Annotated in this window: 49 protein-coding genes (1 of these 49 only partly in view); 15 read left to right on the top strand and 34 right to left on the bottom strand. The window is 71.1% G+C overall.

Annotated elements, in window-relative coordinates:
* The 6 genes in view from priA to hisD are tightly spaced (at most 4 nt apart) and all read right to left on the bottom strand, a layout consistent with a single transcriptional unit that may run on beyond the window.
* Positions 1 to 239: the beginning of a bifunctional 1-(5-phosphoribosyl)-5-((5-phosphoribosylamino)methylideneamino)imidazole-4-carboxamide isomerase/phosphoribosylanthranilate isomerase PriA gene (gene priA, locus ACIRPU_RS32575; protein ID WP_384118699.1), read on the bottom strand. It extends 487 nt beyond the left edge of the window; only the first 239 of its 726 coding nucleotides appear in the window; the start codon lies at positions 237 to 239; its stop codon lies off the left edge, out of view.
* Positions 236 to 889 (bottom strand): imidazole glycerol phosphate synthase subunit HisH, encoded by a 654-nt coding sequence (gene hisH, locus ACIRPU_RS32570; RefSeq protein ID WP_403873790.1) that lies wholly within the window; start codon positions 887 to 889, stop codon positions 236 to 238. The genes priA and hisH overlap by 4 nt, the downstream gene beginning before the upstream one ends.
* Positions 886 to 1,050 (bottom strand): hypothetical protein, encoded by a 165-nt coding sequence (locus ACIRPU_RS32565; RefSeq protein WP_355707124.1) that lies wholly within the window; start codon positions 1,048 to 1,050, stop codon positions 886 to 888. Before ACIRPU_RS32565 ends, hisH begins: the two co-directional genes overlap by 4 nt.
* 4 nt (positions 1,051 to 1,054) lie before the next feature.
* Positions 1,055 to 1,657 carry an imidazoleglycerol-phosphate dehydratase HisB gene (hisB, locus tag ACIRPU_RS32560; RefSeq protein WP_355707123.1) on the bottom strand — a complete coding sequence of 201 codons (603 nt, stop codon included), beginning with the start codon at positions 1,655 to 1,657 and terminating at the stop codon, positions 1,055 to 1,057.
* Entirely contained in the window at positions 1,654 to 2,793 is a 1,140-nt protein-coding gene (locus tag ACIRPU_RS32555; protein ID WP_403873786.1) for a histidinol-phosphate transaminase, read from the bottom strand. The genes hisB and ACIRPU_RS32555 overlap by 4 nt, the downstream gene beginning before the upstream one ends.
* Positions 2,790 to 4,115 carry a histidinol dehydrogenase gene (gene hisD, locus ACIRPU_RS32550; RefSeq protein WP_355707121.1) on the bottom strand — a complete coding sequence of 442 codons (1,326 nt, stop codon included), beginning with the start codon at positions 4,113 to 4,115 and terminating at the stop codon, positions 2,790 to 2,792. Before hisD ends, ACIRPU_RS32555 begins: the two co-directional genes overlap by 4 nt.
* 167 nt (positions 4,116 to 4,282) lie before the next feature.
* Here hisD and ACIRPU_RS32545 point away from each other — a divergent pair, with 167 nt between their 5' ends.
* From ACIRPU_RS32545 to ybaK, 4 genes are all read left to right on the top strand, one after another.
* Positions 4,283 to 5,872: an oxidoreductase gene (locus tag ACIRPU_RS32545; protein ID WP_403873783.1), complete on the top strand. Its 1,590-nt coding sequence runs from the start codon at positions 4,283 to 4,285 to the stop codon at positions 5,870 to 5,872.
* 127 nt (positions 5,873 to 5,999) lie between these two features.
* A complete protein-coding gene (locus ACIRPU_RS32540) occupies positions 6,000 to 7,046 on the top strand; it encodes a hypothetical protein (RefSeq protein ID WP_403873780.1) in 1,047 nt (348 codons plus the stop codon).
* 11 nt (positions 7,047 to 7,057) lie between these two features.
* Positions 7,058 to 7,798, top strand: a complete 741-nt coding sequence (locus tag ACIRPU_RS32535; protein ID WP_403873777.1) for an LON peptidase substrate-binding domain-containing protein — start codon at positions 7,058 to 7,060, stop codon at positions 7,796 to 7,798.
* Between the two features lie 8 nt (positions 7,799 to 7,806).
* Positions 7,807 to 8,310, top strand: coding sequence for a Cys-tRNA(Pro) deacylase (gene ybaK, locus ACIRPU_RS32530; RefSeq protein ID WP_403873774.1), 504 nt, complete (start codon positions 7,807 to 7,809; stop codon positions 8,308 to 8,310).
* A 131-nt stretch (positions 8,311 to 8,441) separates the two neighbouring features.
* On the opposite strand, the gene ACIRPU_RS32525 is transcribed toward ybaK, so the two are convergent.
* The 4 genes from ACIRPU_RS32525 to ACIRPU_RS32510 all read right to left on the bottom strand — a co-directional run bounded on the left by ACIRPU_RS32525 (position 8,442) and on the right by ACIRPU_RS32510 (position 12,399).
* Positions 8,442 to 9,131, bottom strand: coding sequence for a DUF2567 domain-containing protein (locus ACIRPU_RS32525; RefSeq protein ID WP_403873771.1), 690 nt, complete (start codon positions 9,129 to 9,131; stop codon positions 8,442 to 8,444).
* A 34-nt stretch (positions 9,132 to 9,165) separates the two neighbouring features.
* Complete coding sequence (locus tag ACIRPU_RS32520) at positions 9,166 to 9,999, bottom strand: ABC transporter permease (RefSeq protein ID WP_403873768.1); 834 nt, start codon at positions 9,997 to 9,999, stop codon at positions 9,166 to 9,168.
* Between the two features lie 94 nt (positions 10,000 to 10,093).
* Entirely contained in the window at positions 10,094 to 11,068 is a 975-nt protein-coding gene (locus tag ACIRPU_RS32515) for an ABC transporter ATP-binding protein (RefSeq protein ID WP_403873765.1), read from the bottom strand.
* A 107-nt stretch (positions 11,069 to 11,175) separates the two neighbouring features.
* On the bottom strand, positions 11,176 to 12,399 hold the full coding sequence (locus tag ACIRPU_RS32510; protein ID WP_403873762.1) for an NYN domain-containing protein: 1,224 nt from the start codon (positions 12,397 to 12,399) through the stop codon (positions 11,176 to 11,178).
* Between the two features lie 223 nt (positions 12,400 to 12,622).
* On the opposite strand from ACIRPU_RS32510, the gene ACIRPU_RS32505 reads away from it, so the two are divergent.
* Positions 12,623 to 12,787, top strand: a complete 165-nt coding sequence (locus ACIRPU_RS32505; protein WP_020129908.1) for a hypothetical protein — start codon at positions 12,623 to 12,625, stop codon at positions 12,785 to 12,787.
* Between the two features lie 92 nt (positions 12,788 to 12,879).
* Here the strand turns inward: ACIRPU_RS32505 and dnaE are convergent, their stop codons facing one another.
* The gene (gene dnaE / locus ACIRPU_RS32500; protein ID WP_355707113.1) at positions 12,880 to 16,419 is read right to left on the bottom strand and encodes a DNA polymerase III subunit alpha; all 3,540 of its coding nucleotides are present in this window, start codon (positions 16,417 to 16,419) and stop codon (positions 12,880 to 12,882) included.
* A 214-nt stretch (positions 16,420 to 16,633) separates the two neighbouring features.
* Here dnaE and ACIRPU_RS32495 point away from each other — a divergent pair, with 214 nt between their 5' ends.
* The 4 genes from ACIRPU_RS32495 (at position 16,634) to ACIRPU_RS32480 (ending at position 21,414) form a co-directional block, all read left to right on the top strand.
* Positions 16,634 to 17,959 carry a DUF2252 domain-containing protein gene (locus ACIRPU_RS32495; protein ID WP_403873758.1) on the top strand — a complete coding sequence of 442 codons (1,326 nt, stop codon included), beginning with the start codon at positions 16,634 to 16,636 and terminating at the stop codon, positions 17,957 to 17,959.
* A 67-nt stretch (positions 17,960 to 18,026) separates the two neighbouring features.
* The gene (locus ACIRPU_RS32490) at positions 18,027 to 18,719 is read left to right on the top strand and encodes a hypothetical protein (protein WP_403873755.1); all 693 of its coding nucleotides are present in this window, start codon (positions 18,027 to 18,029) and stop codon (positions 18,717 to 18,719) included.
* Positions 18,720 to 18,829: 110 nt separating this feature from the next.
* Positions 18,830 to 19,642, top strand: a complete 813-nt coding sequence (locus ACIRPU_RS32485) for a thioredoxin domain-containing protein (RefSeq protein ID WP_403873752.1) — start codon at positions 18,830 to 18,832, stop codon at positions 19,640 to 19,642.
* Positions 19,643 to 19,734: 92 nt separating this feature from the next.
* Positions 19,735 to 21,414, top strand: coding sequence for an alkaline phosphatase D family protein (locus ACIRPU_RS32480; protein WP_355707109.1), 1,680 nt, complete (start codon positions 19,735 to 19,737; stop codon positions 21,412 to 21,414).
* A 241-nt stretch (positions 21,415 to 21,655) separates the two neighbouring features.
* On the opposite strand, the gene ACIRPU_RS32475 is transcribed toward ACIRPU_RS32480, so the two are convergent.
* Entirely contained in the window at positions 21,656 to 22,225 is a 570-nt protein-coding gene (locus ACIRPU_RS32475) for a dienelactone hydrolase family protein (RefSeq protein ID WP_355709702.1), read from the bottom strand.
* Positions 22,226 to 22,323: 98 nt separating this feature from the next.
* Here ACIRPU_RS32475 and ACIRPU_RS32470 point away from each other — a divergent pair, with 98 nt between their 5' ends.
* A complete protein-coding gene (locus ACIRPU_RS32470) occupies positions 22,324 to 23,436 on the top strand; it encodes a mechanosensitive ion channel family protein (protein ID WP_403873749.1) in 1,113 nt (370 codons plus the stop codon).
* 3 nt (positions 23,437 to 23,439) lie between these two features.
* On the opposite strand, the gene ACIRPU_RS32465 is transcribed toward ACIRPU_RS32470, so the two are convergent.
* The 6 genes from ACIRPU_RS32465 to ACIRPU_RS32440 form a co-directional block, all read right to left on the bottom strand.
* Positions 23,440 to 24,180 carry an SDR family NAD(P)-dependent oxidoreductase gene (locus ACIRPU_RS32465; protein ID WP_385554743.1) on the bottom strand — a complete coding sequence of 247 codons (741 nt, stop codon included), beginning with the start codon at positions 24,178 to 24,180 and terminating at the stop codon, positions 23,440 to 23,442.
* A gap of 92 nt (positions 24,181 to 24,272) precedes the next feature.
* A complete protein-coding gene (locus tag ACIRPU_RS32460) occupies positions 24,273 to 25,859 on the bottom strand; it encodes a Na+/H+ antiporter (protein WP_403873746.1) in 1,587 nt (528 codons plus the stop codon).
* 66 nt (positions 25,860 to 25,925) lie between these two features.
* On the bottom strand, positions 25,926 to 26,399 hold the full coding sequence (locus ACIRPU_RS32455) for a GNAT family N-acetyltransferase (protein WP_384118663.1): 474 nt from the start codon (positions 26,397 to 26,399) through the stop codon (positions 25,926 to 25,928).
* A complete protein-coding gene (locus ACIRPU_RS32450; RefSeq protein ID WP_355709691.1) occupies positions 26,396 to 27,340 on the bottom strand; it encodes an RluA family pseudouridine synthase in 945 nt (314 codons plus the stop codon). The genes ACIRPU_RS32455 and ACIRPU_RS32450 overlap by 4 nt, the downstream gene beginning before the upstream one ends.
* Before the next feature lie 62 nt (positions 27,341 to 27,402).
* On the bottom strand, positions 27,403 to 27,999 hold the full coding sequence (gene lspA, locus ACIRPU_RS32445; RefSeq protein ID WP_403873742.1) for a signal peptidase II: 597 nt from the start codon (positions 27,997 to 27,999) through the stop codon (positions 27,403 to 27,405).
* Between the two features lie 67 nt (positions 28,000 to 28,066).
* On the bottom strand, positions 28,067 to 29,305 hold the full coding sequence (locus ACIRPU_RS32440; RefSeq protein ID WP_403873739.1) for a TraR/DksA C4-type zinc finger protein: 1,239 nt from the start codon (positions 29,303 to 29,305) through the stop codon (positions 28,067 to 28,069).
* Positions 29,306 to 29,917: 612 nt separating this feature from the next.
* On the opposite strand from ACIRPU_RS32440, the gene ileS reads away from it, so the two are divergent.
* Entirely contained in the window at positions 29,918 to 33,064 is a 3,147-nt protein-coding gene (ileS, locus tag ACIRPU_RS32435; protein ID WP_403873736.1) for an isoleucine--tRNA ligase, read from the top strand.
* 242 nt (positions 33,065 to 33,306) lie between these two features.
* Here the strand turns inward: ileS and ACIRPU_RS32430 are convergent, their stop codons facing one another.
* The 16 genes from ACIRPU_RS32430 to rsmH all read right to left on the bottom strand — a co-directional run bounded on the left by ACIRPU_RS32430 (position 33,307) and on the right by rsmH (position 51,273).
* A complete protein-coding gene (locus tag ACIRPU_RS32430; RefSeq protein ID WP_403873733.1) occupies positions 33,307 to 34,611 on the bottom strand; it encodes a DivIVA domain-containing protein in 1,305 nt (434 codons plus the stop codon).
* Positions 34,612 to 34,663: 52 nt separating this feature from the next.
* A complete protein-coding gene (locus ACIRPU_RS32425; protein WP_020129925.1) occupies positions 34,664 to 34,948 on the bottom strand; it encodes a YggT family protein in 285 nt (94 codons plus the stop codon).
* A gap of 63 nt (positions 34,949 to 35,011) precedes the next feature.
* Positions 35,012 to 35,653, bottom strand: coding sequence for a cell division protein SepF (locus ACIRPU_RS32420; RefSeq protein ID WP_054242871.1), 642 nt, complete (start codon positions 35,651 to 35,653; stop codon positions 35,012 to 35,014).
* Between the two features lie 128 nt (positions 35,654 to 35,781).
* Positions 35,782 to 36,501 (bottom strand): YggS family pyridoxal phosphate-dependent enzyme, encoded by a 720-nt coding sequence (locus ACIRPU_RS32415; RefSeq protein ID WP_403873729.1) that lies wholly within the window; start codon positions 36,499 to 36,501, stop codon positions 35,782 to 35,784.
* A 6-nt stretch (positions 36,502 to 36,507) separates the two neighbouring features.
* Complete coding sequence (gene pgeF, locus ACIRPU_RS32410; RefSeq protein ID WP_384122304.1) at positions 36,508 to 37,236, bottom strand: peptidoglycan editing factor PgeF; 729 nt, start codon at positions 37,234 to 37,236, stop codon at positions 36,508 to 36,510.
* The gene (ftsZ, locus tag ACIRPU_RS32405) at positions 37,233 to 38,429 is read right to left on the bottom strand and encodes a cell division protein FtsZ (RefSeq protein ID WP_403873725.1); all 1,197 of its coding nucleotides are present in this window, start codon (positions 38,427 to 38,429) and stop codon (positions 37,233 to 37,235) included. The genes pgeF and ftsZ overlap by 4 nt, the downstream gene beginning before the upstream one ends.
* 277 nt (positions 38,430 to 38,706) lie before the next feature.
* Positions 38,707 to 39,501, bottom strand: a complete 795-nt coding sequence (locus ACIRPU_RS32400) for a cell division protein FtsQ/DivIB (protein WP_403873722.1) — start codon at positions 39,499 to 39,501, stop codon at positions 38,707 to 38,709.
* A gap of 27 nt (positions 39,502 to 39,528) precedes the next feature.
* Positions 39,529 to 40,626: an undecaprenyldiphospho-muramoylpentapeptide beta-N-acetylglucosaminyltransferase gene (murG, locus tag ACIRPU_RS32395; RefSeq protein WP_384122306.1), complete on the bottom strand. Its 1,098-nt coding sequence runs from the start codon at positions 40,624 to 40,626 to the stop codon at positions 39,529 to 39,531.
* Positions 40,627 to 40,632: 6 nt separating this feature from the next.
* Positions 40,633 to 41,997: a putative lipid II flippase FtsW gene (ftsW, locus tag ACIRPU_RS32390; protein ID WP_355709669.1), complete on the bottom strand. Its 1,365-nt coding sequence runs from the start codon at positions 41,995 to 41,997 to the stop codon at positions 40,633 to 40,635.
* A 108-nt stretch (positions 41,998 to 42,105) separates the two neighbouring features.
* On the bottom strand, positions 42,106 to 43,533 hold the full coding sequence (murD, locus tag ACIRPU_RS32385) for a UDP-N-acetylmuramoyl-L-alanine--D-glutamate ligase (RefSeq protein ID WP_403873717.1): 1,428 nt from the start codon (positions 43,531 to 43,533) through the stop codon (positions 42,106 to 42,108).
* Positions 43,515 to 44,588, bottom strand: a complete 1,074-nt coding sequence (gene mraY, locus ACIRPU_RS32380; protein ID WP_355709664.1) for a phospho-N-acetylmuramoyl-pentapeptide-transferase — start codon at positions 44,586 to 44,588, stop codon at positions 43,515 to 43,517. The genes murD and mraY overlap by 19 nt, the downstream gene beginning before the upstream one ends.
* Positions 44,585 to 46,000, bottom strand: a complete 1,416-nt coding sequence (murF, locus tag ACIRPU_RS32375) for a UDP-N-acetylmuramoyl-tripeptide--D-alanyl-D-alanine ligase (protein WP_403873714.1) — start codon at positions 45,998 to 46,000, stop codon at positions 44,585 to 44,587. Before murF ends, mraY begins: the two co-directional genes overlap by 4 nt.
* Positions 46,001 to 46,004: 4 nt before the next feature.
* Positions 46,005 to 47,681: a UDP-N-acetylmuramoyl-L-alanyl-D-glutamate--2,6-diaminopimelate ligase gene (locus tag ACIRPU_RS32370; protein ID WP_403873711.1), complete on the bottom strand. Its 1,677-nt coding sequence runs from the start codon at positions 47,679 to 47,681 to the stop codon at positions 46,005 to 46,007.
* Positions 47,682 to 47,752: 71 nt separating this feature from the next.
* Entirely contained in the window at positions 47,753 to 49,720 is a 1,968-nt protein-coding gene (locus ACIRPU_RS32365) for a peptidoglycan D,D-transpeptidase FtsI family protein (RefSeq protein ID WP_403873709.1), read from the bottom strand.
* A 5-nt stretch (positions 49,721 to 49,725) separates the two neighbouring features.
* Entirely contained in the window at positions 49,726 to 50,271 is a 546-nt protein-coding gene (locus ACIRPU_RS32360) for a septum formation initiator family protein (RefSeq protein ID WP_403873706.1), read from the bottom strand.
* 45 nt (positions 50,272 to 50,316) lie between these two features.
* Positions 50,317 to 51,273: a 16S rRNA (cytosine(1402)-N(4))-methyltransferase RsmH gene (gene rsmH, locus ACIRPU_RS32355; protein ID WP_403873703.1), complete on the bottom strand. Its 957-nt coding sequence runs from the start codon at positions 51,271 to 51,273 to the stop codon at positions 50,317 to 50,319.
* A gap of 263 nt (positions 51,274 to 51,536) precedes the next feature.
* Between rsmH and ACIRPU_RS32350 the strand changes: the two genes are divergently transcribed.
* The 4 genes from ACIRPU_RS32350 (at position 51,537) to ACIRPU_RS32335 (ending at position 57,351) form a co-directional block, all read left to right on the top strand.
* Entirely contained in the window at positions 51,537 to 52,145 is a 609-nt protein-coding gene (locus ACIRPU_RS32350; RefSeq protein WP_403873700.1) for a beta-class carbonic anhydrase, read from the top strand.
* A gap of 270 nt (positions 52,146 to 52,415) precedes the next feature.
* Positions 52,416 to 53,447, top strand: a complete 1,032-nt coding sequence (locus tag ACIRPU_RS32345) for a MoxR family ATPase (RefSeq protein ID WP_355709650.1) — start codon at positions 52,416 to 52,418, stop codon at positions 53,445 to 53,447.
* Complete coding sequence (locus ACIRPU_RS32340) at positions 53,447 to 54,844, top strand: DUF58 domain-containing protein (protein WP_403873696.1); 1,398 nt, start codon at positions 53,447 to 53,449, stop codon at positions 54,842 to 54,844. The genes ACIRPU_RS32345 and ACIRPU_RS32340 overlap by 1 nt, the downstream gene beginning before the upstream one ends.
* Positions 54,841 to 57,351, top strand: a complete 2,511-nt coding sequence (locus ACIRPU_RS32335; protein ID WP_403873693.1) for a transglutaminaseTgpA domain-containing protein — start codon at positions 54,841 to 54,843, stop codon at positions 57,349 to 57,351. Before ACIRPU_RS32340 ends, ACIRPU_RS32335 begins: the two co-directional genes overlap by 4 nt.
* Positions 57,352 to 57,671 lie beyond the last annotated feature (320 nt).

The raw sequence follows: 57,671 nt of genomic DNA, 5'->3' as shown, positions 1-57,671 counted from the left end.
AGCTCCACCTTGATGTCCATGGCCTTGGCCACCTCAGCGATCAGGGCCCGGTTGTCGCCGGTGCCGAACGCGGCGTCCAGGTCGACCAGGTGCAGCCACTCGGCGCCCGAGCGCTGCCAGGCGAGGGCGGCCTCGAGCGGGGAGCCGTAGGAGGTCTCGGTGCCCGACTCGCCGTGCACGAGGCGGACGGCCTGGCCGTCGCGGACGTCGACGGCGGGGAGGAGTTCGAGCTTGCTCACAGTGTTCCGATCCAGTTGGTGAGGAGCTGGGCTCCGGCGTCGCCGGACTTCTCGGGGTGGAACTGCGTGGCCCACAGGGCGCCGTTCTCCACGGCGGCCACGAACGGCTTGCCGTGCGTCGACCAGGTCACCTTCGGCGCCCGCAGCAGCGGGTTGCGCACGTCGAGGGACCAGTCCTGTACGGCGTAGGAGTGCACGAAGTAGAACCGCGCGTCCGCGTCCAGTCCGGCGAACAGCTCGGAGTCGGCCGGAGCGTCGACGGTGTTCCAGCCCATGTGGGGCACGATCTCGGCCTGGAGCGGCTCGACCGCGCCGGGCCACTCGTCGAGGCCCTCGGTCTCCACGCCGTGCTCGATGCCCCGCGCGAACAGGATCTGCATACCGACGCAGATGCCCATCACCGGGCGCCCGCCGGACAGCCTGCGGCCGATGATCCAGTCGCCGCGGGCCTCCTTCAGGCCTCGCATGCAGGCGGCGAAGGCGCCGACGCCCGGCACCAGCAGCCCGTCGGCGTTCATGGCCGTGTCGAAGTCACGTGTGATCTCGACGTCGGCCCCGGTGCGCGCGAGGGCCCGCTCGGCGGAACGGACGTTGCCGAAGCCGTAGTCGAAGACGACGACCTTCTTCGGGCTTCTCGGGGCGGCGCTCAATTCCACACCTCCAGCCGTACGACGCCGGCGACGAGGCACATCGCGGCGCCGATCGAGAGCAGCACGATCAGGCTCTTCGGCATCTGTTGCTTGACGAAGGAGTAGATGCCGCCGGCCAGGAAGAGGCCGACGACGATCAGGATGGTCGACAGTCCGCTCATGGCTCTACAGGGCGCCCTTCGTGGAGGGGAGGATGCCCACCGCGCGCGGGTCGCGCTCGGCGGCGTAGCGCAGGGCCCGGGCCAGCGCCTTGAACTGGCACTCCACGATGTGGTGCGCGTTGCGCCCGTAGGGCACGTGCACGTGCAGCGCGATCTGTGCCTGGGCGACGAAGGACTCCAGGATGTGGCGGGTCATCGTGGTGTCGTACTCGCCGATCATCGGCGCCATCTTCTCGGGCTCGGTGTGCACGAGGTAGGGCCGGCCGGAGAGGTCGACGGTGACCTGGGCGAGGGACTCGTCCAGCGGGACCGTGCAGTTGCCGAAGCGGTAGATGCCCACCTTGTCGCCGAGGGCCTGCTTGAAGGCGGCGCCGAGCGCGAGGGCGGTGTCCTCGATGGTGTGGTGGGAGTCGATGTGCAGGTCGCCGTCGGTCTTCACGGTCAGGTCGAACAGACCGTGCCGGCCGAGCTGGTCCAGCATGTGGTCGTAGAAGCCGACGCCGGTCGACACATCGACCTTGCCGGTGCCGTCGAGGTTGATCTCGACGAGGACCGACGTCTCCTTCGTCGTGCGCTCGATTCTTCCGATACGGCCTTCGCGAGTCATGCGCTCTGCTCCTTCGGGGGCGTGGGGGTGTCCCCCACCAAGCCCATCACTTCACGGACCGCGTCGAGGAACGCGTCGTTCTCTTCGGGGGTTCCGGCGGTGACGCGCAGCCAGCCGGGGACGCCGTTGTCCCGGACCAGGACGCCCCGGTCGAGGATCTGCCGCCAGACCTTGTGGGCGTCGGCGAACCGCCCGAACTGCACGAAGTTGGCGTCGGACGCCGTGACCTCGTAGCCGATCGCGAGCAGCTCGCTCACCAGCCGGTCCCGCTCCGACTTGAGCTGCTCGACGTACTTCAGCAGCGTGTCGGTGTGCTCCAGGGCGGCCAGCGCGGTCGCCTGGGTGACGGCCGACAGGTGGTAGGGCAGCCGGACTAGCTGGACGGCGTCCACGACCGCCGGGTGCGCGGCGAGGTAGCCGAGGCGCAGGCCGGCCGCGCCGAAGGCCTTCGACATGGTGCGCGAGACGACGAGATTCGGCCGACCTTCGAGCAGCGGCAGCAGGGAGTCGCCGTGGCTGAACTCGACGTACGCCTCGTCCACGACCACCATCGACGGCTTGGCGGCCTGCGCGGCCTCGTACAGCGCGAGGACCGTCTCGGCCGGGACCGCGGTGCCGGTGGGGTTGTTGGGGGTGGTGATGAAGACGACGTCGGGCCGGTGCGCGGTGACGGCCTGCTCGGCCGCCGCCAGGTCGATGGTGAAGTCCTCGCTCCGCGGGCCCGAGATCCATCCGGTCCCGGTGCCGCGCGCGATGAGCCCGTGCATCGAGTACGACGGCTCGAAGCCGATCGCCGTACGGCCCGGTCCGCCGAAGGTCTGGAGCAGCTGCTGGATGACCTCGTTGGAGCCGTTGGCGGCCCACACGTTCGCCGGGCCGACCGCGTACCCGGAGGTGTCGGTCAGGTACTCGGCGAGCCGCGTGCGCAGCTCGACGGCGTCCCGGTCCGGGTAGCGGTTGAGGTTCCGGGCGGCCTCGCGCACCCGCTCCGTGATCCGCTCGATGATCGGCTCGGGCAGCGGGTAGGGGTTCTCGTTGGTGTTCAGCCGTACGGGGACGTCCAACTGGGGCGCGCCATAGGGGGACTTGCCGCGCAGCTCGTCCCGTACGGGGAGATCGTCGATTCCGAAGCTCACTTGCTCGTCGGTACCTTCCAGTCGAACCGCGCCTTGATCGCCGCGCCGTGCGCGGGCAGGTCCTCCGCCTCCGCCAGCGTCACCACGTGATGCGCGACCTCGGCCAGCGCGTCCCGCGTGTAGTCGACGATGTGGATGCCCCGCAGGAACGACTGCACGGACAGCCCGGAGGAGTGGCAGGCGCAGCCGCCCGTCGGCAGCACGTGGTTGGACCCGGCCGCGTAGTCGCCCAGGGACACCGGCGCCCAGGGGCCGACGAAGATCGCGCCCGCGTTCCTCACCCGGTCGGCCACGGCGGCGGCGTCGGCCGTCTGGATCTCCAGGTGTTCGGCGCCGTACGCGTCGACCACCCGCAGGCCCTCGTCGACGCCGTCGACCAGCACGATCGCCGACTGCCGGCCGGCGAGCGCCGGGACGATCCGGTCCTCGACGTGCCTGGTGGCCGCGACCTGCGGTTCCAGTTCCTTGGCGACCGCGTCCGCCAGCTCGACGGAGTCGGTGACCAGGACGGCGGCCGCCAGCGGATCGTGCTCGGCCTGGCTGATCAGGTCGGCGGCGACGTGGACGGGGTCGGCCGTCGAGTCCGCGAGGACGGCGATCTCGGTCGGTCCCGCCTCGGCGTCGATCCCGATCTTGCCGGCGAAGTAGCGCTTGGCGGCGGCGACCCAGATGTTGCCGGGGCCGGTGACCATGACGGCGGGCGCGCAGGACTCGGTACCGTACGCGAACATCGCGACGGCGGTCGCGCCCCCGGCCGCGTACACCTCGTCGACGCCGAGCAGGGCGCACGCGGCGAGGATCGTCGGGTGCGGAAGGCCGTCGAACTCGGCCTGCGCCGGGGAGGCGAGCGCGATCGACTCCACGCCGGCCTCCTGGGCCGGTACGACGTTCATGACCACGGAGGACGGGTAGACCGACCGGCCGCCGGGCGCGTACAGCCCGACCCGCTCGACCGGCACCCACTTCTCGGTCACGGACCCGCCGGGCACGACCTGCGTCGTGTGCGTCGTACGGCGCTGCTCGCGGTGGACGAGACGGGCGCGGCGGATGGACTCCTCCAGGGCCGCGCGGACCGCCGGGTCGAGCCGCTCCAGCGCCTCGGCGATGGCCGACGCCGGCACGCGTACGGATTCCAGCCGCACCCCGTCGAACTTCTCCGCGAAGTCGATCAGCGCCGCGTCGCCCCGATGATGCACGGCCTCGCAGATCGGACGCACCTTCTCGAGGGCGGCCGAGACGTCGAAGTCGGCTCGGGGCAGCAGGTCGCGCAGGGCGGGTCCCTCGGGGAGGGCGTCGCCGCGCAGATCGATTCGGGAGATCACGCCGTCAATTCTCTCAGACCGGGATCGGGCGTCGGTCGCGCGTATCAATGGCTGATACAGAACCTGGCCGGAACCCGGAAGATCACCTTCAGCATTAGCGTTCGGGGGTCGCTCGCCGGGCATGAACAGCCGTGCGAAACCTGTGAGTAACGAAGAGGGTGAATGGAGTGACCGAGGGGGCGGGCATCCGTACGGGCGACGACGCGGGAGATCTGCCGGACGACCTGACCGCCGCCGAGGCCGGCATGTGGCAGGCCTTCCGCAACGGCAGCGTGTACGACCTGAGCAGCGGCGACACGGTCGTCGACGACCCGCACGGCGGGCATCCGTGGGGGGAGTCGCGGACCGTGCGGGCGCGGATCGTCGCCTGGCTGCTGCTGGCCGGGCCGCCCGCCCTGGCCGGCCGGGTCGCCTCGCTGAAGCTGGTGGGCGTGCAGATCAGCGGCACCCTGGACCTCGCGGGCGGCACGGTGGTGCCGTACCTGGAGATGAAGCGCTGCCGGTTCGAGCGGGAGGTGCTGCTGCCGGAGGCGCGGTTCACCACCCTGCGGATGGTGGACTGCTCGGTGCCGCGTCTGGAGGCGGCCCGGGTGCACACCGAGGGCGATCTGCACCTGCCCCGCTGCCGCTTCCACAACGGCGTCCGGCTCACCGACGCGCACATCGGCACGGACCTGCTGCTCAACCAGGCGATCGTCTACCGCGACCGCAGCGGCCGCTCGATCGCCGCCGACGGCATGACGGTCGGCCAGGACCTCCAGGCCGAGCTGCTCGAATCGCACGGCGAGCTGAGCCTGCGCAGCGCCAAGATCGGCGTGTCGCTGAGCCTGCGCGGGGCGCGGCTGGCCAACCCGTACACGCGGCTCGCGCTGAACGCCCCCCAGCTGACGGTGGAGCGCTCGCTGTACCTGACCCCGGCCGGCGTCGGCGGCCAGGCGCTGAGCGGCACGACGCCCGCGCGCGGGACCCGCATCCAGCGCTTCGAGTGCCGGGGCGGGGTGCGTCTGGACGACGGGCGGTTCGGGGACGCCGTGGATCTGGAGCGCGCCCGGTTCGTGTTCACGGAGGACCAGGAGCTGTCGCTGCGCCGGGTGCAGACGCCCGAGCTGCGCTTCCTCGGGGAGCGGCCGCCGCGCGGCAAGGTGGTGCTGTCGGGCGCCCGGGTGATCAACCTGGTCGACCGGGCGAGCGCGTGGCCGGGCCCCGGCAGTGTGCACATGGGCGGCTTCGCGTACGAGAACCTGGTGCCGCAGGGTCCGTTCCCGCTGGCCGAGCGGCTGCGCTGGGTGGCGGCGGCGACCGCGGAGTACGCCCCGGAACCGTACGAACGGCTGGCCGCCGTGCTGCGGACCGGCGGGGAGGACGAGGACGCCCGCGAGGTGCTGCTGGCCAAGCAGCGCCGGCGCCGCGAGACCCTGCCGCCGGCCGCGAAGCTCTGGGGCTACGTCCAGGACTGGACGGTCGCCTACGGGTACCGTCCGGGCCGCGCGGCGGTGTGGATGGCGGTGCTGTGGGCGGCGAGTTCGCTGGCCTTCGCGCACGCCGCGCATCCGCCCGTCCACCGGGACGGGCACCCGCCCTGGAATCCCGCCCTCTTCGCCCTCGACCTGCTGCTGCCGGTCATCGACCTCGGGCAGGTCGGCGAGTGGCAGCTGCGCGGCGGCTGGCAGTGGTTGTCGTCGGCGCTGATCCTGCTGGGCTGGATCCTGGCGACGACGGTGGCGGCGGGGGCCACGCGCCTGCTGCGCCGGGGGTGACGGGCGGGGCGCCGGGCTCACCGACAGCCACCGGACAGTTACCTTTTACCGCCCCTTGACCGTACGGTGTACAACTTTCGTGAAGGTCTCCGAACCCTCTGGCGCAATGTGAACCTGCGGCTTTTCAATGGTCGGCACCATGGCTCTGCTGCCCCCGTTCATCCGCGCCTCCCGGACATCCCGGACGGCACGGAACGCCGCCGCCCCCCACAGCGCCGCCGGGCTCCCCGCCGACGACGAGGTGCTCCTCGACGTGCCCGACGACCGACTGGGTCCCGCACTGGTCGCCGCCGGCCTGGGCGCCTACGCACCCGCCGCCCAGCTCATGGCCCGGACCCGGGAACGGGCCGAGTGGGAGTACCGCGACCGCTACGCGACCCGGCTGGCGTCCTTCGCGCACTCCCGGTCGGAGTGGTTCGAGGAGTGGTGCGCCGCCGCCCCGCGCGACCCGGACGTGCTGCTCGTCGCCGCCCAGCTCGCGGTGTACCGGGCCTGGCGCTCACCGGCCCGGGCCGAGCTGCTGCGCGAGGTGAGCCCGCTGATCACGGCCGCCGCGCAGAGCGACGTCCGCGACCCGGTGCCGTGGCGGATCGCCCTGGACCACGCGCGCGGCACCCGTGCCGGGCACAAGTACTTCGGCGAACTGTGGTCGGCAGCCGTGCGGCGCGCCCCGCACCACTACGGCTGCCATGTCGCCGCCAAGCGCTATCTGGCCGAGTCGTGGCACGGCTCCCACCGGGAGTGCTTCGACTTCGCCGACCGGGCCGCGCAGGACGCGCCGGCCGGCTCCCTCGTCCAGGCGCTGCCGACGCGGGCGGCCTTCGCCTACCTGACCGACGGCTGCGGGCCCGAGGTGCCGCGCGAGCGACTGGACGCGGCGGCCGACCGCGCCATCGCGCTCTCCGCCCGTTTCCCGTCCGTCGACCCGTGGCCGGCCGAGATCCGCAACGTGCTGACGTACGTCCTGGTCCGCCTGGACCGCCGCGACGACGCCCTCGCGCAGCTGCGCCTGATCGGCCCGTACGCCACGTCCTTCCCCTGGGGCCGACTGTCGGACGACCCGCTCGGCCACTTCCTGGCCGTGCGCGAGGAAGTGCGCTCCGGACCGTCCGAGCGGCCCCCCTGGCATCCAGGGATCGGGCACGGCGAACGAGCTCACCCCACGGACCACTAGGCTTCAGCGTCGTGACCACCGTCCGTCTGCCGCTCTTCCCGCTGAACTCGGCGTTGTTCCCGGGGCTCGTGCTCCCGCTCAACGTGTTCGAGGAGCGCTATCGCGCCATGATGCGCGACCTGTTGAAGACCCCCGAGGACGAATCGCGCCGGTTCGCCGTCGTGGCCATCCGTGACGGCCATGAGGTGGCCCCCAGCTCCCCCGGCCTGCCCGACCAGACCGCGCTGCCCGAGCGCGGCCCCACGGCCGGCTTCGGCGACGTCCCGCTCAAGGCGTTCCACGACGTCGGCTGCGTGGCCGACGCGGCGACGATCCGCGAGCGCGCCGACGGCACCTTCGAGGTGCTGGCGACGGGCACGACCCGCGTGAAGCTGCTGTCGGTGGACGCATCGGGCCCGTTCCTGACCGCCGAGCTCCAGGAACTGCCCGAGGACCCGGGCGACGAGGCCGGCGCCCTCGCGGAAGGCGTGCTGCGCGCCTTCCGCCAGTACCAGAAGCGCCTGGCGGGCGCCCGCGAACGCTCACTGACCACCGGCGCGGATCTCCCGGACGACCCGTCGGTGGTGTCGTACCTGGTGGCGGCGGCGATGATGCTGGACACCCCGACCAAGCAGCGCCTGCTCCAGGCCCCCGACACGGCCTCCCGCCTGCGGGACGAGCTGAAGCTGCTGCGCGCGGAGACGGCGATCATCCGCAGCCTTCCCTCGCTGCCCGCGTCGGAGCTGACGCGCGGCCCGACGAGTCTCAACTGAAGGCCCGCATGGCGAAGAAACCGAAGAAGCAGCAGCAGTCCGCGGGCACGCCCGCGACGGTGGCGCTGACGGCGGCGGGCGTGGACTTCACGGTCCACGCCTACGACCACGACCCGAGCCACCCGTCCTACGGCGAGGAGGCGGCCGAGGCGATGGGCGTCTCCCCCGACCGGGTCTTCAAGACCCTGGTCGCGGACGTGGACGGCGCCCTGACGGTGGCCGTGGTCCCGGTGGCCGGCTCCCTGGACCTGAAGGCCCTGGCGTCGGCGGTGGGCGGGAAGCGGGCGGCGATGGCCGACCCCACCCTCGCGGAACGCACCACGGGCTACGTCCGAGGCGGCATCTCCCCCCTGGGCCAGCGCAAGAAGCTCCCCACGGTCCTGGACGCCTCGGCGACGACCCACCCCACGATCTGCGTCTCGGCGGGCCGCAGAGGCCTGGAGGTGGAACTCGCCCCCATGGACCTGGCCAAGCTCACCGAAGCGGTACAAGCCCCCATCGCCCGCCCCTAGCCGACCCGTCCGGCGCTTGAGGACGAGGCCGTCCAGGCCGAAAACGGGGGTCCGGGAGCAGCGCCCCCAGGGACGGGAAGGGAAGGGAAGGGAAGGCAAGGGAAGGGGCGGCGGGGGCGAGAAAAAGGCCCCTAGCCCATCGGCGCCCCGTACCCGTCCTTCGGCACACCCAGCTGCGCCTGATACGGATCGGGATCCCGGGGCCCGAACAACGCCGTGAGCCCCAGATGCACCAGCGCCGCGGCGAACGGCCAGGCCAGCAACGCCCCCTTGGCCCCGAGCTTCAGCGGAGCCGAGAACGTGACCCCCTTGCCCGCCGACTGCGCGTGCGCGATCACATCGGACTCGGGCCCCAGCCACACCCCCAGCCGCCACGCCAGCAACGACCCGAGGAACCCCCCGACGGCGAGGGCGATGACCAGCGGCACTCCGCCACGCCGCCGCCACAGGAACACGGCCGCGGCGCTCACGGCCCCGCACGCCAGGGCCAGCAGCGTGAACGTCCCGTCCACGCCGATCGCCTGCTCCCCCTCGGTGTCCTTGAAGTAGACGACCCAGTTGTCGTCCACCAGATCACCGACGAGCGGCACCTTCGGCGCCAGCCACACCCACAGCAGCCCGAGCAGCGCCCCGGCGAGCGCGACCGCCACCGTGATGACGGCGGCCTCCCGCAGTTCGGTCTTCATGCCGGGCCCGTCCTGTCCGTACGCGACGTCATGGGGCGCGGTGGCCACCCCCGCGTACCCGCCGGGCGACGGCGGCCAGGCCGTGTGCGGAGAGGGTTCGTGCGGCGGCGGAGGCGGAGTCAGCGGTGCGGTCACCCTGACATCGTGCCAGGCGCGCCTGTGCCGCGCGTCACCGGACGGCGGCTCGGCGGTACGCCCAGGTGGCGACGGCCAGCGAAACGACGCCGACACCTGCGCACACGGCGAGGTCGCCGAGGACGAACGCCCAGTCGGGACTGGCCCGGAAGGTCCGGGCGAACGCCTCGACCCCGTATGTCGACGGCAGCAGATCGCGGGCGAACCGCACCGCCTCCGGCATCCGGTCCGGCGGCAGCACACCCAGGAGCAGCGCCGCCGACATGCCCAGCTGCCCCAGCACGGTGGCCAGCTCCGGCCGCGGCGCCAGCAGCCCGAAGGCCGCGCCGAGTCCGGAGAGCGCGGCGCCGGCCAGCGGGATCACGGCCGCGAGCACCCACAGATGGGTGAAGGGCAGCCCGAACAGCACGCATCCGAAGACCGAGGTCACCAGGGTCCCCGGCACGGTGAAGGACGCGTACGCCCCCGCCGCCCCGAGCACCACGGCTGCCGGCGGCACCGGCAGGGTCGCGTAGTGGTCCAGCCCGCCGCTCGCCCGCAGCTGTCCGAAGTACTGCGCCAGCAGGTTCAGCGCGACGAACGCGACGACGAGGACCGAGGAGCCCGCCACCACGGCCTCCGCCTCGCGGCCCCCGTCCACCACGCCCCGCATCATGATCAGGATGCCGACCGACTGAAAGGTCGCCACGAACAGCAGCGGGATGCGCGCCACCCGGGCCCGGGACAGCTGCGCCCGGTACACGGCCGCCAGCGACGGCCACAGCCGCGCGCGGGGGGCCAGCTCGGCGGCGGCGGCGCGGGGCACGGCCGGTGTGACGGCCCGTGCGTTTCCCGGCCCCGGCAGAACCTCGGCGGGTACGACACTCACGTGACGTTGCTCCTCTTCCCTACGGTTCCCCTACCGTCCCATACGGGCCCCGAGACTCGCGCGCTCACCTCGGCGCCCCGTGGTCTCGGCGCCGTCATGCCCGCACCAGCCCCTGCCGTGCCGCTCCGCCCAGCGCCAGATAGACGTCCTCCAGGCTCGGTGTGGCCAGCGTGAAGTCGTCCAGGGCGGCGAAGGCGGCTCCGCCGGTGACGGTGGCGACGACCGCGCGGGCCTCGTCGGGCGCCAGCCGCAGCGTCCAGCGGCGGCCGGATTCCATGGCCCGCTCGCGCAGCGCGGCGACCTCGGGCACGTCCAGCGGCGCCCGCTCCCGCCACACGAGTTCGACCCGCACCTCGTCGGCGACCTGTTCCTTGAGCCCCGTGGGGGTGTCGCAGGCGATGACCCGGCCCTGGTCGAGGACGGCGACCCGGTCGAGGACGGTCTCCGCCTCGATGACGTTGTGGGTGACGAGCAGCACGGTCGTCCCGCGCTCGGCCCGCCGCCGGTCCACGGAGGCCCACACGGCGCGCCGTGCCACCGGGTCCATTCCGGTGGTCGGTTCGTCCAGCACGAGCAGGGGCCGCTCCCCCACCAGCACGGATGCGAAGCAGGCCAGCCGCCGCTGTCCGCCGGACAGCTTGCGCAGCGGCCGTCCGGCGATCGGCGTGAGACCCAGCTCGTCGAGGACGGCGTCCCGCTCCCGGCGCGCCGCGCGCACGTCGAGGCCGCGCAGCCGTCCGGTGGTCTCGGCGGCCAGCGAGACGGTGAGTTCGTCGAGGGCGGTGGACTCCTGCCCGAGGTAGGCGAGGATCCGCGCGGCCCGCTCGGGGTGGCGCACGATGTCGTGCCCGAGGATCTCCACGCTGCCCGTGTCGGGCCGCATCAGCCCGGTCATCTGCCGTACGAGGGTGGTCTTCCCGGCGCCGTTCGGGCCGAGCAGCCCGAAGATCTCACCGCGCCGGATGTCCAGGCGTACGTCGTCGGTGGCCCGGACCTCGGGTGTCGCGGGAGTGCCGCGCCGGCCGCGGACGGCCCGATAGGTCTTGGTCAGCCCGCGCACGGCACACACGACCTCGTCCCTGTGCCGAATGGGCGGTGCCGCGCGCGTACTCACAAGGAACGAGACTACGGGGTCGCGGACCGCCGTTCGCCGTCGGGGCGTCCCGGGCGGTCGGTTCAGTCAGCGGCCGGAGCGTGCTCGGCGGCCGTCCGAACGTCGATCTCGCGCCAGAATCCCGCCCGGATGGCGTACCGGTCGTGTTCGTCGATCTGGTCGTCCTTGTGGGCGAGCAGTCCGAAGCGGGCCGCGTATCTCAGCAGCTCGCCGTCGATGCGGTGCGGGATCCGCGGGTACATGCCCGACAGCTTCTGGAGCTGGCCCTGCTCGCCGAGGCGGCCCATCCAGCGGCGCGCGAAGACCTGTCCCACCTCGTACGGGTCGCCGCCGACGGTGGTGATGTCCTCCTCGCGGTCGGCCCACCGCTGCTCGGCCGTGGTGAGCTGCGCGAGCGTCGGCATCGCGGCGACCTCGGAGGGCTCGGCGGCGATCCCGGGGCGGTCGACCCAGCCCTTGTCGGAGGACCAGCGCAGGGTCGCGGTGGTCGGGTGCTGGACGGCCTGGGCGCCGGGTGCGCGCAGGGCGGCCAGGTCCTTGGGGGTCGGCACGCCGCCCTTCGGGGCGGGAACGCGCTCCTCGGCGCCGTTCTCGGAGGGGCCGACGCCGGAGGGGTGCTCGGTCTCCTCGGGGGTCCGCTCGGCGGCGCGGGCGAGGCCGGAGTCGGGCAGCGGCGCGGAGAGGATCGCGGCGATCTCGGGCCGGGGCACGGGCGGCGGCGCGCAGCTCCCGCCGAGCTCCTTCGCGCGCACGGCCTTGGTGATCCAGGTGCGGTCCAGGACGCGCCGTTCGTCGGCCTCGGCGACCAGGTCCTCGGACTGGTTGTAGTCGCCGTCGGCGGCCTGGACGGCCCACAGGTGGACGGCGACGCCGTGCTCCTTGGCGGCCATCATGCCGGGCAGCAGATCGCCGTCGCCGGTGACGAGGACGACGTCGGAGCAGGCGCGGTTGCGGGCCAGCTCGGTCAGCTCGGCGTGCATGGCGGCGTCGACGCCCTTCTGCGCCCAGCGGCCGTCGCTGCGGGTCAGCGCGCCCAGCCGGACGGTCACCCGAGGCATCACGCGCAGTCTGCGGTGTTCGGGCTGGGGAACGCGGTCCGGAGCGCCGTCGAACCAGTAGATGCGCAGCAGCGGCCGCTCGGTCTCGGACTCGGCCTGTTCGCGCAGGCCCTGGACGAGGGCGGAGTGGTCGACGGTGATCCTCGATCGCGAGGGCTCTCCGGCGAGGAGGCTGGCGGCGGCCCCCAGCAGATACCCGGCGTCCACCAGGACGATGCAACGGTCCACACGACTCACCCTCTTTCCGGGAGGTTTGCTTCGGGCTTTCTTCGAGTCTGCCCGACCACGCGGAGGTTAACGGCCGGAACTCGATCTTCGGCGTGGCGTTTCGGGGGCTTGCGCTCCGACAACCCCTGTTACAGACGGTAATTATCCGAAATGCGTTGTAAGTCAGCCTATGTGAGTCTGGTCCCGTCGATGGCCCTCAGATCCTCCCAGGAGGCAGATCACCATGGCCAAGAACAAGAAGCAGGAACGTAAACAGCCGCAGTCCGAGCGCGGCCAGCAGGCGGCCCAGCAATCCTCGATGGAGTCGCAGGCCGAGCAGCGCATCGCTCAGGTGACGCCCGCCGATGTCGCCCGCAAGGGCCGGCAGAAGCGATTCGGCCACAACTGACATCCAGGCGACGGGCCGTTGCGGCTCGGACGCACCGAGGGGCGCATCCGGTACCGGATGCGCCCCTCGTACGTTCGTCTCGCGTCCGCGCCTCAGCCGGCCAGGCAGGACGGGCCGAGCAGCACCTTCAGATCGCCGAACAGCGCGGGATCGGGCTTGACCCGGTGCCGGTCCAGCCGCAGCACGGTCGTCTTGGTCGGGCCCTGGAGCCTGATCCGGACCTCGCTGTCACCCCGGTGGTGGGTGAGGATCTCCCCGAGGCGGTTGATCATCGGCGGGGTGACCCGGGTGGCCGGGATGGTGAGGATCACGGGGGCGTTGGTGCCCGCGTTCGACAGGTCGGGGACCTGGAGCTCCATGGCGACGAGCCGCGGCACGTCCTCCCGCTTGTCGAGGCGGCCCTTGACGAAGACGACGGCGTCCTCGACGAGTTGGGTCGAGACGAGCTGGTAGGTCGCCGGGAAGAACATGCACTCGATGGAGCCCGCGAGGTCCTCGACGGTGGCGATCGCCCAGGCGTTGCCCTGCTTGGTCATCTTCCGCTGGAGACCGGAGATGATGCCGCCGATGGTGACGACCGCGCCGTCCGCGTGCTCGCCTCCGGTGAGCTGGGCGATGCCCGCGTCGGCCTTGTCGGACAGCACGTGCTCCAGGCCGAAGAGCGGGTGGTCGGAGACGTACAGACCGAGCATCTCCCGCTCCTGGGCGAGCAGATACGTCTTCTCCCACTCGTCGGTCGTGAACTCGACGTCGAGTCCGAAGCCGGGCTCGCTCGTCTCCTCCTCGCCCATGCCGCCGAAGAGGTCGAACTGGCCCTCGGCCTCCTTGCGCTTGACCGCGACCACGTTGTCGATCATCGGCTCGAAGTGCGCGGTGAGGCCCTTGCGGGTGTGCCCCAGGGTGTCGAACGCGCCCGCCTTGATCAGCGACTCCGTGGTGCGCTTGTTGCACGCGACCGCCTCGACCTTGTCGAGGTAGTCGGGGAAGGAGCCGTACTTGCCCTTGGCCTTGCGGCTCCTGATGATCGACTCCACCACGTTGGTGCCGACGTTGCGCACCGCTTCGAGGCCGAAGAGGATCACGTCGTCGCCCTGCGCGGCGAAGTTGTGCACCGACTCGTTGACGTTCGGCGGGAGCACCTTGATGCCCATGCGCCGGCACTCGTTGAGATAGACGGCCGACTTGTCCTTGTCGTCCTTGACCGACGTGAGCAGTCCGGCCATGTACTCGGCGGGGTGGTTCGCCTTCAGGTAGGCGGTCCAGTACGAGACCAGGCCGTACGCGGCGGAGTGCGCCTTGTTGAAGGCGTAGCCGGCGAAGGGGACCAGCACGTCCCACAGGGCCTTGATCGCCTCGTCGCTGTAGCCGTTCTTCTTGGCGCCGGCCTGGAAGATGGTGAAGTTCTTCGCCAGCTCGTCGGGCTTCTTCTTACCCATCACGCGGCGCAGGATGTCGGCCTCGCCGAGCGAGTACCCGGCGATGATCTGGGCGGCCTTCTGCACCTGCTCCTGGTAGACGATCAGGCCGTAGGTGACGGCCAGGACCTCCTGGAGGGGCTCCTCCAGCTCCTTGTGGATCGGGGTGATCTCCTGGAGCTTGTTCTTGCGGAGCGCGTAGTTGGTGTGCGAGTCCATGCCCATCGGGCCCGGACGGTAGAGCGCGGAGACGGCGGAGATGTCTTCGAAGTTGTCGGGCTTCATCAGGCGCAGCAGCGAGCGCATGGGGCCGCCGTCGAACTGGAAGACGCCGAGCGTCTCACCGCGCTGGAGCAGTTCGAAGGTCTTGGGATCGTCGAGCGGCAGGGCCAGCAGGTCGAGGTCGATGCCCTTGTTGGACTTCACCATCTTGACGGCGTCGTCCATGATCGTCAGGTTGCGCAGGCCGAGGAAGTCCATCTTCAGCAGGCCGAGCGACTCGCACTGCGGGTAGTCCCACTGCGTGATGGTCACGCCGTCCGTGTGCCGCACCCAGATGGGGGCGTGGTCGACGATCGGCTCGCTGGACATGATCACGCCGGCCGCGTGCACGCCCATCTGCCGGACCAGGCCCTCGACGCCCTTGGCCGTGTCGATGACCTTCTTGACGTCCGGCTCGTTCTCGTACATCGCGCGGATCTCGCCCGCCTCGCTGTACCGCGGGTGCGAGGGGTCGGTGATGCCGTTGAGGTCGATGCCCTTGCCCAGGACGTCGGCGGGCATGGCCTTGGTGAGCCGGTCGCCCATCGCGTACGGGTAGCCCAGCACCCGCGCGGAGTCCTTGATGGCGTTCTTCGCCTTGATCTTGCCGTAGGTGCCGATCATGGCGACCTTGTCGGCGCCGTACTTCTCCGTCACGTACCGGATCACCTCGACGCGCCTGCGCTCGTCGAAGTCGATGTCGACGTCGGGCATGGAGACGCGCTCGGGGTTGAGGAACCGCTCGAAGATCAGGCCGTGCGGGATGGGGTCGAGGTCGGTGATGCCCATCGCGTAGGCGACGATCGAGCCGGCCGCGGAGCCTCGGCCGGGGCCGACCGCGATGCCCTGGTTCTTGGCCCACATGATGAAGTCGGCCACGACGAGGAAGTAGCCCGGGAACCCCATCTGGATGATGACGTCCATCTCGTACTCGACCTGCTTCTGCCGGTCGTCGGGGACGCCGCCCGGGAAGCGGCGGTCCATGCCCCGCCGGACCTCCTCCTTGAACCAGGTGATCTCGGTGAAGCCGTCGGGGATGTCGAACTTCGGCATGAGGTTCTTCGCCTCGAACATGCCGGTGGTGTCGATCTGCTCGGCCACCAGGAGGGTGTTGGCACAGCCCTCCTGCCAGGCGTCCGAGGAGTCGATGGCGTACATCTCGTCCGTGGACTTCAGGTAGTAGCCGGTGCCGTCGAAGCGGAAGCGGTCCGGGTCGGAGAGGTTCTTGCCGGTCTGGATGCACAGCAGCGCGTCGTGCGCGGTCGCCTCGTGCGCGTACGTGTAGTGCGAGTCGTTGGTGACCAGCGGCGGGATGCCGAGCTTCTTGCCGATCTCCAGGAGGCCGGCGCGGACCCGGCTCTCGATCTCGATGCCGTGGTCCATCAGCTCCAGGAAGTACCGGTCCTTGCCGAAGATGTCCTGGTACTCGGAGGCCGCCTTCAGCGCCTCGTCGAACTGGCCGAGGCGCAGTCGGGTCTGGAGCTCGCCGGAGGGGCAGCCGGTGGAGGCGATCAGCCCCTCGGACCACTGGGAGATCGTCTCCTTGTCCATCCGGGGCCACTTCTGGAGCCAGCCCTCGGCGTACGCGTCCGAGGAGAGCCGGAAGAGGTTGTGCAGGCCCGTCGCGTTGGCCGCCCAGATCGTCTTGTGGGTGTAGCCACCGGAACCGGAGACGTCGTCGCGCTTCTGGTGCGGCTGGCCCCACTGGATCTTGCGCTTGTTGCGCCGCGACTCGGGGGCGACATACGCCTCGATCCCGATGATCGGGGTGACTCCGGCCTTCTTCGCGGTGTGGAAGAAGTCGTACGCCCCGTGCAGGTTGCCGTGGTCGGACATGGCGATATGGGTCATGCCCATCTCGTTGCACGCGTCGAACATGTCCTTCAGCCGCGCGGCACCGTCCAGCAGCGAGTACTGGGTGTGGACGTGCAGGTGCGTGAACGGCGGCTTTGACACGGCTGCGGCCTCCAAGGGAAACGAGCGTCGACAGGTGTCCCACGGGTTGGGGACGGTCCGGGGGACAGCGTCGAAGTCTATGCCTCGACACTGACACCCGAGCCGCATCCCCGCGTACCTTCACAGCGAGGGTCGCGGGCACTTTCGCGTGACCCGGCCCGTTGAAGACGACAGAAACGCTGTCGTACATGCATGCACCAGGAGGCACCCAGCGATGTCGGTCCCGCAGCTCAACGACGAGCACCGCGGCGAGGAGATCCTCGCCGTCTTCGACACCGCGTTCGGCGAGCTCCTGGCCGCCGACCCGGCCGCGTTCCGAGTGAAGTTCCGGAAGATGGCGGCCTCGGCGTTCGCGTTCTACCGGGGCACGGCGGGCCTCTTCTACCACGATGTCGACGCCGAGAAGCGGGGCGGCCCGTTCCTGGACGAGCGCACCTCGCGCGTGTGGATCCACGGCGACCTGCACGCGGAGAACTTCGGCACGTACATGGACGCGACAGGCCGGCTGATCTTCAACGTCAACGACTTCGACGAGGCGTACGTCGGCCCCTTCACCTGGGACCTGAAGCGCTTCTCCGCCTCCATCGCCCTCATCGGGTACGCGAAGGCGCTCGGCGACGAGCAGATCAGCGAGCTGGTGGAGGTGTACGCGGGCGCGTACCGGGAGCGGATCCACGCGCTGGCCACCGGCGCCAAGAGCGACGAGGTGCCGCCCTTCACCCTGGACACCGCGCAGGGCCCGCTGCTCGACGCGCTGCGCGACGCCCGGTCGCTGACCCGCTTCGGGCTGCTGGACTCGATGACGGAGATCCGTGACTTCGAGCGCCGCTTCGCGGCGGGCGGCGGCGCCATCGAGCTGGACGCGGCCACCCGCTACAAGGTGCTCGCGGCCTTCGACGGCTATCTGGAGACGCTGCCGGAGACCTCCCTGACCCGCCCCGACTCCTACCGCGTGAAGGACGTCGTCGGCCGCCGGGGCATCGGCATCGGCTCGGCCGGTCTGCCGTCGTACAACATCCTCCTCGAGGGCCACAGCGACGCCCTGGAGAACGACGTCGTGATCTACATCAAGCAGGCCCAGACGCCGGCCGTCTCCCGGCACATCACGGACCCGGCGATCCGCGACTACTTCCAGCACGAGGGCCACCGCACGGTGATCTCCCAGCGCGCCCTCCAGCAGCACGCCGACCCGTGGCTGGGCTGGACCGAGCTCGGCGGCGCCGGCCAGCTGGTCGCCGAGGTCTCGCCGTACGCGGTCGACCTGGACTGGGGCGACATCGACGACCCGGAGGAGATCGCGGGCGTCGTCGCCGACCTGGGCCGGGCCACGGCCACGATGCACGCGGCGGCGGACGACACCTCCGGCGAGTCCCTGGTGCCCTTCTCCACCGAGCGGGCCATCGACGCGGCGATCGCGGCCGACGAGGACGGCTTCGCGCCCCTCATGGTCGACTTCGCGCACATGTACGGCGCCCGCGCGCGTGCCGACCACCAGATCTTCGTCGACCTGTTCCGCAACGGCCGGATTCCAGGTCTCTAACGGTCGCCTCCTCACAGGGACCCTTTAGGGGTCTCCTACAGGAGCACGTGACACACTCTCCTCCGCTATGGACATATCCGGGACCCGCCTCAGAGCCGTACGCGCGGCGCTGTTCACGGCATGCGTCGTGACACTCAGCACCGCGTCGCACGTGCTGCTGTCCCGGGCCCCGCTGCCGCTCAACACGGTGGCCGCCGTCGCGGCCGCCGTGTTCGCCCTGGCGTACGTCCTCGCCGGCCGCGAGCGCGGCTTCGGGCGGATCGCCGCCCTGCTGATCCCGCTGGAACTGGCGGCCGACACCGTCTTCACCACCGGCCAGCACGTCTGCTACGGCCGTGCGGGCGGCCCGGTCGCCGGCCCGCTGGCCTCGGTCGGCTGGGATGTGCTGTGCGGCGACGGCACACCCGTCGGCACCCCGCTGGCCCAGGTCACCGGTACCGACACCGACCAGCTGGGCGGGCTCCTCGCCCACCCCGACCCTGCCGCCGCGTGGCTGCTGCTCGGCGCGCACCTGTGTGTCGGCCTGATCGCGGCCGCCTGGCTGCGCCGGGGCGAGCGGGCGCTGGCCCAGCTGCTGCGGGCGGCGGGCGCGACCACCTTCCGGCCGCTGCTGCTGGCCGTCGCCGCCGGGACCGTACGACGCGCCCCGGTGGCCCGCCGCCTGCCGCGGCCCACCCGCCGCTCGACCACCGTCCGTGAGCGGATTCTCGTGCACTCCCTGGGACGGCGTGGACCGCCGTGCTCGCTCGCCGCGGTCTGAACAGACCCTCGACGTCTGCGCAGGCCCGGTCACCCGAGCACCACCTCGGTCTTTCAGTCCCCACACGAACTTCCGCGTACGACGAGTGCGCGTCCCCTTTGGAGAACACCATGAGCAAGCGGAACAGCGCGCAGGCGAAGACGGCGGCCCGGGAGCGGCTGCGCATCGAGCGTGAGCGCGAGGCCAAGCGGTCCAAGGTCAGGCGGCAGATCATCGTCGCCTGCTCGGTCGTCGCCGTGCTCGCCGCGGCGGGCGGCATAGGTTACGCCGTCGTCCAGGCGAACAAGCCCGGCTACTGGGAGGACGCGGCGAAGGCCAAGCTGGTCGCGCCGGCCAACACCAGCGGCAAGAACGGCACGACGGTCGTCATGGGCAAGGCGAGCGCCAAGAAGACGCTCGTGATGTACGAGGACCCGCGCTGCCCGATCTGCGCCTCGTTCGAGCAGACCGTCGGCGCGACGGTGAAGAGCGACTTCGACGCCGGCAAGTTCAAGCTCCAGTACGTCGGCGCGACCTTCCTCGACCGCAGCCTGACCGGCGAGGGCTCCAAGAACGCGCTCAGCGCCCTGGGCGCCGCGCTCAACGTCAGCTCCGAGGCGTTCCTGGAGTACAAGACGGCGCTGTACTCGGCGAAGTACCACCCCGAGGAGACCGACGACAAGTTCAAGGACGACTCCTACCTGATCAAGGTGGCGGACACGGTCTCGGCCCTGAAGGGCAACGCCAAGTTCCAGGCCGCGGTGAAGAACGGCACCTACGACCGGTGGGCGCTGGAGATGTCCAAGACGTTCGACAAGAGCGGCGTCTCGGGCACCCCGACGCTGAAGATGGACGGCAAGACGCTGACCGGCTCCGACGGGCAGAACGCCCCGATGACGGTCGCCGACTTCACCACGGCGATCGACGCGGCGCTCAAGGGCTGACCGGCTTCTGATCCGACACTCCGAGGAAGAGCGGGCGAACTTTTGGGAGTTCGCCCGCTCTTTTGTCGTACCGGTCAGTAATCTGATCGCCCGTGACCAGTCGATACAGATCCTCCGAGAGCGCCGACACCCCGTCAGAGCGCCCCAACTCACTGTCGCCGCGCCGCCGTACGGCGCTCAAGGCCGTGGCCGCCACCGCGGTGCTGGCCGGCCCGCTCGCCGCCGCGCTGCCGGCCCGTGCCGCCGAGGCCCCCGTCTTCCTGCACGGCCTCGCCTCCGGCGACCCGCTGCCCGACGGCGTCCTGCTGTGGACCCGTGTGACGCCCACCGCCGAGGCGATACCCGGCTCCGGACTCGGTCCGGCCACCGACGTGAGCTGGGTCGTCGCCACGGACAAGGCACTGACGAACGTGGTCGCCAAGGGCTCCGTCACCGCCTCCGCCGCGACCGACCACACCGTCAAGGCCGACATCCGCGGTCTCGCGCCCGCCACCGACTACTGGTTCCGCTTCTCGGCCGGCGGCGCCGACTCCCCGGTGGCGCGCACCCGCACCGCGCCGGCGGCGGACGCCGCCGTGCCGGGCCTGCGTTTCGGCGTGGTCTCCTGCGCCAACTGGGAGGCCGGCTACTTCTCCTCGTACCGTCACCTCGCCGCCCGTGGCGACCTGGACGCCTGGCTGCACCTCGGCGACTACATCTACGAGTACGGCACCGGCGAATACGGCACGCGCGGGACCGTCGTACGGCAGACGGCGCCCACGCACGAGATCCTCACCCTCGCCGACTACCGCACCCGGCACGGCAAGTACAAGACCGACCCGGACCTCCAGGCCCTGCACGCGAAGGCGCCGGTCGTCGCGATCTGGGACGACCACGAGTTCGCCAACGACACCTGGTCGGGCGGCGCCGAGAACCACACCGAGGGCGCCGAGGGCGCCTGGTCGGCTCGCCAGGCGGCCGCCAAGCAGGCCTACTTCGAGTGGATGCCGGTCCGTCCGGCCATCGCGGGCACCACCTACCGCCGGCTGCGCTTCGGCAAGCTCGCCGATCTGTCCCTGCTGGACCTGCGGTCCTTCCGCTCGCAGCAGGCCGCCGTCGGCAACGGCACCGTCGACGACCCGGACCGCACGCTCACCGGCCGCGCCCAGCTCGACTGGCTGAAGGCCGGGCTGACGTCCTCCGACACCACCTGGCGGCTGGTCGGCAACTCGGTGATGATCTCGCCGTTCGCGATCGGCTCGCTCTCCGCGGACCTGTTCAAGCCGCTCGCCAAGCTGCTCGGCCTGCCCCAGGAGGGCATCGCCCTCAACACCGACCAGTGGGACGGCTACACCGACGACCGCCGTGAGCTCCTGGCCCATCTGCGCTCCAACGCCATCCGCAACACCGTCTTCCTGACCGGTGACATCCACATGGCGTGGGCCAACGACGTGCCGGTGGACGCCGGGACGTACCCGCTGTCGGCCTCGGCCGCCACGGAGTTCGTGGTCACCTCGGTGACCTCGGACAACCTCGACGACATCGTGAAGGTCCCGGAGGGCACGCTCACCGCGATCGCCTCGCCGATCATCCGGGCCGCGAACCGGCACGTCCACTTCGTCGACACCGACCGGCACGGCTACGGCGTCCTGGACATCACCGCCGAGCGCGCGCAGATGGACTACTACGTGCTGTCCGACCGCACCAGCACCACGGCGACCTCCGCCTGGTCCCGCTCGTACCGCACACGCAGCGGCACGCAGAAGGTGGAGCGGACCTACGACCCGGTCTAGGGCCTGTCTTTCGGATCAGGTCGGCTTCGAGCGGCGGTGCCATGTTCGCGACCCGAGTGGGGTCTGGTGCGTGCAGCTGCAAGGCGGAGGAGGGAGTCAACGCGATGGGGGTCCCCCCGCGCGAGCGCAGTCGAGCGTGGGGGAGTTGGCGAGCGACGACAACGCCGCAGATGGGCGTGCCAGACCCCACGATCGACGGCAAGATCCGAAAGAGAGGCCCTAGATCCGGGTCGGCGCCCTCCTAGAGCGTCTCGAGGAAGCCGAGGGCCACCCGCCAGGTGGCCTCGGCGGCCTCCTCGTCGTAGTCGGGCAGGTCGGGGTCGGTGTACAGGTGCCCGGCTCCCGCGTACCGGTAGACCTCCACGTCGGCGCCCGCTCTGCCCATCTGGAGATACCAGGCGCTCAGCCAGTCGTCGGTCTCGAACTGGTCCGGCTCCGCGACATGCAGCTGCACCGGGAGGTCGTCCACCGAGACGTTCGGCGCGAGGTCCGAGGTGCCGTGCAGGAGGAGCAGGCCACGCGCCCTGGCGTCGCCGAGGGCGAGGGTCTGCGCGATCGAGGCGCCGAGCGAGAACCCGGCGTACACCAGCCCGCGCTCCGAGTAGGGCGCGGCGGCCAGAACGGCTCTCTTCAGCAGCTCGTCCTTGCCGATCTCCTCGTTGTGGGCCATGCCTTCCTCGACCGTGTCGAACGTGCGTCCCTCGAAGAGGTCCGGCGTCCACACCTCGTGCCCGGCGGCGCGCAGCCGGTCCGCCGCGGCACGCACCGCGGGCCGCAGACCATAGGTCGAGTGAAAGAGCATGATGTTCATGTGCCCATGGTGCCAGCCTGCACTGACAACGCCGTGCGTGCGCCTCCTCACAGGAACCGCATGTTCAGGACCCCTCCGACCCGGTTACGTTCGAAGGCATGGAGAACCTGCTCCGCCCCGTGATCGTGGTCGGCGGCTCGGTCGTGCTGACAGTCCTCATCGGCTGGGCCACCGACCGCCTGCTCTGCAAGGCCGACCGACGGCACCCCGAGACCCCGATGTGGGGTCTGCTGCGCCGTGGCCGCATCCCCTATCAGCTCGTGCTGTGCGCGGCGATGCTGAGAGGGTCGTACGACGCCGCCCAGATGCTGGAGGACCATCGGACCGGCATCGGCCAGTTCCTCACCCTGGTGCTGATCGGCTCGGCGGCCTGGCTGGTGATCAGGATCGCGGCGGCGATCGTCGAGACGTCGTACTCGCGCTACGCGCGCATGCACCGCGATGCGGCCCGGGTCCGGCGGGTGCGGACCCAGGTGTCGCTGATCATGCGGGTGGTGTCGGCCGTCGTCGGGGTCGTCGCGGCGGCCTCGATGCTGCTGACGTTCCCCGCCATGCGTGCGGCGGGCGCCTCCCTGCTGGCCTCGGCCGGGATCCTCGGCATCGTCGCCGGTGTGGCCGCCCAGTCGACGCTGAGCAACATGTTCGCCGGCCTCCAGATCGCGTTCGGCGACATGGTGCGCATCGGCGACACGGTCGTGGTGGACGGCGAGTGGGGCACGGTCGAGGAGATCACCCTGACCTTCCTGACCGTGCGGACCTGGGACGAGCGCCGGATCACGATGCCGGTGTCGTACTTCACCTCGAAGCCCTTCGAGAACTGGTCGCGCGGCACCCCGGAGATGACCGGCATCGTCTACTGGCACGTCGACCACGCGGCGCCGGTGGAGGCGATGCGCGAGAAGCTGCGCGACATCCTGCGCGAGTGCCCGGCCTGGGACGGCCGCGCCTGCGGGCTCGACGTCACCGACACCACGCCCAACACCATGCAGGTGCGGGCCCTGGTCACGGCGAAGGACGCCGACGACATCTGGACGGTGCGGGTCAGGGTCCGCGAGGAGATGATCCGCTGGCTGTCGAAGGAGCACCCGTACGCGCTCCCGAGGGTCAACACGGCCGATGCCGCGCTGGCCCCGGGCCGCCTGCCGGGCCAGTCCTCCTCCCTCGACGGCGCGGCCCGTCGCGTCCACGAACCGCCGCGGACGGGCCGCTGACCGTCAGTTCCCGCGCTCCGCACCGCCGTTGACCTGGACGACCTGCGAAGTGACGTGACCGGCGCCCGGGGAGGCCAGCCAGTGCAGGGTGGCGGCGATGTCCCCGGGCGTCCCGGCGCGCCCGGTGAAGGTCTCACCGATGAGCCGCTCACGCCGCGCCGGCTCGATGGCGTCCCCGAAGAACCCGGTGTCCTCGACGTAGCCCGGGGCGACGACGTTCGCGGTGACGCCCCGGGGCCCCAGCTCCCGGGCGAGATCCCGGGCGTACGGGTGCAGCGCGGCCTTGGCGCCGCCGTAGGCCCCGCTGCCGGACCCCCGGTAGGCGGCGATCGAGCTGACGAACAGCACCCGGCCGCCCGGCGAGGCGAGCCGTTCCTTCAGGGCCTCGGTGAGCAGGGCGGCGCTGAGGGTGTTGCTGCGGAAGTTGACGGTCCAGTGGTGTGCGACCCGGTCCAGCGGATCGGCGCTGTCGCCCGGCGGCTCCAGATGCCCGGCGCCCCCGGCGCTGTGGATCAGCACGTCCACGGTCCCGAACTCCGCCTCCACGAACCGGGCGACCCCGCGCACCTGCTCCGGCTCGCTCAGGTCTGCGGCGTAGGTGAGGGCTCCGGCCACCCCGGCCTTCTCCAGCACCTCCGCCCGCCGCCCGAGCAGCAGCACCTGGTCCCCGTCCGCGGCGAAGACCTGCGCCGCCGCGAGCCCGATTCCTGTTCCGCCTCCGCTGATCACCACATTGCGTGCCATGGTGCGAGCGTAACGAGGAGTGCCGACAGGGGTCGTGGCGATTTACGCGACTGCCATGAACGGGGCAGCCGCGGAAGGCGGGTCCGGCCGCCTCACTTGAGGCTGCGCACGTCCAGATGCCGCAGCACCCGGTCCACGATCTCCGGATCGGAGCCGGGTTCGCTGCGCGCCGCGACCACCTCGTGCCGGGCCGCGCTCAGCATCTCCCCCTGGATCCGCCGTACCCGCTTCAGCCTCCGCACCCGCTGATCGTGCCCCTCCCGCCGTTCGTCCTCGCCGACGTCCGGGCTGATCCGCAACCCGATGTCGAAGGCCCGCCGCAGCATCTGCTCGGACAGCTCCTCCGGCAGGTTCTCCTCGGCCTCGATCTCCCGCAGCCGCCGCTTCGCCGCCTTCGCCGCCCGTACCGCGAGCTCCTTCTCGAACTCCTTCTCGCGGTCGGTGTCCGACTGCACGCCGAGGCGCTTCACCAGCCACGGCAGGGTCAGTCCCTGAAGGACCAGTGTCGCCATGATCACGCCGAACGCGATGAAGATGATCTCGTCCCGGTCGGGGAAGGCGCCGCCGTCGTCGGTCCTCAACGGCACGGCCAGCGCCAGCGCGACCGAGGCCACCCCGCGCATCCCGGACCACCACATGACGAGGGTCTCGCGCCAGTTCGTCGGAATGTCCTCGAGGTGGTCCTGTCTGGCGTGCAGCCGTTGCGTCAGCCAGGTCGCCGGGAGCAGCCACAGCAGCCGTACGACGACGACCACGGCCACGATCACCGCCGCCCAGCCCAGCATCTCCCCCCACCGCCCGGACGCCGTCCGGATCGCGTTGTGCAGCTCCAGGCCGATCAGTCCGAACGCGACGCCCGTGACGAGGGTGTCGATGATGTCCCAGAAGGTGTGGCCGGCCAGCCGGGTCAGCACGTCGTCGGGGTCGGTGGCGTACTCGGCGAGGAACAGGGCGGTGGTCAGGACGGCCAGCACCCCGGAGCCGTGGAACTCCTCCGCCAGCACGTACGAGGCGTACGGCACCAAGAGCGTCAGCCCGATCTGCAACGTCGTGTCCCCGAGGACGTCCAGCAGCCTGTTCGCACCCCAGCCGAGCGCCACGCCCACCGCCAACGCCACCACCGCGGAGAGCACCAGGTCGAGACCGGCCTGCCAGGGCGAGAACGACCCGCTCACGGCCGCGGCGATCGCGACGTGGTAGAGCACGATGGCCGTCACGTCGTTGAACAGCCCCTCGCCCTCCAGGATGGACACCAGTCGGCGGGGCAGTCCGAGCTGTCCGGCCACGGCGGTCGCGGCCACCGGGTCGGGCGGTGCGACCAGCGCGCCCAGCGCGACGGCCGCGGCGATCGGCAGCCCCGGCACGATCGTGTGGGCCACGGCCGCCACGCACACCGTGGTGACGAACACCAGGGCCACGGCCAGCAGGAAGATGGGCCGCACGTTCGCCGCGAACTGCCGCCAAGAGGTCCGCCGTACCGCCGCGTAGAGGAGGGGCGGCAGCAGGAGGGGCAGGATCAGGTCCGGCGGGATCTCCACGTTGGGCACGAAGTCGAGCACCGCGAGGACGATCCCGAGCAGGGTCATGAGCACCGGAGCCGGCAACCCGAACCGGTCCCCGACCGGAACGCTCACCACGGCCCCGAGCAACAGGACGAACAACAGGGCCAACTGGTCCACGGTCAGCGCTCCGGGTCTAGACGATCAAGAACATCCGGACCCCCAGCGTCGCACGCCTCCCGTCCGCTACAGCGAACGCCGCATGGACCGGTGCGGAATCCCCGCCTCCAGGTCCTCCGGCCCGTACGCCGTGTACCCCAACCGTTCGTAGAATCCCAGCGCCTGGGTCTGTGCGTGCAGGTCCACGGCCGCGAGCCCCAGCGCGCGGGCCGCCTCCTCGATGGCCCGCACCAGCGCGACGCCGACGCCCAGACCGCGCGCCTCACGGGTCACGGCGAGCCGCCCCAGCGAGCCCACCGACGGGTCGCCGCCGGTCCTGGCGGCGGCCGCCTCGCCGTACAGCAGCCGCCCGGTGCCGAGCGGCAGCCCGTCCTCCCGGACCGCCAGCACATGGACGGCGCCGGGATCGTGCGCGTCGTACTCCAGGTCCTCGGGAACGCCCTGCTCGCCGACGAAGACCTCCTTGCGGACCGCGAAGCACGCCTCCCGGTCCGCGGGGTCCTCGGCGACCCGCACCGCGTACCCGTGGGCGCCGCTCATCCGTAGGTCTCCTCGCGGACCTGCTCCAGGGCCTTGGCCAGGTCCTCGGGGTAGTCGCTGGCGAACTCGGCCCACTGCCCGTCCCCGGGGTGCTCGAAGCCCAGCCGCACGGCGTGCAGCCACTGCCGGGTCAGGCCCAGCCGCTTGGAGAGCGTGGGGTCGGCGCCGTACGTCAGGTCTCCGACGCAGGGGTGGCGGTGGGCGGCCATGTGGACGCGGATCTGGTGCGTACGGCCCGTCTCCAGCTTCACGTCCAGCAGCGAGGCCGCGCGGAACGCCTCGATCAGGTCGTAGTGCGTGACGGACGGCTTGCCCTCGGCCGTGACCGCCCACTTGTAGTCGTGGTGCGGGTGCCGGCCGATGGGCGCGTCGATCGTGCCGCTGGTCGGGTCGGGGTGGCCCTGGACGAGCGTGTGGTAGCGCTTGTCGACCGTGCGCTCCTTGAACTGGCGCTTCAGCGACGTGTACGCCCGCTCCGACTTGGCGACCACCATCAGTCCCGAGGTGCCGACGTCGAGGCGGTGCACGATGCCCTGGCGCTCGGCGGCACCGGAGGTGGAGATGCGGTACCCGGCGGCGGCAAGCCCGCCGATGACGGTCGGTCCGCTCCAGCCGGGCGACGGGTGCGCGGCCACGCCGACCGGCTTGACGATCACGACGATGTCGTCGTCGTCGTGCACGATCTCCATGCCCTCGACCGGCTCGGCGACGACCTGCACGGGCGCCGGCGCCGGCGGCATCTCGACCTCCAGCCAGGCGCCGCCGATCACCCGCTCGGATTTGCCGACCACCGAGCCGTCGACCGTGACCTTCCCCGCCGCGGCCAGCTCGGCGGCCTTCGTACGGGAGAAGCCGAACATGCGGGAGATGGCGGCGTCTACGCGCTCGCCCTCCAGGCCGTCCGGCACGGGCAGGGTACGGGTCTCGGGAATCGTGCTCACCCGTCGAGTATGCAGGACGGCTCCGGTACCGCCGTACGGCCCTGTGGACAACCGCCGGGCGATCAGTCCTTGTGGACGGTCCCGTCCGGGTCCAGCCCCTTGAAGGACAGCAGCACGATCAGGATGCCGCCGCAGACGATCGCCGAGTCGGCGAGGTTGAAGACCGCGAAGTGCTTCGGGGCGATGAAGTCCACGACCGCGCCCTCGAAGACGCCCGGCGCACGGAAGATCCGGTCGGTGAGGTTACCCAGCGCGCCGCCCAGCAGCAGCCCCAGGGCGATGGCCCAGGGCAGGCTGTAGAGCTTGCGGGCGAGCCGGGCGATCACCACGATCACGGCCGTCGCGATCACCGTGAAGATGATGGTGAAGGCCTCGCCGAAGCCGAAGGCCGCGCCCGCGTTGCGGATGGCCTCGAACTTCAGCCAGTCGCCGATGATCTCGATCGGCGCGTGATGCTCCAGCTTGGCGACCACGATCATCTTGCTCACGAGGTCGATCACGTACGCGAACGTGGCGACGGTGAAGAGCACGGCGATCCGGCGCTTGCCCCTGGGCCTCGCCCCGGTGCTCTCCTGCCCGTCCGGGCCGGACGACTGCTCCGGCTCGGATCCCGCCTCTGGGGTGTCCGGCGTACCGATGACGCGCTCCGCCTCTGCCACGTGAGTCCCTCAACCTAGGTACCTGACTGAGGACGAGGGTACGGCACACCCCCCGGCAGCCAGGTGATCAGTACCGGCGCTCCTGCTTCTGCTTGCACTCGACGCACAGCGTGGCCCTCGGGAAGGCCTGCATCCGGGCCTTGCCGATGGCCTGGCCGCAGTTCTCGCACAGGCCGTACGTGCCCGCGTCCAGCCGCTCCAGGGCGTGCTCGGTCTGGATCAGCATCTCGCGCGCGTTGGCGGCCAGCGCCAGTTCGTGCTCCCGCGTGATGTTCTTCGTCCCGGTGTCCGCCTGGTCGTCCCCGGCGCCGTCCCCCGAGTCCCGCATCAGCCCCGTGAGGGCCGCCTCGGACGCGGCGAGCTCCGCTCGCAGCCGCCCCTGCTCGGACTCGAGCTCCGCGCGGGCCCCCTCGACCTCCCCCGGCGTCCACGGCTCCTCGCCGGGGCGCACCGCGAGCTCGCCGGGCTCCACCGCCGCGAGGCGCGCCTTGGGAACGGCGGTCTTCGCCGCCGTGGCCGTACCCGGAGTCTTCTTCGCAACCACAGTCGTGGCTCCCGTCTGCTCCGCGGCCGAGGCCGCGCCCACCTTCTTGGCCGTGCTCTTCCTGCCCGCACTCGTCCCGGTCACGCCTTCGGCGCCGGCGATCTTCTCACCCGCCGCCTTCTTGGCGGTGACCTTCCTGGCAGCCGCCTTCGTGGCAACCGCCTTCTTCCCGGCCGCCTTCTTCCCGGTCCCCGCCTCCGCCCCGCTCGCGTTCTTCCCGGTCGCCGCCTCCGCCAAGGCCGCGTTCTTCCCGGTCATCGCCTCCGCCACGGTCGCCTTCTTCCCGGTCGTCGCCTCCGCCACGGTCGCCTTCTTGGCTGCGGCCTTCTTCGCGACCGCCTTCTTCGCGACCGCCTTCTTCGCGACCGCCTTCTTGGCGGCCTTCTTCGCCGCGCTCTTCTTCGCGACGGGCGCCTTCCCGGCCGGCCCGTCCCGCTCGACCGGCTCCTCCGCCGCTTCCTCCTCCACAGGTCTTCGGGCCGCGGCGTTGGTGGCCGCCGCCTTGGTGGCCGCCGCCTTGGTGGCCGCCGCCTTCGTGGCCGCCGCCTTCGTGGCCGCCGCCTTCGTGGCCGCCGCCTTCGTGGCCGCCGCCTTCGTGGCCGCCGCCTTCTTCGTCACCCCGGCCACAACGGCCCGCACCGTCTTCACGGCCCTGGCGTCATCGGCCGCGCCACCGGGGGCAGCGGAGGGCCCGGAAGCCCGGGAGGCACTCCTGGAGCTGCCGGACGCCGACTGCTGTACGGCGGTCTTCTTCGCCACCATGGCCGCGGCCCCTTCACATATTGTGATCTTGCACGCGAATCGTGCTGGGACGATAAATCGACTTGGAGCCCGCGGCAACGGGGCGCACCGCCCGATTCGCCCGCCTCGCGCATGCCGCGCGGCGGGCCTGCATCCGTTGTGCCCAGCTCCCCGCCGGGTAATCCGCCGAGTCGGGCATCTCGGAATCCGAACGCCCATACCCTCACACAAAGCCACCATTCGGGCCATTCCGGACCTGGTCGTACGCCAGGCCCCGCGCCCCCGAAAACCCGTCGGCCGCCGTCGTCGGGGAGCCGTACACTGGGCGGAGCGAAAAGCGTGGATGGGGACGAGTAGCGGCGTACGCAGCCAAGAGCGACCCGGGGACGGTGGAAGCCCGGGGGTGAGCGCGACGTGAAGATCACCCCGGAGCCGCCGGAGGAAAGCCGCAGCCGACAGGCGGAGGCCAGTAGAACCGGCATCGCGACCCCAATGAGGGGGCTCACCGGCGCGTAGAGCGCACCGGAGGGCCAAGGAGGGTGGTACCGCGGGAGCGCGCCGCACACGGCGTAGACAGGCAAGTCGGCTCTCGTCCCTCCGACGGAAGGCAGTATGTCCGCCGGAGGAAGCTCGTTGAACACGCAGCCGCAGTACCGTCAGGTGCCCGCCCAGGTCGACCTGCCCGCCCTCGAGCACGCGGTGCTCGACTTCTGGCGCGAGCAGAAGATCTTCGCCAAGAGCCTGGAGCAGTCCGAGGGCCGCCCCGAGTGGGTGTTCTACGAGGGCCCGCCCACCGCCAACGGCATGCCCGGCGCCCACCACATCGAGGCGCGCGTCTTCAAGGACGTATTCCCCCGCTTCCGCACCATGCGCGGCTACCACGTGGCCCGCAAGGCCGGCTGGGACTGCCACGGCCTCCCGGTGGAGCTGGCGGTCGAGAAGGAGCTCGGCTTCTCCGGCAAGCAGGACATCGAGGCGTACGGCATCGCCGCCTTCAACGACAAGTGCCGCGAGTCCGTGCTCCGCCACACCGACGCGTTCTCCGAGCTGACGACCCGCATGGGCTACTGGGTCGACCTCGACGACGCCTACGTCACGATGGACCCCGAGTACATCGAGTCGGTCTGGTGGTCGCTGAAGGAGATCTTCAACAAGGGCCTGCTGGTCCAGGACCACCGCGTCGCCCCCTGGTGTCCCCGATGCGGCACGGGTCTGTCCGACCACGAGCTGGCCCAGGGCTACGAGACGGTCGTCGACCCGTCGGTCTATGTCCGTTTCCCGCTCACCTCCGGTCCGCTCGCCGGCGAAGCCGCCCTCCTGGTCTGGACGACGACGCCCTGGACGCTGGTCTCCAACACGGCCGTGGCCGCGCACCCCGAGGTCCCCTACGTCGTGGCGACCAACGGCGAGGAGAAGCTCGTCGTCGCCGAGCCGCTGGTCGCCAAGGCGCTCGGCGAGGGCTGGGAGACCACCGGCCAGACCTTCACCGGCGCCGAAATGGAGCGCTGGACCTATCAACGTCCGTTCGAGCTGGTGGAGTTCCCGGAACCCGCCCACTACGTGGTGAACGCCGAGTACGTCACCACCGAGGACGGCACCGGTCTGGTCCACCAGTCCCCCGCCTTCGGTGAGGACGACCTCAAGGTCTGCCGTTCCTACGGCCTGCCGGTCGTCAACCCGGTCCGTCCGGACGGCACCTTCGAGGAGTCCGTCCCGATGGTCGGCGGCGTCTTCTTCAAGAAGGCCGACGAAAAGCTCACCGAGGACCTCCAGCAGCGCGGCCTCCTCTTCAAGCACATCCCCTACGAGCACAGCTACCCGCACTGCTGGCGCTGCCACACCGCGCTCCTCTACTACGCGCAGCCGTCCTGGTACATCCGCACCACGGCCGTCAAGGACCGCCTCCTCCAGGAGAACGAGAAGACCAACTGGTTCCCGGACACGGTCAAGCACGGCCGGTACGGCGACTGGCTGAACAACAACATCGACTGGGCGCTCTCCCGCAACCGCTACTGGGGCACCCCGCTGCCGATCTGGCGCTGCGAGGAAGATCACCTCACCGTCGCCGGCTCGCGCGCGGAGCTGACCGAGCTCACCGGCGCCGACCAGTCCGAGCTGGACCCGCACCGCCCGTACATCGACGCCATCACGTTCGCCTGCCCCCAGGAGGGCTGCGGGCGGACGGCCACGCGCGTGCCGGAGGTCATCGACGCCTGGTACGACTCGGGTTCGATGCCGTTCGCGCAGTGGGGCTACCCGTACAAGAACAAGGACCTCTTCGAGTCCCGCTACCCGGCGCAGTTCATCAGCGAGGCCATCGACCAGACCCGCGGCTGGTTCTACACGCTGATGGCCATCGGCACGCTGGTCTTCGACAAGTCGTCGTACGAGAACGTCGTCTGCCTCGGCCACATCCTCGCCGAGGACGGCCGCAAGATGTCCAAGCACCTGGGCAACATCCTTCAGCCGATCCCGCTGATGGACCAGCACGGCGCCGACGCGGTGCGCTGGTTCATGGCGGCCGGCGGCTCCCCGTGGGCGGCCCGCCGCGTGGGCCACAACACCATCCAGGAGGTCGTCCGCAAGACGCTCCTGACGTACTGGAACACGGTCGCCTTCCAGGCCCTGTACGCCCGTACGTCCGGCTGGGCGCCGAGCGGGGCCGACCCGGCCCCGGCCGACCGCCCGGTCCTGGACCGCTGGCTGCTCTCCGAACTCCACGCGCTCACCGACCAGGTGACGCAGGCTCTGGAGGCGTACGACACCCAGCGCGCCGGCAAGCTGCTCTCCGCGTTCGTCGACGATCTGTCCAACTGGTACGTCCGCCGCTCCCGTCGCCGCTTCTGGCAGGGCGACAAGGCCGCGCTGCGCACCCTGCATGAGGTCGTCGAGACGGTCACCAGGCTGATGGCTCCGCTGACGCCGTTCATCACCGAGCGCGTCTGGCAGGACCTGGTCGTCCCGGTCACCCCGGGCGCCCCGGACTCCGTCCACCTGGCCTCCTGGCCGGAGGCCGACCTCTCCGCGATCGACCCGGAGCTGTCGAAGCAGATGGTCCTGGTCCGCCGCCTGGTGGAGCTGGGCCGCGCCACGCGCGCGGAGTCGGGCGTGAAGACCCGCCAGCCCCTGAAGCGCGCCCTGATCGCCGCGAACGGCTTCGACGCCCTCGACCGCGAGCTGCACGGGCAGATCACGGAGGAGCTCAACGTCGAGTCGCTGGCGTCCCTCTCCGAGGTCGGCGGCAGCCTGGTCGACACGACCGCCAAGGCCAACTTCCGCGCCTTGGGCAAGCGGTTCGGCAAGCGGGTCCAGGACGTGGCCAAGGCCGTCGCCAATGCCGACGCGGCCGCGCTCTCCCTCGCCCTGCGCGAGGGCACGGCCTCGGTGGAGGTCGACGGCGAGACGGTCACCCTGGCCCCCGACGAGGTCATCATCACGGAGACCCCGCGCGAGGGCTGGTCGGTCGCCTCCGACTCCGGCGCGACGGTCGCCCTCGATCTGGAGATCACCGAGGAGCTGCGCCGCGCGGGCCTGGCCCGGGACGCGATCCGGCTGATCCAGGAGGCCCGCAAGAACAGCGGCCTCGACGTCGCCGACCGCATCGCGCTGCGCTGGACCGCGACCGACCCGGCGACCGCCGACGCCCTGTCCGGCCACGCCGGTCTCATCGCCGACGAGGTCCTCGCCACGGACTTCGCCCAGGGTGAGGCGGACGACACGTACGGCGCCCCGTTCACGGACGACGGCCTGACGCTGACGTTCCGCCTGCGCAAGGCGTAGGGACGCCACCGCGAGGGCCCGGCTCCCCTGAGGGGGCCGGGCCCTCCGCATGTCCGGCGCAGGGACCCAGGGCGGGCTCACGGCGGAATCATGGCGGAATCACGGCGGGATCACCGCGGGCCGCACGAGGGAGGACGCGCCCGTGATCGCCGTCAACACGCGTAAAAAGGGCGGGACCCCGGATGGCGATCCGGGGTCCCGCCCTTTGAACGCTGCCGACGCCTAAGGCGTACTACAGGCCGTCAGTTGTCATCCTCGTCGATGAGGAAGCCGCGCATCGGCGAGGGAGCCTGGCCCATCGGGGAGGGGCCCTGCGGCCGTACCGGCGCCATCGGCTGGGTCATCGCCGGGGACATCTGCTGCTGCCCGCCGTAGGACGGGCCGGCCGGGTTGGGAGCACCCATGCCCGGGTTGCCGCCGTAGGACGGCGCGCCAGCCGGGGCCATGGAAGGCGCCGGGGACGGCGGCAGCGAAGCCGTGGCCGGTGTGCGCGGCGGAGCCAGGGAGTCGTCGGCCTGGGTCTCCAGCTGACGCAGCTGGGACTCGAGGTAGGACTTCAGACGCGTGCGGTACTCGCGCTCGAAGCCACGCAGGTCCTCGACCTTGCGCTCCAGCGTGGCGCGGGCGGACTCCAGGGAGCCCATCGCGACGCGGTGCTTCTCCTGCGCGTCCCGCTCCAGGGCGTCGGCCTTGGCACGGGCGTCCCGCTCGAGACCCTCGGCACGCGAACGCGCCTCACCCACGATCTTGTTGGCCTCGGAACGGGCCTCGGCGATCGCCTGGTCGGCGGTCTGCTGGGCCAGCGAGAGGACACGGGCGGCGCTGTCGCCACCGGGGCCCTGACCGGGGCCGCCCATCGGACCGCCCATGGGGCCGCCCATCGGGCCACCCATCTGCTGCTGCATGGGGTTCTGGCCACCCATCGGACCCTGGCCCATCGGACCCTGGCCCATGGGGCCCTGGCCCATCGGACCCTGACCCATCGGACCCTGACCCATGGGGCCCTGACCCATCGGACCCTGACCCATCGGACCCTGGCCCTGCGGACCACCCTGGCCACCGCCGGGACCGGCGGGCAGCTGCGGCGCACCGCTCGGCAGCTGAGGCGGGCCACCCATGGGGCCACCCATCTGCTGCTGCGGCGGGCCCGATATGCCGGCGGGCACCGGGGCGCCCGGGCCTCGCATGCCCTGCGGAGGCATCCCCTGCTGGGGCATGCCCTGCTGCTGCATACCGCCCTGCTGCATGCCACCCTGCTGCATACCGCCTTGCTGCATGCCACCCTGCTGGGGCATACCGCCCTGTTGGGGCATGCCACCCTGCTGCTGGTCCTGTTCGGGCGGCTTGCGCATGTTCTGCTGGTTCTGGGCGGCAGCGCGCGTGGCCGCGGCCAGTTTGGCCCGCAGGTCCTCGTTCTCACGAAGCAGGCGGGTCAGTTCGGCTTCGACCTCATCGAGGAAGGCATCGACCTCGTCCTCGTCATAGCCTTCTCGGAGGCGGACGGTCGTGAACTGCTTGTTCCGCACGTCCTCGGGGGTCAACGGCATCTCTTCACCTCAACGTAGTCGTCGGCATCGGCAAGACGGTAGTTCACATCGCTCACAGCCGGCTCACGATCGAGATCAGGATGTAGACGATGATCATCAGTACGAAGAAGGACAGGTCGAGCGCCACGCCCCCGAGACGCAACGGCGGGATTACCCGCCGCAGAAGCTTGAGCGGTGGATCGGTGACAGTGTAGGTGGCCTCCAGAACGACCACCATCGCCTTGCCGGGCTGCCATGAGCGGGCGAACTGGAAGACGTAGTCCATGACCAACCGGAAGATGAGCACGATGAGGAAGACCATCAGCGCGATGTAGACGACATCCAGGACCACGCTCATGTTCGGTGCTTCCCTCTCCCCTGTTCCGTGCTTCTCTGTACTGCCGTTTCCGGTTCTTGCGTCTCAGCTCTGGTTGAAGAACCCGCCCTCTGCGATGCGGGCCTTGTCCTCCGCCGTGACATCGACGTTAGCAGGCGACAACAGGAACACCTTCTGCGTCACCCGCTCGATGCTGCCGTGAAGACCAAACACCAAACCGGCCGCAAAGTCGACAAGTCGCTTCGCGTCTGTGTCATCCATCTCAGTCAGATTCATGATCACCGGGGTGCCCTCACGGAAGTGTTCCCCGATGGTACGGGCCTCGTTGTAGGTCCGGGGGTGAAGCGTGGTGATCCGGTACGGCTCTCGTTCCGACACGACCTTGGGCATGATCACCGGTGCGTTCTTCTCCAGGGACTGACGTTCTTGTGTGATGGATGCCACGGGCGCGATGCGCGCCGGACGCCCGGATTCCGCACCCAGCGAAGCGGAACGAGCCACCGGCTCACGCTGCGCCGGCGGCTGCACGATTCGCACCTCTTCATCCCTTTGGGACTGATGTGCACCATGTGACTGGTGGGACGGCTCATGCCGTCGGTGGTCCCGCTCGGGCTCAGGGTCGAGCTCGGGTTCGAAGTCGTCGTCGGGGTCGAATCCCCGGCCGTCGTACCCATCGTCCTCCACGAGGCCGAGGTAGACCGCCATCTTGCGCATCGCGCCGGCCATTCTCTGAGTCCTCCGCTCTGTGGTGGATCGACTTTCAACTGCCAAGTCCCGCGATCCACGTGGCCCTTGTGTCCGCCCTTCGGCGGTAATGACCATATTTTCTGCTGTGGTCCGACTTCCTGGCGACGTTACCCGAGCCTGGGGCGGACTCCGAGTACCGCAGTGCCGACGCGTACATGTGTCGCTCCGGCCGCCACGGCCTCCTCGAGGTCCGCACTCATCCCTGCCGACACCATGTTCGCAGCAGGATGGGTCCGGCGCAGGTCAGTCGACAAATCCATCAACCGCCCGAAGGCCTCGCGTTGGCGACCGGCGTACTCCCCGGTCAGAGGTGCGACGGTCATCAGTCCGTCAAGCCGCAGCCCCGGCGACCCGGCGACCAGAGCGGCCAACTCCTCGACACCGCCCGGAGCCACCCCGCCCCGCTCACCCCGCTCGCTCGCCCCCGCGTCGAGCGCCACCTGCAGCAGACAGCCCACCTCGCGCCCGGCCCGCACGGCCTCCTTCGACAGAGCCGTCACCAGCCTGGCCCGGTCGACGGACTGCACGACGTCCGCGTAACCGACGACGGAGCGCACCTTGTTGGTCTGCAACTGGCCGACGAAATGCCACCGCAGCGGCAGCCCGGCGCACTCGGCCGCCTTGGGCGCCGCGTCCTGGTCCTTGTTCTCGGCGACATGGCGCACACCGAGTTCCGCCAGCAGACGCACATCGCTCGCCGGGTAGGTCTTGGTGACCACGATCAGGGTCACCTCGTCCCGCTCGCGGCCCGCGGCCGCGCATGCGGCGGCGATCCGCTCCTCCACCTTCGCCAGGTTTGTGGCGAGTTCACGCTTACGGTCCGTCATGCCCCATCAGTCCAACCAGACATATCCCGCGAGTCGCCCCGTGGAGCGGTCGCGGCGATACGAGAAGTGATCGTTCGACTCCCGTGTGCACACCGGCGACCGTTCCCGGTCGCGCACCCCGAGCCGGTCGAGCTGCGCGTGCACCCCGGCGATCACGTCGACGGCGGGAGTGCCCCAGCTCGTCTCGGCGCTCGCCGCCGGCTCGACGGCGGCCACCTCGGCGCGCATCGCGTCCGGCACTTCGTAGCACCGCCCGCACACGGCGGGTCCGGTGCGGGCGACGATCCGGGAGGGGTCGGCGCCGAGCGACTTCATCGCGTCGACCGCGGCGGGCACGATCCCCTTGACCATGCCGGGCCGCCCGGCGTGGGCGGCCGCGACCACCCCGGCGACGGGGTCGGCGAGCAGTACGGGCACGCAGTCCGCCGTCAGCACGGCGAGGGCGAGTCCACGGGTCGCGGTCACCAGACCGTCGACCGGCGGGGCGAGCGGAGTGGTCCACGGCCCGTCGACCTCGGCGACGTCATTGCCGTGCACCTGGTTCATCCAGACGACCAGGCCGGGGTCCAGGCCCAGCGACTTGGCGGCCAGTTCACGATTGGCGCGTACGGCGTCGGGGTCGTCGCCGACCGCTCCGCCGAGATTGAGCTCCTCATACGGAGCGGCGCTCACCCCGCCCCACCGGTCGGTGAAGGCGAAGTGCGCGCCGCTCGCGCTCTCGCGCTGTCCTATCACTTCAGGAAGTCCGGCACGTCCAGCTCCTCGGCCGCGCTGTCCGAGTAGGACCGCGACGACGGCACCGGCGGCGAGACCGTGAGGTCGGCCACCGGCTCGGGCGCCGGCTGCGGGTCCTCCTTGGGGGTCACGCTGCCGAGCGAGCCGAAGGACGGCCGGCTCTCGGGCTGCCGTACCGGAGTGGGCTCCTCGCGGCGTGCCGAGGACGAGGTCGACCCCATGACGGTCTCCCGGCGGGCCGGGGGCTGCCCCCCGTCGAAGCCGGCCGCGATGACCGTGACCCGTACCTCGTCACCGAGGGCGTCGTCGATGACCGCGCCGAAGATGATGTTGGCCTCGGGGTGCGCGGCCTCGCTGACCAGCTGGGCGGCCTCGTTGATCTCGAACAGGCCGAGGTCGGAGCCGCCGGAGATGGAGAGCAGGACGCCCCGGGCGCCGTCGATGGAGGCCTCCAGGAGCGGCGAGGAGATCGCCATCTCGGCGGCGGCCACCGCGCGGTCGTCGCCGCGGGCCGAGCCGATGCCCATGAGGGCCGAACCGGCCTCGGACATGACCGACTTGACGTCGGCGAAGTCGAGGTTGATCAGACCGGGGGTGGTGATGAGGTCGGTGATGCCCTGGACACCGGAGAGCAGGACCTGGTCGGCCGACTTGAAGGCGTCGAGGACCGAGACCTGGCGGTCCGAGATGGAGAGCAGTCGGTCGTTGGGGATGACGATGAGGGTGTCGACCTCTTCGCGGAGTTCGGCGATGCCGTCCTCCGCCTGGTTGGCGCGGCGCCGGCCCTCGAAGGTGAAGGGTCGGGTGACCACGCCGATGGTGAGGGCGCCGAGGTTGCGTGCGATGTTGGCCACGACGGGCGCGCCGCCGGTGCCGGTGCCACCGCCTTCGCCGGCCGTCACGAAGACCATGTCGGCCCCCTTGAGGACCTCCTCGATCTCCTCGCGGTGGTCCTCGGCCGCCTTCCGGCCCACGGCCGGGTTGGCGCCGGCGCCGAGTCCGCGCGTGAGTTCACGGCCGACGTCGAGCTTGACGTCGGCGTCGCTCATCAACAGCGCCTGCGCGTCGGTGTTGATGGCGATGAACTCGACGCCCTTGAGACCGACCTCGATCATCCGGTTGATGGCATTGACACCACCGCCGCCGACACCGATGACTTTGATGACTGCGAGGTAGTTCTGCGGTGCTGCCACGTCGAAGGCCTCTCGCCTCGAGTTACGTGTCGTCGCCTCGCAGGTGATGCGATCCGACGACTGATGCCGAATGGGGCGGTCCGTTTCGCCGACCCGAACCCTAACGCTGAAGTTTAGGGTTACCAGTGTGTCCGTTCCTTGGAGTCTTCTGAACAGGACACTAAGTCGACAAGTGGCGCCCGTTCAACGAACACGCCGAACCTCCCGTTTTTCTTTTCACCCTATGTGATCAGCCGTGTCACTGCCCAACCAGGGTGCTGGCCTGCGCGGATGTGCGTCAACTCCCCGCTGACGCAGGGGCGGTGGGAGCGCTGACGTCGAAGTGCCGCGCAGCCGGAGCGGCTTTCATGAGAGCGGTGAGTGTACGACCCTTCGCGGCCGCCTTCTCGGCACTTCCCCACGCGACCGTGCGGCCGCCGCTCAGCTCCAGCGAGATGTCGTCGTAGGAACGGACCTTGACGACCCGGGTGGCCCGCGCGACGGCGGTGGGCAGGGAACCGGCGGCCTTCACCGCCTCCCGGACCAGCCGGGCCTCGCCGAAGCGGCGCAGGCTCGCGGCGGCCGAACGGGACGAGGAGACGGCCATTTCCAGTAGCGGGACGCCTTTCGGAGCTTCGGAAACCGTGGCGAAACGGACGCCTTCGTCGTCCACCTCCACGAAGTTCGTCCCCTTTCGCACCAGCAGAACCGGCGTGCGCTCTGTCACTTTCAGGCCGATTCCATGGGGCCACGAACGCACCACGTCGACCGAGTGGATCCGGGGGAATTCCGTGCGCAGCCGGGCCTCGATCGCGTCGATGTCGACCGAGACCAACGGCGATCCGACCGGCACGGCGGCGGCTGCACGCACCTGCTGCGGTGTCAGCACCTGCGTGCCGGACACGGAGACACGCTCCACGCGCAGCCACTGCGAGCCGTACAGCACCCAGCCGGTGCCCGCGCCGAGGAGCACGACGGCCAACGCGAGAATGATGATCGTACGAAGTCGGCGCGGCCCCAACCACCGGACGAGGGGCGGGCCGGACGACTCCTGCTGGCGTGCACCGCGCTCGGCGGTGGCGGATCCGGCCACGCTCCCTGCCCTTTCGTTCAAACGTGCCTAACGGCGTGCACGGGAGGCGGCGATCGCCTCGTACACCATGCCGACGAGCAGCTCGTCGGCGTCCCTGCGGCCGAACTCGCTGGCGGCGCGGGACATCTCGTACAGACGGTGCGGGTCGGCGAGGACGGGCAGGACGGTCTCCCGGACCCACTCGGGGGTCAGTTCCGCGTCGTCGACCAGCAGTCCGCCGCCCGCCTTGACCACCGGCTGGGCGTTCAGCCGCTGTTCGCCGTTGCCGATGGGCAGCGGGACGTAGGCGGCCGGGAGCCCGACGGCGGAGAGTTCGGCGACGGTCATCGCGCCCGCGCGGCACAGCATCATGTCGGCAGCGGCGTACGCGAGGTCCATCCGGTCCACGTACGGTACCGGGATGTAGGGGGGCATCCCCGGCATCTGCTGCACCTGCGGCAGTTCGTTCTTCGGGCCGACCGCGTGCAGGATCTGGATGCCGGCCTGCTGGAGCCAGGGCGCGACCTGCTGGACGACCTCGTTGAGGCGGCGGGCGCCCTGTGAACCGCCGGAGACCAGCAGGGTGGGCAGGTTGGGGTCGAGCCCGAACACGTGCCGGGCCTCGGGGCGCATGGCCGCGCGGTCCAGGGTGGCGATGGAGCGGCGCAGCGGGATGCCGATGTAGCGGGCGTCCCGCAGCTTGCTGTCGGGCGTGGAGACGGCGACCCGGGCCGCGTAGCGCGAGCCGATCTTGTTGGCCAGGCCGGGGCGCGCGTTCGCCTCGTGGACGACGATCGGGACGCCGAGGCGCTTGGCGGCCAGATAGCCGGGCAGCGCCACGTAACCGCCGAAGCCGACGACGGCGTCCGCCTTGGTGCGCTCCAGGATCTGCTCGGCGGCCTTGATCGTGCCGCGCAGCCGGCCCGGGACGGTGATCAGTTCAGGGGTGGGCTTGCGCGGCAGCGGGACGGCGGGGATCAGCGCGAGGTCGTAGCCCCGCTGCGGAACGAGCGTGGTCTCCAGGCCGCGCTCCGTGCCCAGTGCCGTGATCCCCACAGTGGGGTCCTGCCTGCGCAGGGCGTCCGCGAGGGCGAGCGCGGGCTCGATGTGGCCGGCGGTCCCCCCACCAGCGAGTACGACATGCACCGAAATTCACCGCTCTCCGGACGGACGCGCCGCCGAGGCACGCCGTCGCATCGTGTTCCATCTCCGGGGGCTCCGGTCGAACGTGGAGCCCCTGGCCCCCCGCTTTCTACCAAAGCGGGGGTGCCGCATCGCAAGCGCGGCCCGCGCACCGGGCTCGTCGCGTGCGAAAGCGATGAGCAGCCCGATGGCGAACATGGTCGGCAGCAGGGCGGAACCCCCGTAGGAGAACAGCGGGAGCGGGACGCCGGCGATCGGCAGCAGGCCGAGCACCGCACCGATGTTGATCACCGCCTGAGCGGTGATCCAGGTGGTCACGCCTCCCGCGGCATACCTCACGAAGGGGTCCTCCGTGCGTCCGGCCACGCGGATACCCGCATAGCCTAGAGCCGCGAACAGGGCGAGTACCGACAGCGTCCCCGCGAGGCCCAGTTCCTCACCGGTGACGGCGAAGATGAAGTCGGTGTGAGCTTCGGGGAGTTGGCCCCATTTCTCCACACTCGCACCCAGTCCCGAGCCGAAGATACCGCCGGAGGCCAGGGCGTAGATCCCGTGCACGGCCTGCCAGCAGGCATCGCCGGGGCCCGGGTCGGTCGCGCCGATGCACTGGAGCCGGGCCATCCGGTTCGGGCTGGTCTTGATGAGGATCACACCCAGGGTGGCGGCGATCGACAGCACCCCGACGAAGAGCCGGGTGGGCGCCCCCGCCAGCCACAGCAGTCCGAACAGGATCGCCGTCAGGATGATCGCCGTGCCCATGTCGCCGCCGAGCATGATCAGCCCGAGCAGCATGAACGCGACCGGCACCAGCGGCACCAGCATGTGCTTCCACTGCGCGAGCAGCTTCTTGTCCTGTTTGCGGGCGAGCAGATCGGCGCCCCACAGCACCAGCGCGAGCTTGCCGAACTCGCTGGGCTGGATCTGGAAGGAGCCGCCGAGCGAGATCCAGTTCTGGTTGCCGTTGACCGACATCCCTATCCCCGGCACCTGCACCAGCGCCATCATGAAGACGGCGCCCGCGAGGATGGGGTAGGCGAGGCCCCGGTGCAGTTTCACCGGCATCCGGGAGGCGACCAGCAGCAGCGCGGCCCCGATGGAGGCGGCCAGGAACTGTTTGCGGAAGAAGAACGATCCCGGCAACGACATCTGGAGCGCGGTGATCTGGGAGGCCGAGTAGACCATCACGAGGCCCAGGACGGTGATCAGCAGGCTGCCGCCGAAGATCAGGTAGTAGGCCGTCAGCGGCCGGTCCCAGGCCTTCTGCGCACGCGTGCGGAGCCGCCGTACGGGGTTGTCGCGGGGCGGGCGGGAGGCTCCAGCGGGTCTGCGGACGGTCCGCTGGACAGGCGGACGCCCGGTACGGCTACCGGGCATCCGCTGCTCCCCGGTGCGCGGCGCGAGCGCTGCGCTCGGCTGCCGCGCCGTACGTCGGCCGTGACGGTCCCACGCGTCCCTCCCAAGGTCGCCCGGCAGGCGGCCGGGTCAGGTTCCGAGTTCGCCAACCGCCTGGGCGAACAGGTCACCGCGCTGGTTGTAGTTGACGAACATGTCCATGGAGGCGCAGGCCGGGGCGAGGAGCACCGTGTCGCCTTCGACGGCGAGGCGCCGAGCCTCCTGGACAGCCGCGAGCATCGCCCCAGTGTCCGTCCGGTCGAGGTCGACGACGGGTACTTCCGGGGCGTGTCGCGCCAGGGCTTCACGGATCAGGGCGCGGTCGGCGCCGATGAGCACCGCCGCGCGAAGCCGCTTCGCCGACTTGGCGACCAGCTCGTCGAAGGTGGCGCCCTTCGCCAGTCCGCCCGCGATCCAGACGATCGACTCGTAGGCCGCCAACGAGGCTTGTGCCGCGTGCGTGTTGGTCGCCTTGGAGTCGTCGATGTACGCGACGCCGTCCACGTCCGCCACGTGGGCGATGCGGTGGGCGTCCGGCGTGAAGGCCCGCAGGCCGTCCCGTACGGCCTTGGCGGGCACCCCGAAGGCGCGGGCGAGGGCCGCCGCCGCAAGGGCGTTGGCGATGTTGTGCGGGGCGGGCGGGTCGACGTCGGAGACCTCGGCGAGCTCCTGGGCGTTCTGCTGCCGGTTCTCGACGAAGGCGCGGTCGACCAGGATGCCGTCCACGACGCCGAGTTGGGACGGCGCGGGGGCGCCGAGGGTGAAGCCGACGGCCCGGCAGCCCTCCTCGACGTCCGCCTCCCGCACCAGGTCCTCGGTGGCCTTGTCGGCGACGTTGTAGACGCAGGCGATCTGATTGCCCTCGTAGACGCGGCCCTTGTCCTTGGCGTACGCCTCCATGGAGCCGTGCCAGTCGAGGTGGTCGGGGGCGAGGTTCAGGACCGCGGCCGAGTGGGCGCGCAGGGAGGGCGCCCAGTGCAGCTGGTAGCTGGAGAGCTCCACGGCGAGGACGTCGTACGGCTCCTCACCGAGGACGGCGTCCAGCAGGGAGACACCGATGTTGCCGACGGCCGCCGTGCGCAGGCCGGCCGCCTTCAGGATCGACGCCAGCATCTGGGTGGTGGTCGTCTTGCCGTTGGTGCCGGTGACGCACAGCCAGGGGGCGGCCTTCCGGCCGTCCAGTTCCCTGAGCCGCCAGGCGAGTTCGACATCGCCCCAGACCGGTACCCCGGTCGCGTGGGCGGCCGTGAACAGCGGCTTGTCGGGCTTCCAGCCGGGTGCGGTGACGACGAGTTCGGTGCCCTGCGGCAGGGTCGCCCCGTCACCGAGGCGCACGGTGACGCCCAGCGCCTCCAGCTCGGCGGCCTGCTCACGCGCGCGTGCGTCGTCGCCGTCGTTGACGACGGTGACCTTCGCGCCGAGCCCGTGCAGCACCTTGGCCGCCGGGATGCCGGAGACGCCGAGCCCGGCGACGGTGACGTTCTTCCCCTGCCAGTCGGTCACTTGTCCGCTGCCCATCCCGCGTAGAAGATGCCCAGTCCGACGATCACACAGATGCCCTGAATGATCCAGAAACGGACCACGACCAGGACTTCGGACCAGCCCTTGAGTTCGAAGTGGTGCTGGAGTGGCGCCATCCGGAAGACGCGCTTGCCGGTGAGCTTGAAGGAGCCGACCTGGATGACCACCGACATGGTGATCAGCACGAACAGGCCGCCCAGCAGGGCGATCAGCAGCTCGGTGCGGGAGCAGATCGCGAGACCCGCGAGCACGCCGCCCAGCGCCAGCGAACCGGTGTCGCCCATGAAGATCTTGGCCGGCGAGGTGTTCCACCACAGGAAGCCGAGGCAGGCGCCCATCAGCGCCGAGGCGATGACCGCGAGGTCCAGCGGATCGCGTACCTCGTAACAGGCGCTGGGGTTGGTCAGGGTCTCGCCGTTGGCGCAGGACTCCTGGAACTGCCAGACGCCGATGAACGTGTAGGCGCCGAAGACGAGGACGGAGGCGCCGGTGGCGAGGCCGTCCAGACCGTCCGTCAGGTTCACGCCGTTGGACATCGCGAGGATCATGAACAGCGCCCAGACGACGAACAGCACCGGGCCGATCGTCCAGCCGAAGTCCGTGATGAACGACAGCTTCGTGGAGGCCGGGGTGTTGCCGCGCGAGTCGGAGAACTGGAGCGAGAGCACCGCGAAGGAGATGCCGACGATCAGCTGGCCGGCCATCTTCGCCTTGGCCCGCAGACCCAGCGAACGCCGCTTGACGATCTTGATGTAGTCGTCGAGGAACCCGACCAGACCCATACCGCACATCAGGCCCAGCACCAGCAGACCGGAGTAGGTCGGCGGCTTGCCCGTGATGACCTTGGACAGGAAGTACGCCGCGACCGTCGCGAAGATGAAGGCGATGCCGCCCATGGTCGGCGTACCGCGCTTGCTGGCGTGCTCGCGCGGGCCGTCGTCGCGGATGTACTGGCCGTAGCCCTTGCGCGCCAGCAGCTTGATCAGCAGCGGCGTGCCGCCCAGCGTCAGGAAGAGGCCGATCACACCCGCGAACAGGATCTGATTCATCATCGGGCGGCGACCTCACCCTCGGTGCCGGTCGCGAGCAGCGCCTGCGCGACGCTCTCGAGGCCGACCGAACGGGACGCCTTCACGAGCACGACGTCCCCCGGGCGCAACTCGCTGCGCAACAGGTCGACCGCCGCCTGTGCGTCGGACACGTGCACCGACTCCTCACCCCACGAACCCTCGTTATATGCGCCCAGTTGCAGCCAGGCGGCTTCCCTGCCCCCGACCGCGACGAGCTTGCCGACATTGAGCCGGACGGCGAGCCGTCCGACCGCGTCGTGCTCGGCGAGCGCCTCGTCCCCGAGCTCGGCCATCTTGCCGAGCACCGCCCACGTCCGGCTCCCCTTGCCCATGGCCGCGAGCGCGCGCAGAGCGGCTCGCATGGACTCGGGGTTCGCGTTGTAGGCGTCGTTGACGATCGTCACGCCGTCCGGGCGCTCGGTGACCTCCATCCGCCAGCGGGAGAGGGAGCCCGCCTCGGAGAGCGCGGTGGCGATCTCTTCCGCGGACATGCCCAGCTCATGGGCGACGGCGGCCGCTGCGAGCGCGTTCGACACGTGGTGCTCACCGTACAGGCGCATGGTCACGTCGCTGCACCCGGAGGGTGTGTGAAGGCTGAAGGCGGGCTGTCCGCTGTCCGTGAGTCGCACGTTCTCGGCCCGAACGTCCGCTTCGCCGGACTCTCCGAAAAAGACCGTCTTCGCCTTCGTACGGGAGGCCATGGCCCGCACCAGCGGGTCGTCGGCGTTGAGGATCGCGACCCCGCCCGCACCGGCCGGCGGCAGACTCTCGACGAGCTCGCCCTTTGCCTGTGCGATCTGTTCGCGGCCGCCGAACTCGCCGATGTGCGCGGTGCCGACGTTGAGGACGAGGCCGATCTTCGGGGGCGTCAGTCCGGCGAGGTAGCGGATGTGGCCGATCCCGCGGGCGCCCATCTCGAGCACGAGGAACTTCGTCTCCTCGGTCGCGGACAGGGCGGTCAGGGGCAGCCCGATCTCGTTGTTGAGCGAGCCCGGTGTGAAGACGGTGGGCGCCTTGCGCCGCAGGACCTGCGCGATGAGGTCCTTGGTGCTGGTCTTGCCGGCCGAGCCGGTGAGCGCGACGAGGGTCGCGCCGAGCTTCTGTACGACGTGCCGGGCGAGGGCGCCCAGCGCCGTCTGGACGTCGTCCACGACGATCGCGGGGACGCCGACGGGGCGCGAGGCCAGTACGGCCGCCGCACCGGCCTCGACGACCGCGGCCGCGTAGTCGTGGCCGTCCGCGCGTTCGCCGACGAAGGCGACGAAGAGGCTTCCGGGCACCACTTCCCGGGAGTCCCGGACGACCGGTCCGGTGACTTCCGCGGACGGATCCGGTATGTCGTACGTCTGCCCGCCGACGACTGCTGCGATCTCGGCGAGGGAGAGGGCGATCACAAGTTCATCCCTGGGTCTGCTGGATAGCTTCGCGAAGCACCTGGCGGTCGTCGAACGGACGGACCACCCCGGCGATGTCCTGGCCCTGCTCGTGGCCCTTGCCCGCGACCAGCACGGTGTCCCCGGCGTGCGCGCGGGCGACGACCGCGGCGATCGCGGCGGCCCGGTCCTCGAACAACAGGACGTCACCGCGCTCGTGCGCGGGCACCGACGCAGCGCCCTGGAGCATCGTCGCGAGGATCGCGAGGGGGTCCTCGGAGCGGGGGTTGTCGGAGGTCAGTGCGGCGGTGTCGGCGAGCCGGGCCACGGCGGCGCCCATCGGGACGCGCTTGGTGCGGTCCCGGTCACCGCCGCAGCCGAGGACGACGTGCAGCCGGCCCTTGGTGACCTTGCGCAGCGCCTTCAGGACCGACTCGACGGCGTCCGTCTTGTGGGCGTAGTCGACGACCGCGAGGAAGCCCTGCCCCGCGTCCACGCGCTCCAGCCGGCCCGGCACGCCCGGCACCGCGGCGACACCGTCGGCGGCGGTCCGCGGGTCGATGCCGGCGGCGGCGAGGGAGACGATCGCGGCGAGGGTGTTCGCGACGTTGAAGGAACCCGGCAGCGGCGCCCTGGCGGCGACCCGCACTCCGTCCGGGCCCACGACGGTGAACGTCGAGTCCATCGGACCGATCTCGACGTCGACCGCGCGCCAGTCGGCGTCCGGGTGCCCCTCGGCGGAGAAGCTGACGACCGGGACCTCCGCCTCCCGGATCAGCCGGCGGCCGTACTCGTCGTCGAAGTTGACCACACCGAGTTTGCTGCGTTTCCGTGTGAACAGCTGCGCCTTGGCCTGGAAGTAGTCCTCCATGCCGGAGTGGAACTCCATGTGCTCCGGGCTGAGGTTGTTGAAGACGGCGATGTCGAAGACGCAGCCGTCGACCCGGCCGAGGACCAGGGCGTGGCTGGAAACCTCCATGGCGACCGCCTCGACACCGCGCTCGCGCATGACCGCGAACAGCGCCTGGAGGTCGGTGGCTTCGGGGGTGGTGCGCTCGGACTTGATCCGCTCGTCGCCGATGCGCATCTCGACGGTGCCGATCAGTCCGGTGGACCTGACCGGCTTGAGGCCGCCCTCGATGAGATACGCGGTGGTGGTCTTGCCGGAGGTTCCGGTGATGCCGATCTGGAGCAGGTCGCGGCCCGGAGCGCCGTAGATCGTGGCCGCCAGTTCGCCCATCCGTCCGCGCGGGTCGTCGACCGCCAGGACCGGCAGGCCGGTCGCGGCGGCGCGTTCCGCGCCCGTGGGGTCGGTCAGGACGGCGACCGCGCCCAGGCCCGCGGCCTGGGTGACGAAGTCGGCGCCGTGCAGGCGGGCGCCCGGCAGGGCGGCGTACAGGTCGCCGGGACGGACCGCGCGCGAGTCGTGGGTGATGCCCGTGACCTCGGCGGCGGTGCTCTCCGGCTGCTCGGCACCCAGTTGATCGGCGAGCTCCGCGAGGGGTGTGGCGGAGACCTGGGCCGGTCGCGGCGGTCCCGGATATGTCACGGAAGCGCCCTTCTGGGTGGTTTGGAACTGATCAGCGTGTGGCACGGCGGTGAGCGTACCGGGCGCACCCGCCTGCGGGCGAAGCGAGGGCGGGGCCGCGGACGGGGAAGCGGGCGGTGCGGGGTTCCCGGGCTCGGGAGTGATCATGGTCACGGGCTGGTTCCTGGCTTGTTCGGCGCTGAACAGTGACGGGACGGGGGTCGGAGGCGGGCGGTGCGGGACGGTCAGGGGGTGAAGGTGACCGGGAGGTTCGCGGCCTTGGCGCCGGTCGGTGGGATCTGGAGGGTCTTCAGGGCGAACTCCATGACCTGCTTGAAGACGGGACCGCAGATCTGGCCGCCGAAGTAGCTGCCCTTGGTGGCGTTCTGGATGGCGCAGTACACGGTGACCCGGGGGTTGTCGGCGGGCGCGAACCCGGCGAACGACGAGGTGTATCCCTTGTAGGTACCGGTGGCCGGATCCACCCGGTTGGCGGTACCGGTCTTGCCCGCGACGCGGTACCCGGGGATACGCGCCTTGGCGCCCGTGCCCTCCTGGTCGTCCACGACCGACTCCAGCATCTGGGCGAGGGTCTTCGCCGTCTTCTGGCTGACGACGCGGGTCTTCGCGGGCGCCTCGGCGGGACTGAAGCGTCCGTCCGGGCCCTTGGTGCCACGCACCAGGGTGGGCTCGACGCGGACCCCGCCGTTGGCGATCGTCGAGTACACCGAGGCCGCCTGGAGCGCGTTGAGGGACATGCCCTGCCCGAAGGGGATCGTGTACTGCTGCGAGGTCGACCACTTGCCGGGCTGGGCCAGGATGCCCTTCGTCTCGCCCGGGAAGCCGAGGCCGGTCTGGCTGCCGATGCCGAACTTGCGCAGGTACGAATAGAGCACCTGGTTGGTCTCGGTCTGTGTCTTGCCGAGCTGGCCGGTGGCCAGGATGGTGCCGATGTTGCTGGACTTGGCGAGCACGCCGTTGAGCGTGAGGTACCAGGTGGGGTGGTCGATGTCGTCCTGGAAGAGCCGGTCGCCGCGGTGCAGCCGGTTGGGCACGGTGACATGCGTCAGCGGTGTGGCGGCGTTCTCCTCCAGCACCGCGGCCATCGCCATGACCTTGGCCGTGGAGCCGGGTTCGTAGGCGTCCTGGACGGAGGCGTTGCCCATGTCCGCGGAGTCGGCCTGCGAGAGGTCGTTGGGGTCGAAGCCGGGCGAGTTGGCCATGGCGAGGATCTCGCCGGTGCGGTTGTCCTGGACGATGACGTAGCCGCGGTCCGCCTCGGACTCCTCCACCTGCTCGGTGATGGCGTTCTGCGCGGCCCACTGGATGTCCCGGTCGATCGTCAGCTCGACGTCGGAACCGGGCACCGCGGGGGTCTCCGTGGAGCCCACGGTGGGCACCTGGCGGCCGCCGGACTGGGCGTAGCGGATCTTGCCGTCCTCGCCGGTCAGGGTCGAGTTCAGCTGCTGCTCGACACCGCCGCCGCCCTTGCCGTCGGCGTTGACCCAGCCCAGTATCCCGGCGGCGAGGTTCCCGTTCGGGTACACCCGCTTGCTGCTGGGCACGGAGAACACGCCGGCGAGGACGTTGACGGTGGCGCTGTCCGTCTCCGCCTTGGTGGACAGGGCGGACCTCAGGTCCTTGATCTGCTTCCAGACCTGCGGGGTCTGCCGGCCGGCCAGCTTGACGTAGCGCAGGCCCGCGTCCTTCGGCCGCAGCTTCCTGACGAGCGCGGACTGCTCCTGGCCCAGGATCGGCGCGAGGAGGGCGGCCGCCTGCTCGGGGGCGTCGTCGACCTTCAGCTGCCCGCGCGTGAACATCGTGGGGTCGGCCGTGATGTCGTAGGCGTCCACGCTGGTCGCGAAGGCCACGCCGGTGCGGTCGGTGATCTCGCCGCGCTCGGCGGCCAGCACCTGGCCGACGTACCGGTTCTGCTCGGCCTTGGCGGTGTAGGCGCTCGCGTCGACGGCCTGCACCTGGAGGAGCCGGACGACGAAGGCGATCAGCACCAGGGCCAGCGCGAGGCCGACCATCCGCAGGCGGGGGCGGGGGTTGCCGAGGCGGATGACACGCGCGGCCGCCTGGCGTGGAGGGGGCGCGGTCGGGCGGCGGGCGGGACGGGCGCCGGGGCCCGGGCGCCGCTGGGCGGACACGGGGCGGGAGGGCCGGGCGGGGCCGGGCACGCGCCGGCGCGGCGGTTCCCTGTCGGACACTTCCGTCACCTGCCGGGGGTCTCGGGGATGGCTTCGGTCGGGGCGGCGCTCGGGGCCGGGGGCTCGGTCGGCTCGGAAAGGGTGCTCGGCGTGGGCGTCACGGTGGACGACGACGCCTGATCCGTCCGGGAGAGCGGGATGGCCTCCGGCGGCCGTACGGCGGCCGGAGCGTCCTCCAGGGACTGCTGGGCGGCGGCCGAGGGCACGCCCTTCACGGTGCCGTCGGGGTCCAGGAAGACCGGGTCCCCGCCGGGGACCATGCCGAGTTCACGCGCGCGGCGCTGGAGGGCGTCGGGGGCGGAGTAGGAGTCGATGTCCCGCTGGAGCGCCTGCTGCTCGTCGGTGAGGCTCTTGGTGTCCTTCTGGAGGTCGTCCATCTTGAACGAGCCCTCGCTGAGCGCGGAGTTCAGCACGAGCAGTCCGATGAGACCGCCGCCCAGGAGGAGGACGACGAGGAGGACGAACGGCGTACGGGCCGCCTGCCGCGGGCCGGCCGGGAAAAGCCGCGCGAGCCGGGCGGCCCTCCCCTTCAGTTCGGGTTTCCTACTCACTCGGCCTCCCCCGGGTCGGAACTCCGAACCCTCGGCTCACGCCCGTCATTCGATGGACTCCCTGATTCGCTCGGCCCCGCGCAGGCGCGCCGGGGTGGCACGCTTGTTCTCGGCGATCTCTTCCTCGGTGGGAAGTTCGGCACCGCGGGTGAGCAGCTTGAGCCGGGGCTGATAGCGCTCGGGGACGACCGGCAGCCCGGCCGGCGCGGTGTTGGCGGCGCCGGCCGCGAACACCTGCTTCACGAGCCGGTCTTCGAGCGAGTGGTACGACAGGACGGCGATCCGCCCGCCCACGTCGATCGCCTCCACCGCCGCCGGGATCGCCCGCTCCAGGACGGAGAGTTCGCCGTTGACCTCGATGCGCAGCGCCTGGAAGGTGCGCTTGGCGGGGTTGCCGCCGGTGCGCTTGACCGCCTGGGGAAGGGCGGCCCGGATCAGCTCGACGAGCCGCGCGCTGTTGGTGAACGGCTCCTTGTCGCGCTCGCGCACCACCGCGGAGACGATCCGCTTGGCCTGCTTCTCCTCGCCGTACGCCCGCAGGATCCGCACCAGTTCACCGGGCGGGTACGTGTTGAGGACCTCGGCGGCGCTGACGCCGGTCGTCTGGTCCATCCGCATGTCGAGCGGGGCGTCCTGGGCGTAGGCGAAGCCGCGGTCGGCCTCGTCGAGTTGCATGGAGGAGACGCCGAGGTCGAACAGGACGCCCTGCACGCGCGCGATGCCGAGCCGCTCCAGTACGTCGGGCAGCTCGTCGTAGACGGCGTGCACGAGGGTGGCGCGGTCGCCGAACGGGGCGAGGCGCTCACCGGACAGGCGCAGCGCCTCCTTGTCACGGTCGAGGGCGACGAGCCGGACCTCGGGGAACTGCGTCAGCAGGGCCTCGCTGTGGCCGCCGAGGCCGAGCGTGCAGTCGACCACCACCGAGCCCGGCCGCTGCAGGGCGGGGGCCAACAGGTCCAGGCACCGCTGGAGCATCACCGGGACGTGTCGACTGTGACTCAAGGGGCCCTCTCAGATCCGGCGGGTGTACGCATCGCCGGGTCCCCGCCCCCTGAGGAAGGGAAGGCCTGCCGGCGCCGCGGGGAGATCTCCGGCGGCCGGGCCGGGGTCTCACGGGGTTCAGTCCAGCAGGGAGATCGTCGCCTCCCGCTTCGCGTCACTTTAGTCCACGGTGTCTCGCGGTCAATCAACCGGCCTGTGCGGCGCGGCCCGACGGGAGGCCCCCTGCCCGCCTCCTCTGTGGCTTACCTCACAAAGAGCACGTGATGACACTCTTTTTCCGTTCTCACAGCAGGCCCACAAGGCACGTGACCAGTACCGTCATGGGTATGACGACTTCTGCATCGGTTCCCGCACGGCCCGAAGGCGCCATAACCGACGACACCGTCACGGACCGCCTCGTCGAGGCGAACGAGCGGTACGCGGCCGCCTTCTCCGACCCCGGCATGGATGCCCGCCCCGTTCTGCACGTCGCGGTCGTGGCCTGCATGGACGCCCGCCTCGACCTGCACGCGGCGCTCGGCCTCGAACTCGGCGACTGCCACACCATCCGCAATGCCGGCGGTGTGGTCACCGACGACGTGATCCGCTCGCTCACCATCAGCCAGCGCAAGCTGGGCACGCGCAGTGTCGTCCTCATCCACCACACCGGCTGCGGCCTCGAGGCGATCACCGAGGACTTCCGCACCGAGCTGGAGATGGAGGTCGGCCAGCGTCCGGCCTGGGCGGTGGAGGCCTTCCGGGACGTCGACCAGGACGTACGGCAGTCGATGCAGCGGGTGCGCACCTCACCGTTCCTGTTGCACGCCGACGACGTGCGCGGCTTCGTGTTCGACGTGAAGACGGGCCTGCTGCGCGAGGTCGACCCCGCGTAGTCGCTCCCGCGGCCCTGTGCGACCGTTCACGGACGCCGTCGTTCGCTGTCGTTTCGCTGTTGATTTCCGCACCTCGGACGCCCAGATAGTCATAACACCGACATATCGCGGACAGTTGTCCACAGGCGAGTGACACGAATCGGTAACGGCAGCAAGAATGCGGGTGTGACGTCACGCTGAGCAGTTCAGGCACGGCGTCCGTGATTCGGGGTGGGCCGGTTTGCCGCACAGAGCGTCGGCCCGGAGAAAGTTTGGGCCGAGGAGGGCCGGGTGACGACCTATGACGAGCGAGCGAGCCTCACAGATCTGACCGCCACTGCGGAGCGTGTCCGCAGTTCGGTGGAGGGAGTGATCGAGGGCAAGCCCGAGGTCGTACGGCTTTCGCTGACCGTGCTCCTCGCCGAGGGGCATCTGCTGATCGAGGACGTGCCGGGCGTCGGCAAGACGATGCTCGCCAAGGCGCTGGCGAAGTCCATCGACTGCACGGTGCGCCGTATCCAGTTCACACCCGACCTGCTGCCCTCGGACATCACCGGGGTGTCCATCTGGGACCAGCAGCGCCGGGAGTTCGAGTTCAAGCCGGGCGCGATCTTCTCGCAGATCGTGATCGGCGACGAGATCAACCGCGCCTCGCCCAAGACGCAGTCGGCGCTCCTGGAGTCGCTGGAGGAACGCCAGGTCACCATCGACGGGACGACCTACGAGCTGCCCAGTCCGTTCATGGTGGTGGCCACCCAGAACCCGGTCGAGATGGAGGGCACCTACCCGCTGCCCGAGGCCCAGCGCGACCGCTTCATGGCCCGTGTCTCCATCGGCTACCCGAGCCCGGAGGCCGAGCTCCAGATGCTCGACGTCCACGGCGGGGTCAGCCCGCTGGACGACCTCCAGCCGGTCGCGCACGCCCACGAGATCGTGAAGCTGATCGACGCCGTCCGCGGTGTCCACGTCGCCGACTCGGTCCGTCGCTACGCGGTCGACCTGGTCTCCGCCACGCGCAGCCACCCGGACCTCAGACTCGGCGCCTCCCCGCGCGCGACGCTGCACCTGGTGCGCGCGGCCAAGGCGACCGCCGCCCTCAGCGGCCGGGACTACGCGCTCCCGGACGACGTGCAGAACCTCGCCGTGGCCGTCCTGGCCCACCGTCTGCTGCCCACCGCGCAGGCGCAGCTGAACCGTCGCACGGCGGAGCAGGTCGTCGAGGAGATCATCCAGCGCACCTCGGTGCCCGCGACCCCCCAGCAGCACGGGTACGGACTGGGCCATGGCACACAGGCGTACGGCCAGCAGTCGCGGAGGCTGTGATGGCCGCCGGCGGCGCCGGGCGGCCGTCCACGGGCCACGGGGGGCAGGGCGAGAAGGGCGGCGCACGCACGGCCCTGGCCGGTCTGACCACCCGCGGCCGTTCCTTCCTCGCCGCCGGCATCGCGGCCGCCATCTGCGCCTATGTGCTCGGACAGCCCGACCTGCTGCGGGTCGGGCTGCTGCTGGCCGCGCTGCCGCTGATCTGCGCGGCCGTCGTCTACCGCACCCGCTACCGGGTCGCCGGCAGCCGTCGGCTCTCTCCCGCGCGGGTGCCCGCCGGCAGCGAGGCCCGGGTCCACCTGCGGATGGACAACGTCTCGCGGCTGCCCACCGGCCTGCTGATGCTCCAGGACCGGGTGCCGTACGTGCTCGGACCGCGCCCCCGCTTCGTCCTGGACCGGGTCGAGGCGGGCGGCCGGCGCGAGGTGTCCTACCGGGTCCGCTCCGACCTGCGCGGCCGCTATCCGCTGGGCCCGCTCCAACTGCGCCTGAGCGATCCCTTCGGCATGTGCGAACTCACCAGGGCCTTCTCCACCTACGACACGCTGACGGTGATACCGCGCGTCGAGCCGCTGCCCCCGGTCCGCCTGAGCGGCGAGGCCAAGGGGTACGGCGACGGACGGCAGCGCTCGCTGGCGCTGGCCGGCGAGGACGACGTGATCCCGCGCGGCTACCGCTACGGCGACGACCTGCGCCGGGTGCACTGGCGTCTGACCGCCCGCTACGGCGAGCTGATGGTGCGCCGCGAGGAGCAGCCGCAGCGCTCTCGCTGCACGGTGCTGCTGGACACCCGGGGCCTCGCCTACCAGGGCGCGGGCCCGGATTCCGCCTTCGAATGGGCGGTCTCGGGCGCCGCGTCAGTGCTGGTGCACATGCTGGAGCGGGGCTTCTCGGTGCGGCTGCTGACGGACACGGGCAACTCGGTGCCCGGAGAGGGCTCCGACGGGTTCGCCGGCGCGAGCCAGGAGTCGGCGGACGCGGCCGGGCTGATGATGGACACCCTCGCGGTGGTCGACCACTCCGACGGCACGGGTCTGTCCCGGGCGTACGACGTGCTGCGCGGCGGCAACGAGGGACTGCTGGTGGCCTTCCTCGGCGACCTCGACGAGGAGCAGGCGGCGGTGGCCGCGAAGATGCGCCAGCGCAGCGGAGGCGCGGTCGCCTTCCTGCTGGACGGCGACAGCTGGACGGGTGAACCGAACGGCGTGCCCGATCCGATGAACAGGCGGGAGGAGCGGCTGCGGATGCTGCGCGAGGCGGGCTGGACGGCCCTGAGCGTGCCGCGGGGTGCTCCGCTGAACGAATTGTGGCGCCAGGCGGACCGCGAGCGGGCGGGCGTGATGACGGGGAGCGGGATGACGGGGAGCGGGACGAGCGGCGGGGAGGGATGGTCATGAGCGGGCGGGCCCGACTGACGCTGTGCTCGGCGGCGGCGACGCTGCTGGCCTCGTGCGCCCTGCTGCCCCTCGTCACCCCGGCGACATGGCTCCTCCAGGCGGCGTTCCTGCTGACCATCCAGTCCGGGGTGGGCGCGGCGACCCGGCGCGTGCCGCTGGCCCGGCCGTTGACCGTGGCCGCCCAGGCCCTGGTCACGCTGGCGCTGCTGACCCTGCTCTTCGCCCGGGAACACGCCCTGGTCGGCCTGATCCCCGGCCCGGAGGCCTTCCGTCACTTCGGCGACCTGCTCCAGACGGGCACCGACGACGTGAGCCGGTACGCGATCCCGGCTCCGCTGTCCGACGGCATCCGGCTGATGGTGATCGGCGGGGTGCTGGTCATCGGTCTGGCGGTGGACACCCTCGCGGTGACCTATCGCAACGCGGCCCCGGCCGGCCTGCCGCTGCTGGCGCTGTACTCGGTCGCCGCCGGCCTGTCCGAAGGGGTGACGGACTGGCTGTGGTTCCTGGTCGCCGCGGCCGGCTATCTGATGCTGCTGCTCGCCGAGGGCCGGGAGCGGCTCTCGCAGTGGGGCCGGGTCTTCGGCGGGGCGCCGCGCGGTCCCGGCGGACAGCCCGGCCCGGTGGCGCCGGTGCGCACCGGCCGCCGCATCGGCATGGCCGCGCTGGGCGTCGCCCTGGTGGTGCCGCTCCTGCCGCTGCCGGCGATACAGGGCGGCCTGCTGGACGGAGCGGGCACCGGCGTGGGCGCGGGCAACGGCAGCGGGGGCACGATCTCCGCGGTCAACCCGCTGGTGTCACTGCGCGACAGCCTGAACGTGGACGAGGACCGCACGGTCCTGACCCTGCGCACCACCACCAGCAACCTCTCGGACATGTACCTGCGCATCGTGTCGCTGGACGACTTCGACGGCACGACGTGGAAGCCGGCGAAGCGTCACATCGTCGCCGTGCCGGACGAGTTTCCCTCGCCCACCGGCCTGGGCCGGGACGTCAAGCGCACGGAGGTCACGACCCGGATCGCGGCCGCCGCCGGTTACGGCCAGGACTGGCTTCCGATGCCGTATCCGCCCAGCAGCGTGCAGATCAAGGGCAACTGGCGGTACGAGCCGGTCGGCATGACCCTGGTCGGCGACCACGGCCAGAAGACCAGCGGCAAGACGTACCAGGTGACGAGCCTCGACGTGCAGCCGACGGCGGAGCAACTGGCCTCGGCGCCCGAGGCGCCCGGCTCGGTGAAGAGCACCTACACCAAGGTCCCGGACTCCCTCCCCGCGGTGGTGGCACGACAGGCCCGGGAGATCACCAAGGGCGCCACCAGCGACTACGAGAAGGCCGTCGCGCTCCAGGACTACTTCGCGGTGACGGGCGGCTTCGAGTACGACACCGAGGTCGAGGTCGGCAGCGGTCCGGGCGCGATCGCCCGCTTCCTGAAGGACAAGCAGGGCTTCTGCGTCCACTTCTCGTTCGCGATGGCCGCGATGGCCCGCACGCTGGGCATACCGGCGCGGGTCGCGGTGGGCTTCGCGCCGGGTTCCCCGCAGGCGGACGGTTCGGTGGCGGTGGGTCTGAAGGACGCGCACGCCTGGCCGGAGCTGTACTTCGAGGGCGTCGGCTGGACCCGCTTCGAGCCGACCCCCACCCGGGGCACGACGCCCACGTACACGCTGCCGGACAGCTCGGGCGAGGCCGTGCCGGACCTGCCGCAGGCCACCCGCTCGGCGGACGCGGCGCCTTCGACCGAGCCCTCGGCGAGCACCAGCTGCTCGGCCCAGGACAAGAAGCTCGAGGGCTGCGCCGCCGCGCTGCCGCTGGACCCGACGGAGCAGGACGGCGGCGGTACCCCCTGGTACGAGGTCGCCGGATGGACGCTGCTGGGAACCGCGGCACTCGCCCTGCCGCTGCTGCCGATGCTGTGGCGGCTGAGACGGCGCTCGGTGCGGCTGGCGTCCGCCCAGCACTCCGCGTCCTCGCCCGCCGGGGCACCCCCGGGCGGACGCAAGAACGGCGGCGCCCGGCAGCCGGGCGACCCCGCTCCCGCGGTGTTGCTGGACGTGCCGCCGCAGGAAGCCGGTGAGGCGGCCGTCGGGCAGGTGCTGGCGGTGTGGCGCGAGCTCACCGACACGGCCTGGGACTACGGCATCGAGCCGGACGACGCGCTGACCCCGCGGCGGGCCGCCGCGCGGATCGTCCGGATCGCGGAGCTGGACGAGACGGTGGGCCGTTCGGTGCACCGGGTCGCGGGCGCCGTGGAGCAGGTGCTGTTCGCTCCGGAGCCGAGGGCCGAGGCCGGCCTGGTGGACGACGTGCGCAAGGTGCGGGAGGCCCTGCGCGAGGGGGTCGGCTGGACCACGCGCGTGCGCGCCGTCGTGGCGCCGCGTTCGGCCATCCGCGCGGTCTGGGACCTCAACGACCGCTGGACGGCCCTCAAGGCGTCCTGGGCGGCCCGTCTGGCGACTCTCGTGCGCCGGCCGTCCGGGCAGCAGGGCCAACAGCAGGGCGGCTGAGCCGGAGCAGAGGGGCCGAGCCGGCGTCCAGGTGGCGCCGAGCTCGGCCCGAGCAAGACCTGAGCGGAGACCGAGCACGGGCCGAGCAGTGACCGAGCACGAGCCGAGCAGGGCACAGCACTGCAGGGCCCGGCCCGTGCCGGGGTGGGGCTGCGCAGGGGTGGGGCTGCGCAGGGGCCCGTAGGAGTTCTGCCAGGGCCGGGGAAGCGCGTGGCTGTGACGGCACAACGTTGAGGGGGGGGCCCCCCCCCCCGGGGGGGGGGCCCCCCCCCGCCGGGGGCGGGGGGGGGGGGGGGGGGGGGGGTTTACGCCCCGGCGGG

This window comes from Streptomyces sp. NPDC102259 (assembly GCF_044766465.1).
Lineage (GTDB): Bacteria > Actinomycetota > Actinomycetes > Streptomycetales > Streptomycetaceae > Streptomyces.
Note: the sequence above shows the minus strand (reverse complement) of the source record. Positions and strands in the feature narration are given on the sequence as shown.

Coding starts and splice junctions, on each gene's coding strand:
- ACIRPU_RS32475 (WP_355709702.1), bottom strand. CDS start 22,225: ATGAACATCATGCTCTTTCACTCGACCTATGGTCTGCGGCCCGCGGTG.
- ACIRPU_RS32470 (WP_403873749.1), top strand. CDS start 22,324: ATGGAGAACCTGCTCCGCCCCGTGATCGTGGTCGGCGGCTCGGTCGTG.
- ACIRPU_RS32485 (WP_403873752.1), top strand. CDS start 18,830: ATGAGCAAGCGGAACAGCGCGCAGGCGAAGACGGCGGCCCGGGAGCGG.
- mraY (WP_355709664.1), bottom strand. CDS start 44,588: ATGATGAATCAGATCCTGTTCGCGGGTGTGATCGGCCTCTTCCTGACG.
- ACIRPU_RS32540 (WP_403873780.1), top strand. CDS start 6,000: ATGGTCGGCACCATGGCTCTGCTGCCCCCGTTCATCCGCGCCTCCCGG.
- ACIRPU_RS32420 (WP_054242871.1), bottom strand. CDS start 35,653: ATGGCCGGCGCGATGCGCAAGATGGCGGTCTACCTCGGCCTCGTGGAG.
- ACIRPU_RS32335 (WP_403873693.1), top strand. CDS start 54,841: ATGAGCGGGCGGGCCCGACTGACGCTGTGCTCGGCGGCGGCGACGCTG.
- ACIRPU_RS32350 (WP_403873700.1), top strand. CDS start 51,537: ATGACACTCTTTTTCCGTTCTCACAGCAGGCCCACAAGGCACGTGACC.
- ACIRPU_RS32440 (WP_403873739.1), bottom strand. CDS start 29,305: ATGGTGGCGAAGAAGACCGCCGTACAGCAGTCGGCGTCCGGCAGCTCC.
- hisB (WP_355707123.1), bottom strand. CDS start 1,657: ATGACTCGCGAAGGCCGTATCGGAAGAATCGAGCGCACGACGAAGGAG.
- ACIRPU_RS32455 (WP_384118663.1), bottom strand. CDS start 26,399: ATGAGCGGCGCCCACGGGTACGCGGTGCGGGTCGCCGAGGACCCCGCG.
- ftsW (WP_355709669.1), bottom strand. CDS start 41,997: ATGCCCGGTAGCCGTACCGGGCGTCCGCCTGTCCAGCGGACCGTCCGC.
- ACIRPU_RS32505 (WP_020129908.1), top strand. CDS start 12,623: ATGGCCAAGAACAAGAAGCAGGAACGTAAACAGCCGCAGTCCGAGCGC.
- ACIRPU_RS32495 (WP_403873758.1), top strand. CDS start 16,634: ATGTCGGTCCCGCAGCTCAACGACGAGCACCGCGGCGAGGAGATCCTC.
- ybaK (WP_403873774.1), top strand. CDS start 7,807: ATGGCGAAGAAACCGAAGAAGCAGCAGCAGTCCGCGGGCACGCCCGCG.
- ACIRPU_RS32340 (WP_403873696.1), top strand. CDS start 53,447: ATGGCCGCCGGCGGCGCCGGGCGGCCGTCCACGGGCCACGGGGGGCAG.
- ACIRPU_RS32565 (WP_355707124.1), bottom strand. CDS start 1,050: ATGAGCGGACTGTCGACCATCCTGATCGTCGTCGGCCTCTTCCTGGCC.
- ACIRPU_RS32465 (WP_385554743.1), bottom strand. CDS start 24,180: ATGGCACGCAATGTGGTGATCAGCGGAGGCGGAACAGGAATCGGGCTC.
- ACIRPU_RS32490 (WP_403873755.1), top strand. CDS start 18,027: ATGGACATATCCGGGACCCGCCTCAGAGCCGTACGCGCGGCGCTGTTC.
- ACIRPU_RS32425 (WP_020129925.1), bottom strand. CDS start 34,948: ATGAGCGTGGTCCTGGATGTCGTCTACATCGCGCTGATGGTCTTCCTC.
- ACIRPU_RS32430 (WP_403873733.1), bottom strand. CDS start 34,611: ATGCCGTTGACCCCCGAGGACGTGCGGAACAAGCAGTTCACGACCGTC.
- murD (WP_403873717.1), bottom strand. CDS start 43,533: ATGGGCAGCGGACAAGTGACCGACTGGCAGGGGAAGAACGTCACCGTC.
- ACIRPU_RS32415 (WP_403873729.1), bottom strand. CDS start 36,501: ATGACGGACCGTAAGCGTGAACTCGCCACAAACCTGGCGAAGGTGGAG.